Source organism: Pseudomonas sp. O230 (assembly GCF_045447035.1).
Taxonomy (GTDB): Bacteria; Pseudomonadota; Gammaproteobacteria; order Pseudomonadales; family Pseudomonadaceae; genus Aquipseudomonas.
The window spans coordinates 230687-285301 of the sequence record NZ_JBJGXN010000003.1 but is presented as its reverse complement, the minus strand read 5'-3'; the positions used below and the strand labels follow the sequence as shown (position 1 = coordinate 285301).

57 protein-coding genes and 1 pseudogene (1 of these 58 running past the window's edge) are annotated in these 54615 nt (G+C 59.3%); 32 read left to right on the top strand and 26 right to left on the bottom strand.

Going from position 1 to position 54615, the window contains the following annotated elements:
* On the bottom strand, positions 1-1536 hold the 5' portion of the coding sequence (locus ACI77H_RS07720; RefSeq protein ID WP_407011308.1) for a DEAD/DEAH box helicase. Its footprint begins 138 nt before the window's first position; 1536 of the gene's 1674 nt are visible here — the first part of the coding sequence; the start codon lies at positions 1534-1536; its stop codon lies beyond the left edge, outside the window.
* A gap of 436 nt (positions 1537-1972) precedes the next feature.
* Here ACI77H_RS07720 and ACI77H_RS07715 point away from each other — a divergent pair, with 436 nt between their 5' ends.
* Positions 1973-2764: a crotonase/enoyl-CoA hydratase family protein gene (locus tag ACI77H_RS07715; RefSeq protein WP_407011307.1), complete on the top strand. Its 792-nt coding sequence runs from the start codon at positions 1973-1975 to the stop codon at positions 2762-2764.
* 118 nt (positions 2765-2882) lie between these two features.
* On the opposite strand, the gene ACI77H_RS07710 is transcribed toward ACI77H_RS07715, so the two are convergent.
* Positions 2883-3638 (bottom strand): spermidine synthase, encoded by a 756-nt coding sequence (locus ACI77H_RS07710; protein ID WP_008040534.1) that lies wholly within the window; start codon positions 3636-3638, stop codon positions 2883-2885.
* Positions 3639-3786: 148 nt separating this feature from the next.
* On the opposite strand from ACI77H_RS07710, the gene ACI77H_RS07705 reads away from it, so the two are divergent.
* Positions 3787-5133 (top strand): class II 3-deoxy-7-phosphoheptulonate synthase, encoded by a 1347-nt coding sequence (locus ACI77H_RS07705; protein WP_407011306.1) that lies wholly within the window; start codon positions 3787-3789, stop codon positions 5131-5133.
* A 131-nt stretch (positions 5134-5264) separates the two neighbouring features.
* Here the strand turns inward: ACI77H_RS07705 and ACI77H_RS07700 are convergent, their stop codons facing one another.
* Both ACI77H_RS07700 and ACI77H_RS07695 read right to left on the bottom strand, forming a co-directional pair.
* On the bottom strand, positions 5265-6494 hold the full coding sequence (locus tag ACI77H_RS07700; protein ID WP_407011304.1) for a winged helix-turn-helix domain-containing protein: 1230 nt from the start codon (positions 6492-6494) through the stop codon (positions 5265-5267).
* 64 nt (positions 6495-6558) lie between these two features.
* Entirely contained in the window at positions 6559-6774 is a 216-nt protein-coding gene (locus tag ACI77H_RS07695) for a DUF1127 domain-containing protein (RefSeq protein ID WP_407011303.1), read from the bottom strand.
* A 96-nt stretch (positions 6775-6870) separates the two neighbouring features.
* On the opposite strand from ACI77H_RS07695, the gene ACI77H_RS07690 reads away from it, so the two are divergent.
* Positions 6871-7725 carry a LysR family transcriptional regulator gene (locus tag ACI77H_RS07690; RefSeq protein ID WP_407011302.1) on the top strand — a complete coding sequence of 285 codons (855 nt, stop codon included), beginning with the start codon at positions 6871-6873 and terminating at the stop codon, positions 7723-7725.
* Here the strand turns inward: ACI77H_RS07690 and ACI77H_RS07685 are convergent.
* On the bottom strand, positions 7715-8464 hold the full coding sequence (locus ACI77H_RS07685; RefSeq protein ID WP_407011301.1) for a sulfite exporter TauE/SafE family protein: 750 nt from the start codon (positions 8462-8464) through the stop codon (positions 7715-7717). The two genes, ACI77H_RS07690 and ACI77H_RS07685, sit on opposite strands and share 11 nt — an antisense overlap.
* A 111-nt stretch (positions 8465-8575) precedes the next feature.
* Between ACI77H_RS07685 and ACI77H_RS07680 the strand changes: the two genes are divergently transcribed.
* The 4 genes from ACI77H_RS07680 (at position 8576) to ACI77H_RS07665 (ending at position 11891) form a co-directional block, all read left to right on the top strand.
* Positions 8576-9532 (top strand): LysR family transcriptional regulator, encoded by a 957-nt coding sequence (locus ACI77H_RS07680; RefSeq protein ID WP_407011300.1) that lies wholly within the window; start codon positions 8576-8578, stop codon positions 9530-9532.
* Positions 9533-9601: 69 nt separating this feature from the next.
* Positions 9602-10063, top strand: a complete 462-nt coding sequence (locus ACI77H_RS07675; protein WP_407011556.1) for a MarR family winged helix-turn-helix transcriptional regulator — start codon at positions 9602-9604, stop codon at positions 10061-10063.
* Between the two features lie 362 nt (positions 10064-10425).
* Entirely contained in the window at positions 10426-10845 is a 420-nt protein-coding gene (locus tag ACI77H_RS07670) for an organic hydroperoxide resistance protein (RefSeq protein ID WP_150631064.1), read from the top strand.
* A gap of 32 nt (positions 10846-10877) precedes the next feature.
* Positions 10878-11891, top strand: a complete 1014-nt coding sequence (locus ACI77H_RS07665) for an alpha/beta hydrolase (protein WP_407011299.1) — start codon at positions 10878-10880, stop codon at positions 11889-11891.
* Positions 11892-12060: 169 nt separating this feature from the next.
* On the opposite strand, the gene ACI77H_RS07660 is transcribed toward ACI77H_RS07665, so the two are convergent.
* Positions 12061-12630, bottom strand: coding sequence for an elongation factor P (locus ACI77H_RS07660; RefSeq protein WP_007943632.1), 570 nt, complete (start codon positions 12628-12630; stop codon positions 12061-12063).
* A 48-nt stretch (positions 12631-12678) separates the two neighbouring features.
* The gene (gene earP / locus ACI77H_RS07655) at positions 12679-13836 is read right to left on the bottom strand and encodes an elongation factor P maturation arginine rhamnosyltransferase EarP (RefSeq protein ID WP_407011297.1); all 1158 of its coding nucleotides are present in this window, start codon (positions 13834-13836) and stop codon (positions 12679-12681) included.
* 124 nt (positions 13837-13960) lie between these two features.
* On the opposite strand from earP, the gene ACI77H_RS07650 reads away from it, so the two are divergent.
* Positions 13961-14371 carry a hypothetical protein gene (locus tag ACI77H_RS07650; RefSeq protein ID WP_407011296.1) on the top strand — a complete coding sequence of 137 codons (411 nt, stop codon included), beginning with the start codon at positions 13961-13963 and terminating at the stop codon, positions 14369-14371.
* 2 nt (positions 14372-14373) lie between these two features.
* On the top strand, positions 14374-14856 hold the full coding sequence (locus ACI77H_RS07645; RefSeq protein WP_407011294.1) for a transcription elongation factor GreAB: 483 nt from the start codon (positions 14374-14376) through the stop codon (positions 14854-14856).
* Positions 14857-14863: 7 nt separating this feature from the next.
* On the opposite strand, the gene cysB is transcribed toward ACI77H_RS07645, so the two are convergent.
* The 5 genes from cysB to ACI77H_RS07620 all read right to left on the bottom strand — a co-directional run bounded on the left by cysB (position 14864) and on the right by ACI77H_RS07620 (position 18820).
* On the bottom strand, positions 14864-15838 hold the full coding sequence (gene cysB / locus ACI77H_RS07640; protein WP_008148549.1) for an HTH-type transcriptional regulator CysB: 975 nt from the start codon (positions 15836-15838) through the stop codon (positions 14864-14866).
* 113 nt (positions 15839-15951) lie between these two features.
* The gene (locus ACI77H_RS07635; protein WP_407011292.1) at positions 15952-16455 is read right to left on the bottom strand and encodes a universal stress protein; all 504 of its coding nucleotides are present in this window, start codon (positions 16453-16455) and stop codon (positions 15952-15954) included.
* Positions 16456-16549: 94 nt separating this feature from the next.
* On the bottom strand, positions 16550-17455 hold the full coding sequence (locus tag ACI77H_RS07630) for a 5'-nucleotidase (RefSeq protein WP_407011291.1): 906 nt from the start codon (positions 17453-17455) through the stop codon (positions 16550-16552).
* 25 nt (positions 17456-17480) lie between these two features.
* Positions 17481-18437 (bottom strand): putative 2-dehydropantoate 2-reductase, encoded by a 957-nt coding sequence (locus ACI77H_RS07625; protein WP_407011290.1) that lies wholly within the window; start codon positions 18435-18437, stop codon positions 17481-17483.
* Positions 18434-18820 carry a thioredoxin family protein gene (locus tag ACI77H_RS07620; RefSeq protein ID WP_407011289.1) on the bottom strand — a complete coding sequence of 129 codons (387 nt, stop codon included), beginning with the start codon at positions 18818-18820 and terminating at the stop codon, positions 18434-18436. Before ACI77H_RS07620 ends, ACI77H_RS07625 begins: the two co-directional genes overlap by 4 nt.
* Here ACI77H_RS07620 and ACI77H_RS07615 point away from each other — a divergent pair.
* Positions 18819-19262, top strand: a complete 444-nt coding sequence (locus ACI77H_RS07615; RefSeq protein WP_407011287.1) for a PilZ domain-containing protein — start codon at positions 18819-18821, stop codon at positions 19260-19262. The two genes, ACI77H_RS07620 and ACI77H_RS07615, sit on opposite strands and share 2 nt — an antisense overlap.
* A gap of 162 nt (positions 19263-19424) precedes the next feature.
* The gene (locus ACI77H_RS07610) at positions 19425-20501 is read left to right on the top strand and encodes a 3-deoxy-7-phosphoheptulonate synthase (protein ID WP_090318048.1); all 1077 of its coding nucleotides are present in this window, start codon (positions 19425-19427) and stop codon (positions 20499-20501) included.
* A 61-nt stretch (positions 20502-20562) separates the two neighbouring features.
* Here the strand turns inward: ACI77H_RS07610 and ACI77H_RS07605 are convergent, their stop codons facing one another.
* The gene (locus tag ACI77H_RS07605) at positions 20563-20850 is read right to left on the bottom strand and encodes a GNAT family N-acetyltransferase (RefSeq protein ID WP_008031384.1); all 288 of its coding nucleotides are present in this window, start codon (positions 20848-20850) and stop codon (positions 20563-20565) included.
* A gap of 642 nt (positions 20851-21492) precedes the next feature.
* Between ACI77H_RS07605 and oprI the strand changes: the two genes are divergently transcribed.
* Entirely contained in the window at positions 21493-21744 is a 252-nt protein-coding gene (gene oprI / locus ACI77H_RS07600) for an outer membrane lipoprotei OprI (RefSeq protein ID WP_003172710.1), read from the top strand.
* Positions 21745-21867: 123 nt separating this feature from the next.
* Here the strand turns inward: oprI and ACI77H_RS07595 are convergent, their stop codons facing one another.
* The 3 genes and pseudogenes from ACI77H_RS07595 to ACI77H_RS07585 all read right to left on the bottom strand — a co-directional run.
* Positions 21868-22839, bottom strand: coding sequence for a L,D-transpeptidase family protein (locus ACI77H_RS07595; RefSeq protein WP_407011286.1), 972 nt, complete (start codon positions 22837-22839; stop codon positions 21868-21870).
* A gap of 168 nt (positions 22840-23007) precedes the next feature.
* On the bottom strand, positions 23008-23301 hold the full coding sequence (locus ACI77H_RS07590; protein WP_407011285.1) for a hypothetical protein: 294 nt from the start codon (positions 23299-23301) through the stop codon (positions 23008-23010).
* A 56-nt stretch (positions 23302-23357) separates the two neighbouring features.
* Positions 23358-23516 (bottom strand): annotated as a pseudogene (locus tag ACI77H_RS07585) (arylesterase); the annotation flags it as partial.
* A 146-nt stretch (positions 23517-23662) separates the two neighbouring features.
* On the opposite strand from ACI77H_RS07585, the gene hxsA2 reads away from it, so the two are divergent.
* Genes hxsA2 through hxsC form a run of 4 tightly spaced genes read left to right on the top strand, consistent with a single transcriptional unit; the run spans position 23663 to position 26858 of the window.
* The gene (gene hxsA2 / locus ACI77H_RS07580) at positions 23663-23947 is read left to right on the top strand and encodes a His-Xaa-Ser repeat protein HxsA2 (protein WP_407011284.1); all 285 of its coding nucleotides are present in this window, start codon (positions 23663-23665) and stop codon (positions 23945-23947) included.
* A 1-nt stretch (position 23948) separates the two neighbouring features.
* Complete coding sequence (gene hxsD, locus ACI77H_RS07575) at positions 23949-24251, top strand: His-Xaa-Ser system protein HxsD (RefSeq protein ID WP_407011282.1); 303 nt, start codon at positions 23949-23951, stop codon at positions 24249-24251.
* A complete protein-coding gene (gene hxsB, locus ACI77H_RS07570; RefSeq protein WP_407011281.1) occupies positions 24244-25701 on the top strand; it encodes a His-Xaa-Ser system radical SAM maturase HxsB in 1458 nt (485 codons plus the stop codon). The genes hxsD and hxsB overlap by 8 nt, the downstream gene beginning before the upstream one ends.
* A complete protein-coding gene (hxsC, locus tag ACI77H_RS07565) occupies positions 25695-26858 on the top strand; it encodes a His-Xaa-Ser system radical SAM maturase HxsC (protein WP_407011280.1) in 1164 nt (387 codons plus the stop codon). Before hxsB ends, hxsC begins: the two co-directional genes overlap by 7 nt.
* Positions 26859-26876: 18 nt before the next feature.
* Here hxsC and ACI77H_RS07560 read toward each other — a convergent pair whose 3' ends face one another.
* Positions 26877-27482 carry an arylesterase gene (locus ACI77H_RS07560; protein WP_407011279.1) on the bottom strand — a complete coding sequence of 202 codons (606 nt, stop codon included), beginning with the start codon at positions 27480-27482 and terminating at the stop codon, positions 26877-26879.
* Between the two features lie 10 nt (positions 27483-27492).
* On the opposite strand from ACI77H_RS07560, the gene ACI77H_RS07555 reads away from it, so the two are divergent.
* From ACI77H_RS07555 to greB, 3 genes are read left to right on the top strand one after another with little or no spacing between them, the layout of a single operon-like run.
* On the top strand, positions 27493-28176 hold the full coding sequence (locus ACI77H_RS07555; protein ID WP_407011278.1) for an ABC transporter ATP-binding protein: 684 nt from the start codon (positions 27493-27495) through the stop codon (positions 28174-28176).
* Positions 28176-30680, top strand: a complete 2505-nt coding sequence (locus tag ACI77H_RS07550; protein WP_407011277.1) for an ABC transporter permease — start codon at positions 28176-28178, stop codon at positions 30678-30680. The genes ACI77H_RS07555 and ACI77H_RS07550 overlap by 1 nt, the downstream gene beginning before the upstream one ends.
* A gap of 34 nt (positions 30681-30714) precedes the next feature.
* Complete coding sequence (gene greB, locus ACI77H_RS07545) at positions 30715-31212, top strand: transcription elongation factor GreB (protein WP_407011275.1); 498 nt, start codon at positions 30715-30717, stop codon at positions 31210-31212.
* 3 nt (positions 31213-31215) lie between these two features.
* Here greB and ACI77H_RS07540 read toward each other — a convergent pair whose 3' ends face one another.
* The 3 genes from ACI77H_RS07540 to ACI77H_RS07530 form a co-directional block, all read right to left on the bottom strand.
* Positions 31216-31524 (bottom strand): class I SAM-dependent methyltransferase, encoded by a 309-nt coding sequence (locus ACI77H_RS07540; protein WP_407011274.1) that lies wholly within the window; start codon positions 31522-31524, stop codon positions 31216-31218.
* A 248-nt stretch (positions 31525-31772) separates the two neighbouring features.
* The gene (locus ACI77H_RS07535) at positions 31773-32207 is read right to left on the bottom strand and encodes a DoxX family protein (RefSeq protein WP_150631044.1); all 435 of its coding nucleotides are present in this window, start codon (positions 32205-32207) and stop codon (positions 31773-31775) included.
* A 105-nt stretch (positions 32208-32312) separates the two neighbouring features.
* The gene (locus tag ACI77H_RS07530) at positions 32313-33734 is read right to left on the bottom strand and encodes a transglycosylase SLT domain-containing protein (RefSeq protein ID WP_407011272.1); all 1422 of its coding nucleotides are present in this window, start codon (positions 33732-33734) and stop codon (positions 32313-32315) included.
* Positions 33735-33968: 234 nt separating this feature from the next.
* On the opposite strand from ACI77H_RS07530, the gene ACI77H_RS07525 reads away from it, so the two are divergent.
* A complete protein-coding gene (locus tag ACI77H_RS07525) occupies positions 33969-34778 on the top strand; it encodes a TatD family hydrolase (RefSeq protein ID WP_407011271.1) in 810 nt (269 codons plus the stop codon).
* A gap of 40 nt (positions 34779-34818) precedes the next feature.
* Here ACI77H_RS07525 and ACI77H_RS07520 read toward each other — a convergent pair whose 3' ends face one another.
* Complete coding sequence (locus ACI77H_RS07520; protein WP_407011269.1) at positions 34819-36045, bottom strand: acyl-CoA dehydrogenase; 1227 nt, start codon at positions 36043-36045, stop codon at positions 34819-34821.
* Between the two features lie 152 nt (positions 36046-36197).
* On the opposite strand from ACI77H_RS07520, the gene ACI77H_RS07515 reads away from it, so the two are divergent.
* The 3 genes from ACI77H_RS07515 to ACI77H_RS07505 all read left to right on the top strand — a co-directional run bounded on the left by ACI77H_RS07515 (position 36198) and on the right by ACI77H_RS07505 (position 38748).
* Positions 36198-37127, top strand: coding sequence for a LysR family transcriptional regulator (locus tag ACI77H_RS07515; RefSeq protein WP_008031887.1), 930 nt, complete (start codon positions 36198-36200; stop codon positions 37125-37127).
* 196 nt (positions 37128-37323) lie between these two features.
* Entirely contained in the window at positions 37324-37722 is a 399-nt protein-coding gene (locus tag ACI77H_RS07510) for a MerR family DNA-binding transcriptional regulator (protein ID WP_150631041.1), read from the top strand.
* A 126-nt stretch (positions 37723-37848) separates the two neighbouring features.
* Entirely contained in the window at positions 37849-38748 is a 900-nt protein-coding gene (locus ACI77H_RS07505; RefSeq protein ID WP_407011268.1) for a hydroxymethylglutaryl-CoA lyase, read from the top strand.
* A 618-nt stretch (positions 38749-39366) separates the two neighbouring features.
* On the opposite strand, the gene ACI77H_RS07500 is transcribed toward ACI77H_RS07505, so the two are convergent.
* A complete protein-coding gene (locus tag ACI77H_RS07500) occupies positions 39367-41064 on the bottom strand; it encodes an AMP-binding protein (protein ID WP_407011267.1) in 1698 nt (565 codons plus the stop codon).
* A gap of 210 nt (positions 41065-41274) precedes the next feature.
* On the opposite strand from ACI77H_RS07500, the gene ACI77H_RS07495 reads away from it, so the two are divergent.
* Genes ACI77H_RS07495 through ACI77H_RS07480 form a run of 4 tightly spaced genes read left to right on the top strand, consistent with a single transcriptional unit; the run spans position 41275 to position 46836 of the window.
* Positions 41275-42438, top strand: coding sequence for an isovaleryl-CoA dehydrogenase (locus tag ACI77H_RS07495; protein WP_407011266.1), 1164 nt, complete (start codon positions 41275-41277; stop codon positions 42436-42438).
* A 12-nt stretch (positions 42439-42450) separates the two neighbouring features.
* Positions 42451-44058: a carboxyl transferase domain-containing protein gene (locus tag ACI77H_RS07490; protein ID WP_407011265.1), complete on the top strand. Its 1608-nt coding sequence runs from the start codon at positions 42451-42453 to the stop codon at positions 44056-44058.
* Between the two features lie 13 nt (positions 44059-44071).
* Positions 44072-44887 carry a gamma-carboxygeranoyl-CoA hydratase gene (locus ACI77H_RS07485; protein ID WP_407011264.1) on the top strand — a complete coding sequence of 272 codons (816 nt, stop codon included), beginning with the start codon at positions 44072-44074 and terminating at the stop codon, positions 44885-44887.
* Positions 44887-46836 carry an acetyl/propionyl/methylcrotonyl-CoA carboxylase subunit alpha gene (locus ACI77H_RS07480; protein WP_407011263.1) on the top strand — a complete coding sequence of 650 codons (1950 nt, stop codon included), beginning with the start codon at positions 44887-44889 and terminating at the stop codon, positions 46834-46836. Before ACI77H_RS07485 ends, ACI77H_RS07480 begins: the two co-directional genes overlap by 1 nt.
* Positions 46837-46875: 39 nt before the next feature.
* Here ACI77H_RS07480 and ACI77H_RS07475 read toward each other — a convergent pair whose 3' ends face one another.
* Positions 46876-47523, bottom strand: a complete 648-nt coding sequence (locus tag ACI77H_RS07475; RefSeq protein WP_407011262.1) for a LexA family protein — start codon at positions 47521-47523, stop codon at positions 46876-46878.
* Positions 47524-47653: 130 nt separating this feature from the next.
* Here ACI77H_RS07475 and ACI77H_RS07470 point away from each other — a divergent pair, with 130 nt between their 5' ends.
* Together ACI77H_RS07470 and ACI77H_RS07465 are read left to right on the top strand one after the other, a co-directional pair.
* On the top strand, positions 47654-47995 hold the full coding sequence (locus tag ACI77H_RS07470; RefSeq protein ID WP_407011261.1) for a DUF6124 family protein: 342 nt from the start codon (positions 47654-47656) through the stop codon (positions 47993-47995).
* A gap of 486 nt (positions 47996-48481) precedes the next feature.
* The gene (locus ACI77H_RS07465; RefSeq protein ID WP_407011260.1) at positions 48482-49633 is read left to right on the top strand and encodes a M14-type cytosolic carboxypeptidase; all 1152 of its coding nucleotides are present in this window, start codon (positions 48482-48484) and stop codon (positions 49631-49633) included.
* Positions 49634-49672: 39 nt separating this feature from the next.
* On the opposite strand, the gene ACI77H_RS07460 is transcribed toward ACI77H_RS07465, so the two are convergent.
* Positions 49673-50119 (bottom strand): winged helix-turn-helix transcriptional regulator, encoded by a 447-nt coding sequence (locus ACI77H_RS07460; protein ID WP_407011259.1) that lies wholly within the window; start codon positions 50117-50119, stop codon positions 49673-49675.
* 94 nt (positions 50120-50213) lie between these two features.
* Here ACI77H_RS07460 and ACI77H_RS07455 point away from each other — a divergent pair, with 94 nt between their 5' ends.
* Positions 50214-51419 (top strand): MFS transporter, encoded by a 1206-nt coding sequence (locus ACI77H_RS07455; RefSeq protein ID WP_407011257.1) that lies wholly within the window; start codon positions 50214-50216, stop codon positions 51417-51419.
* On the opposite strand, the gene ACI77H_RS07450 is transcribed toward ACI77H_RS07455, so the two are convergent.
* Positions 51416-51961, bottom strand: coding sequence for a cytochrome b (locus tag ACI77H_RS07450; protein WP_407011256.1), 546 nt, complete (start codon positions 51959-51961; stop codon positions 51416-51418). The two genes, ACI77H_RS07455 and ACI77H_RS07450, sit on opposite strands and share 4 nt — an antisense overlap.
* Entirely contained in the window at positions 51958-53043 is a 1086-nt protein-coding gene (locus tag ACI77H_RS07445) for a catalase family peroxidase (protein WP_407011255.1), read from the bottom strand. Before ACI77H_RS07445 ends, ACI77H_RS07450 begins: the two co-directional genes overlap by 4 nt.
* 158 nt (positions 53044-53201) lie before the next feature.
* On the opposite strand from ACI77H_RS07445, the gene ACI77H_RS07440 reads away from it, so the two are divergent.
* Both ACI77H_RS07440 and ACI77H_RS07435 read left to right on the top strand, forming a co-directional pair.
* Entirely contained in the window at positions 53202-53708 is a 507-nt protein-coding gene (locus tag ACI77H_RS07440) for an RNA polymerase sigma factor (protein ID WP_407011254.1), read from the top strand.
* The gene (locus ACI77H_RS07435) at positions 53705-54457 is read left to right on the top strand and encodes an anti-sigma factor family protein (protein ID WP_407011253.1); all 753 of its coding nucleotides are present in this window, start codon (positions 53705-53707) and stop codon (positions 54455-54457) included. Before ACI77H_RS07440 ends, ACI77H_RS07435 begins: the two co-directional genes overlap by 4 nt.
* Positions 54458-54615 lie beyond the last annotated feature (158 nt).

The following is a 54615-nucleotide window of genomic DNA, read 5'->3' as shown; positions in this document are numbered from 1 at the left end:
TGCTTCGCGAGCCAGACCACCCTCGTTGAGGATAGCGCCCAGCAGGTTCTTGGCAGCGATACCATCACGCGCACCCAGCGCGGTACGGCAACGAGCACGACCTTCAGCCAATGCAACCGGAGCACGACGCTCACGATCACCACGGTCCGGACGATCACCGGTACGCTCTGGACGATCGCCACGCGGTGCGTTGTTCGGCACCAGTGGACGTTCTTTCTCGATTGCAGCCAGGGTCAACGCTTGAGCGTTGGTTGCCTTGCGCAGCAGAGCAGCGGCCAGTGCACGCGGGGTGCAACCGATGTCGGCAGTCAGGCGATCCAGCAGATCACCGTGGGTCGATTCGGCATCAGCCACCAGCGGCGACAGGCTGTTGGTCAGTTTCTTGATGCGGGCATCGAGAACAGCCTGAGCGTCCGGCAGGCGAACTTCGGCAACTTTCTGACCGGTTACACGCTCGATCACTTGCAGCATGCGGCGCTCACGCGGAGTCACCAGCAGCAGTGCACGACCTTCGCGACCGGCACGGCCAGTACGGCCGATACGGTGAACGTAGGATTCCGGGTCGTACGGCATGTCAACGTTGAACACGTGAGTGATGCGCGGAACGTCCAGACCACGAGCAGCAACGTCGGTCGCCACAACGATGTCCAGACGGCCATCCTTGAGGGATTCGATCACGCGCTCACGTTGGTTCTGGGCAATGTCACCGTTCAGCGCAGCGGCTTTGTAGCCTTTGGCTTCCAGGGCACTGGCCAGGTCCAGGGTCGCTTGCTTGGTGCGCACGAACATGATCAGGGCGTCGAAGTCTTCAACTTCCAGCAGGCTCAATACAGCCGAGGTCTTCTGGTCAGCGTGAACCAACAGGTGAGCCTGTTCGATCGCGGTAACGGTCTGAGTCTTGGTCTGGATCTTCACGTGTTGCGGATCGCGCAGGTGGCGTTCGGCAATGGCACGGATCGACTGTGGCAGGGTGGCCGAGAAGAGTACGGTCTGACGGGTCGCTGGCAGAGCCTTGAAGATGACTTCCAGGTCGTCCATGAAGCCCAGCTTGAGCATTTCGTCAGCTTCGTCGAGAACCAGGTGGTTCACGGTCGACAGGACTTTTTCGTCGCGACGCAGGTGGTCGCACAGACGGCCCGGGGTGGCGACAACGATCTGTGCGCCGTTACGGATTGCTTTCAGTTGTGGGCCCATAGGCGCGCCGCCGTAAACGGCCACAACGGTAACGCCCGGCATTTGCTTGGCGTAGGTTTCGAAAGCGGTTGCTACTTGCAGCGCCAACTCACGGGTTGGCGCCAGGATCAGGGCTTGCGGCTCGCGCTTGGCAGGATCGATGCAGTGCAGGATAGGCAGGGCGAACGCAGCGGTTTTACCCGTACCGGTTTGCGCCTGGCCAATCATGTCCTGGCCGGCCATGATGATCGGGATCGATTGCTGCTGAATAGCCGAAGGCTCTTCATAGCCAGTCGCAATGACGGCTGCAAGAATATTCGGATTAAGATTAAAAGCGGCGAAGCCGCCGGTTTCCTGGGTCATGGGTCTGCCTCTAAGTGCATCCGCAAAGACCCATGCTCCAAAGCTGCGCATGCCGTGTAAGACTCAAGAGTCGCCCTGGCTGCTTTGTCGGCGGGGATTTGCGAAAACGAATGAATGAAAAAGATTCGTCAAGGGAGAGTCCGCTGTGCGGACATGCAGCCGAAGCTGACTTCGGGGAATTGCGCTACCTAAACGCGGCCCGGTTAAAGGCCGGCGCGCACTATACCGGAATTCGCCCAAAAAGGGAGCATTATTTGTCGGAAAACTGACGGATACACCGTTATGTCACAGGCTTTGCGGATAATCGCGCAAGCGTCTATTTTTCAAAGGCCCGGCCCTGCTGGCGATGGCGCTAAAACGGTTCACCGTTGTGACTCAGACCTGCGGCCTCGCAGCCCCCCCCTTCACGCCTCTTCCCGCCCGAGGAATTGTTCCCATGAATCAGCCTGCCTGCAGTCGTGTCACCCGTGAACGACACGGTCATGTCCTGTTGATCGGCCTGGATCGGGTGGCCAAGCGCAACGCCTTCGACCTCGCTCTGCTCAACGAACTCAGCCTGGCCTACGGTGAGTTCGAGACTGACAACGAAGCGCGGGTGGCGGTGGTGTTTGGTCATGGCGAGCATTTCACCGCCGGGCTTGACCTGGTCAGCGCCAGCTCAGCCCTGGCCGAGGGCTGGCAGGCGCCGCCCGGCGGTTGCGATCCGTGGGGCGTGTTTGCGGGTCCGCGAGTCAGCAAACCGGTGATCGTCGCCGCACAAGGTTACTGCCTGACCATCGGCATCGAGCTGATGCTGGCCGCCGATATCAACCTCTGCGCGAGCAACACCCGATTTGCCCAGAAGGAAGTGCAGCGCGGGATCTTCCCGTTCGGCGGCGCCACCTTGCGCCTGCATCAGGTCGCCGGCTGGGGCAATGCGATGCGCTGGTTGCTGACCGGGGATGAATTCGATGCGCATGATGCGTTGCATCTGGGCTTGGTGCAGGAAGTCATGGCCAGCGAGGACTTGCTGCCACGGGCGATAGAGTTGGCGGAACGGATTGCCCGGCAGGCGCCGCTGGGGGTGCAGGCGACGCTGATGTCGGCGCGGCAGGCGCGTTATGAAGGAGAAACAGCGGCGGCGCTGGGGTTGCCGCCATTGGTGAAGAAGTTGTTGGCGAGTGAGGATGCGCAGGAAGGCGTGCGGTCGATGGTGGAGAAGCGGCCCGGCGTGTTCAAAGGGTTTTGAAGGGTGCTTTGGTTGCGAGGGCCTCATCGCGGGCAAGCCCGCTCCCACAGTGATTGTGGATATTCACAAAACCTGTGGGAGCGGGCTTGCCCGCGATGAGGCCCTTATAGACGACAAATCAAGTCGCCGGGCGGATCGCCTTGATCAACGACTGCAACGAATACCCCAACCGCGGCGCCAGCCCTTCGGCCCGCGCCACCAATCCATCCATGTCCAACTCCTGATCAAGCTCCGACGGCACGAGCAGAATCACGTTGCCCTCCTTCACCGGCAGCTCCCAGTAATGCCGGTGATAGAGCCCGCGCAACAACGCCGCTCCCAACGGTTTGCCGTCATCGGTGGCCCATTGATTGATCACCAGCCAGCCGCCCGGATTCAGGCGTTTCTGACAGTTTTCCAGAAAACTCCAGGCCAGATGCCCGACGCCCGGTCCGACATCGGTATACAGGTCGACGAAAATCAGGTCGGCCGGCTCGGCGGTATCGAGCAGTTCCAGCGCATCGCCGACGCGGATGTACAGCCGTGGATCGTCATCCAGCCCCAGGTATTCAATGGCCAGACGCGGCACGTCGGGCCGCAGTTCGATGGCTTCGACATCTTCCAGCGGCAAGAACTTCAAACACGCCTGGGTCAGCGTGCCGGCGCCGAGGCCGAGGAACAGCGCGCTTTCCGGTTGTTCATGGCACAACGCACCGATCAGCATGGCACGGGTGTAATCATATTCGAGCCAGCTCGGGTCGGCGGTGAACACGCAACTCTGTTCGATGGCATCACCGAATTCGAGAAATCGGTAATCGGCCACTTCCAGCACGCGAATTACGCCGAACTCGTCCTGTACCTCGGCGAGCAGATGCTCGACGCGCTCCTCAGTCATTTCGTCTCCAGATCGTCACCGGGCCCGGCAACGCAGTGCACCGCAACATCGAGCGGCAAAAGCGCGATTGTCCGCGAAGCGACGGGAACAGGTCACGCACTAATTGCTGATAACATGACCGCCCGAGCGTAAAACAACCGAGACCGTGATGAGCCAACCCTGGAGCCCTGACAGCTGGCGCGCCCTGCCGATCCAGCAACAACCCCACTACCCCGACGCGGCGCATTTGCTGCACGTCGAGCAAACCCTGGCGAGCTATCCGCCGCTGGTGTTTGCCGGTGAAGCCCGGGAGTTGCGACGTCAGTTTGCCGAAGTGACCCAGGGTCGCGCGTTTCTGTTGCAGGGCGGCGACTGCGCCGAAAGCTTCGCCGAGTTCTCCGCCGCAAAAATCCGCGACACCTTTAAAGTGCTGCTGCAAATGGCGATCGTCATGACCTTTGCCGCTGGTTGCCCGGTGGTCAAGGTCGGGCGCATGGCCGGGCAGTTCGCCAAACCGCGTTCGGCCAACGACGAAACCATCGACGGCGTGACGCTGCCCGCCTACCGTGGCGACATCGTCAACGGCATCGGTTTCGACGAAAAAAGCCGTGTGCCGGACCCGGAGCGTCTGCTCCAGTCGTATCACCAGTCCACCGCGACCCTGAACCTGCTCCGCGCCTTCGCCCAAGGCGGTTTTGCCGACCTGCATCAGGTGCACAAGTGGAACCTGGACTTCATCGCCAACTCGGCCCTGGCGGAAAAGTACAGTCACCTCGCTGACCGTATCGATGAAACCCTGGCGTTCATGCGTGCCTGCGGCATGGACACTTCGCCGCAACTGCGCGAAACCAGTTTCTTCACCGCTCACGAAGCGCTGCTGTTGAACTACGAAGAAGCCTTCGTGCGCCGCGACAGCCTGACCAACGATTACTACGATTGCTCGGCGCACATGCTGTGGATCGGCGACCGCACCCGTCAGCTCGACGGCGCACACGTCGAGTTCCTGCGCGGGGTGAACAACCCGATCGGGGTCAAGGTCGGCCCGAGCATGAATCCGGAAGACTTGATCCGCCTGATCGACGTCCTCAACCCGGACAACGATCCAGGCCGTTTGAACCTGATCGCGCGGATGGGGGCGAACAAGGTTGGCGATCATTTGCCGGCGCTCATCCGCGCGGTACAGCGTGAAGGCAAGCAAGTGCTGTGGAGTTCGGACCCGATGCACGGCAACACCATCAAGGCCAGCAGCGGCTACAAGACCCGCGATTTCGCGCAGATCCTCGGCGAGGTGAAGCAGTTCTTCCAGGTTCATGAAGCCGAAGGCACGTATGCCGGTGGCATCCACATCGAGATGACCGGGCAGAATGTCACCGAGTGCATTGGTGGGGCGCGACCGATTACCGAAGACGGGTTGTCGGATCGATATCACACCCATTGTGATCCGCGGATGAATGCGGATCAGTCGCTGGAATTGGCGTTTTTGATTGCCGAGACCCTGAAGCAAGTCCGGCGGTGAATCAATCTGTCTTGTAGTGGGTGACAGGCCGCCTTCGCGGGCAAGCCCGCTCCCACAGTGACCGTGTCGTTCACAAATCACGTGTGCCTCGCTATCCCTGGGGGAGCGGGCTTGCCCGCGAAGGCGTCCGCTCAAACACCATCAAATTGCGCCAATGCCACCCGCAACCGCGCCGCACTCGCCCGCGGACAATTCAACTGCACCCGCCCCAACCCCAACCAATCCGCCATCCGCCGCAAATTGACCGCCAACGCCAGCATCCCCTCCTCGTCCAGCCCCGGTTCTTCCTCATGTACGGCATGCACCGCAAGCCGCCCCAACGCCCGTTCCGCGCGCAAATCCACCCGTGCGGCAATCCGCTCGTTGTGTAAAAACGGCAACACGTAATAGCCATAGACCCGCTTGTCCGGCGGCGTATAAATCTCCAACCGATAGCGAAAATCAAACAAACGCTCAGTACGACTGCGCTCCCAGACCAGCGAATCAAACGGCGAAAGCAAAGCACTGGCCTCGACTCTGCGTGGCACTTTCGGCGCTGGCAGGCAAAAGGCCGATTGCCGCCAACCCTCCACTTCACAGGCCAGCAGTTCCCCTGCCTCCACCAACTCCGCCAGGCGCGGACGTGCATCACCAGGACCGAGGCGAAAGTAGTCGCGCAGGTCCTTCTCCGTCGCCACACCCAAGGCATTCGCCGCATGCAACAACAGGCCACGCTGGGCCTCGGCTTCCGACAGCAGCGCCTGCTGCAAGATCGCCTGTGGAATCACTCGCTCCGGCAAATCATACAGCCGCTCGAATCCGCGTCGCCCGGCCACGGTCACTTCTCCGGCGGCGAACAACCATTCCAGCGCATGCTTTTCCGCGCTCCAGTCCCACCACGGCCCGGCCCGTTCCTGACGAGTCGACAGACTCCCGGCACCTAGCGCACCGCGCTCCTCAACCGAGGCCAGCACCCGCCGAACCGTGTCTTGTTGTTCACGCCCGAAACGCGCCAGTTGCTGATAGATGTCTTCGCCGCGAGTCGCGCGCAGCATGCGCCAGCGCATCAACGGGTACATCGACAAGGGCAGCAGCGAAGCTTCGTGCCCCCAATATTCGAACAGCGTACGCCGCCGGCCCGAACTCCAGGCAGCCTGGTCGAGCAAGTCGCAAGAGTAATTGCCGAGGCGGGAAAACAAGGGAAGGTAGTGCGAACGCACCAACGCATTGACCGAGTCGATCTGCAGAATGCCCAGCCGCTCGATCAACCGATTGAGCTGGACCGCTTTGATCGTCGCCGGCGGCTGGCGCCTGTTGAACCCTTGGGCGGCCAGCGCCAGGCGTCGAGCCTGTTTGATGGAAAAGGACAGCGTTGCGGGCATGAGCATCTCCTTGTCTGCTCGCAACCTACCTCACGGGGAGACGGTTTGTGTAGTTGTGGCGTGCTCATTTGTGCATCGGGTCATCCCAGAATGGGCGGATGGCTTCGTGCTCGACATCCGCACGACTGAGCCCGATATCCTTCAACGCTTCATCGCTCATGCTCGCCAACAACTCGCGTTCACGGTGCAATTCGTACCAGCGCGTGATCTTGTGCAGCAAATCCGAGACGACGTGGATGGAATGTTTCTCTACCTCGACATAACCTTTTTGACCTTTCATCTTGTTGCCCTCCGTTTGGGATGGCTCAAGTGTCGCGCCGGAGCTAAGATCAATCCAACGAATGTTTCTGATGCAACACATCTCGGAGATTGATGAATGTCCGCCTTCCCAAGTATCGACACCGAAGTGCTGCGCACCTTTGTTGCCATCGCCGATCAGGGCGGTTTCACCCGCGCAGGGGAATTGGTCAACCGCACGCAGTCCGCCGTCAGCATGCAAATGAAGCGGCTGGAAGAGGACGTGTTGCAACGCCAACTGTTCCAGCGTGACGGCCGTCAGGTGCGGCTGACCGCTGAAGGTCAGGTGCTGCTGGGTTACGCCCGACGCATCCTGAAATTGCACAGCGAGGTGTTCAACACCCTGCGTGAACCGCACATGGTGGGCATGGTGCGGATCGGCACGCCGGACGATTACGTGATGCGATTTCTGCCGGGGATTCTGCGGCGATTCGCCCAGTCTTATCCGCTGATCCAGATCGAGGTGCACTGCGAATCATCAAAACAATTGCTGCTGCGTCAGGATCTGGATTTGTCCATCGTCACCCGTGAGCCGGGTAACGAGATCGGCCAGTTGCTGCGCAAGGGACGTTTTGTCTGGGCCGAGGCACAATGCTTCAGCGCCCACGAGCAGACGCCGTTGCCGCTGGCGATGTTCAACAGTGATTGTTTCTGCAGGCTGTGGGCCTGCAATGCGCTGGACGCGATGGGCCGCGATTACCGCGTTGCCTATAACAGCTCGAGCCTGTCGGCGATCATGGCGGTGGTCAGCGCCGGCCTGGCCGTCACCGCACAACTGGAAAGCCTGATCACCCCGGACATGCGCATTCTCGGTGAGGCCGAAGACCTGCCCGTGCTGCCCGAGGCAAGCATCATGCTGGTGCGCAACCTGCACAACCCGTCACCGATTACCGAATGCCTGGCCGAGCACATCGTCGAAGGTTTCAAACTTTAAACGCGAGCATCACCGCGCACAGCACCAGGAAGCCACAGAACAAACCGCGCAGCAGGCGCTCCGGCATGGCGTGGGCGATCTTCACACCCCAACTGATGCTCAGCAGCCCACCCACAGCCAACGGCACGCCGATCATCCAGTCCACTTGATGATGCACGGCATAGGTGACCAGCGTGACGCCCGTGCTCGGCAATGCCAGCGCCAGCGACAACCCTTGGGCCACCACCTGGCTGGTGCCGAACAGGCTGGTCAGCACCGGCGTTGCCACCACCGCCCCGCCCACGCCAAACAAGCCGCCCATGGTGCCGGACGCCGCGCCGAGTACGCCCAGCCATGGCCATGAGTAATTCATCTGCGAACTGGCCGGCGCACTGGCGTAGAACATTCGTATCAGGTTGTAGGCCGACAGCGCGATCAGGAACGCGACAAATCCGACGCGCATGGTTTGCGCATCAATACCCACCGCCCAGATCGAACCGATCCAGGCAAAGCAAAAACCCATCGAGGCCAACGGCAGCGCGTGACGCATTTCGATTTTATTGCGCTGGTGATAACGCCATAGCGCCAGCATCACGTTCGGCACCACCATCACCAGTGCGGTGCCCTGGGCAATTTGCTGATCAAGACCGAACAACACGCCCAGCAGCGGGATGGCAATCAAACCGCCGCCAATGCCGAACAAGCCGCCGAGGGTTCCCAAGGCTGCGCCAAATACCAGGTACATCAAAAACTCAATCACGGCCGACCTCCTTTTATCTCAGGCCATTCATCCTACGCAGTCGGCACTGGCGTGGAAACGCACAGCAACGCACAATGGCTATGCCAACCTCGCATAAGCGCTGACGAATTCATGAACCCCAATCAATTGACCGAACAACTCGGCCTATTCCTCGACGTGCTCGAAACCGGCAGTTTTTCAGCCGCTTCGCGCCGTCATCCACTGACCCCTTCGGCCGTGGCGCGGCGCATCGACAGCCTGGAAAGCGCCGTTGGCAGCCAGTTGTTCATTCGCAGCACCCACGCCGTCCGCGCCACCCCGGCCGGCGCGGCGTTTGCCGAGCGTGCGCGGCGGATCGTGGCAGAATTGCAACTGGCCCGGGCCGAGGCAGTGTCCCTGAGCAGTGCGCCGGAAGGCCTGATCCGGATCGACGCGCCCGCCGCGTTCGGCCGGCGGCATCTGGCGCCGGTGATCGCTGATTTTCTGATGCTCTACCCTGGCCTCGACGTGCAACTGCACTTGATCGACAGTTTTGTCGACATGCAGGGTTTGAACCTAGGCAAGGTCGATCTGGTGCTGCGCGCCGGGCAAATGGCCGACACCCGCCTGGTGGCTACGCCGCTGGCAAGCATGGTGCGCATCGCCTGCGCCAGCCCCGCCTATCTGCAACGCCGTGGCGTGCCGACCGATCCCGCGCAGTTGAGTGACCACGATGGCCTCGACTGGGATGGCCTGGCGCCACCGTTTGCGTGGCGTTTCGAGCACAATGGAGAAATGCATTTGCATCGTCCCGGACGCATCCGCCTGAGCGCCAACAATGCCGAGGCGCTGCTGTGCGGCGCGCTGGCCGGACTCGGTATCGCGCACTTGCCGACCTGGCTGACCAGCGAATACCTGTTGCGCGGCGAACTGCTGCCGCTGTTCTGCGAACACGGCCTGCCACCGCCGGAAACCACTGGCATCTATGCGTTGCGCCTGGAGCAGCAACCCAACCCCAGGAGCCGTTTACTGCTGGAATACCTGAAAGTCCGCTTCAGCCCTGTCCCGCCATGGGATCTGGCGTTGCGAACCAATCTGGATTGGCACTAGGGCAGAATTATCTGGCGCATTAAAGATTCGCCCGCTAGATTCATGACGATCACTGATCAAGGCTTTGAGATGAACACCGACCGCAACACTCAGGATAACTGCGACGCCCTGCTGCTGGACAATCAGGCCTGCTTCGCCCTGCATTCCACTTCGCTGCTGATGACCAAGGTCTACAAGCCGCTGTTGCAAGCGCTGGGCCTGACCTATCCACAGTACCTGGCGATGATGGTGTTGTGGGAACGGGATGGTTTGACCGTAGGCGAAATCAGCACGCGATTGCTGACCGATCCCGGCTCGCTGACTCCGTTGCTCAAGCGTCTGGAAGTCGAAGGGTTACTCAGCCGTACTCGCAGCCGCGAGGACGAGCGAGTGGTGATCGTCGAGCTGACTGAACAGGGCCGCGCATTGCGGGACAAGGCGCGAGGCGTGCCCCAGTGTATCCTCGGCGCCAGCGGCATGACGCTTGAGCGGCTGCAGAAACTGCAAGCGGAGCTGCAAGTGCTGCGCAGCAATCTGCAGGGCAGTCTCTAACCTTCGGAACCGCAGACCTCTTGTAGAAGCAAGCTTGCTCGCGATGGCGTCGTCTCAGCCCCATCATCGCTGAATGACACACCGCGATCGCGAGCAAGCTTGCTCCTACACGACTTCGGTGCTCCTGCTGCTTGTGCTCGACTTCACCCTCATCTGAAAAAAAATCTTCGTCGGAAAAACCTGCTTCGACAGCTCTAGATCGACTCTTTCGCTACCACTCTCCCCACACTCCTCTCTCCTTCCAGCAATTTTTTTAGAAATTTATCTTGCGCGCTAAATATTAGCGAGATACATTCATTTCGCACTTACTTAGCGCGCAAACATTTAGCGCAAAACAACCAAACCCGAACGAGGCCTACATCATGCAAACTCTCTACACCGCAATCGCAACCTCCACTGGCGGCCGTGACGGTCGTGCGGTTTCCAGCGACAACATCCTCGACGTCAAACTCGCAACCCCGAAAGAACTCGGTGGTGCTGGCGGCGCGGCTACCAACCCTGAACAACTGTTCGCTGCCGGTTACTCGGCCTGCTTCATCGGCGCGCTGAAATTCGTCGCCAGCCAGACCAAACGCAGTATCCCGAATGACGCATCGATCACTGCCCATGTCGGCATCGGCCAGATTCCTGGCGGCTTCGGTCTGGACATCGACCTGCACATCAGCCTGCCGGGTCTTGAACAAGCCGATGCGCAAACCCTGGTCGACGCTGCCCACCAGGTGTGCCCGTACTCCAACGCCACCCGTGGCAACGTCGAAGTGCGCCTGCACGTGACCGTTTAACCGTCGACACCAAGACCGAACAGGAAATGAACATGCGCACTTTCAGCAAAGTCTTGACCGGCACCCTTCTTGCCCTGTCCATCCACAGTGCATTCGCGGGCGACGGGGTTGAGCGCAACACCCAGGCGTTCCTCGATGTTCTGAATGCCGGCACCGGCAAACCCATGGAACAGCTTTCACCGAAAGATGCCCGGGCCATTTTGGTCGGCGCGCAAGCCTCGGTGAAATTGACGCTGCCAAAAGCAGATGTCAGCGAGAAGACCATTCAAGTCAATGGCCAACCGCTCAACCTGACCATCGTCCGGCCGGCCGGGGTCAAAGGCGAGCTGCCGGTGTTCATGTTTTTCCACGGCGGCGGCTGGGTGCTGGGGGACTTTCCGACCCACGAACGGCTGGTTCGGGATCTGGTTACGGGTTCGGGTGCGGCGGCGGTGTTCGTCAATTACACCCCTTCACCGGAAGCACATTACCCGGTGGCGATCAACCAAGCTTATGCCGCGACCCAGTGGGTGGCTGAGCACGGTAAAGAAATCAACGTCGACGGCAAGCGTCTGGCCGTGGCCGGCAACAGCGTCGGCGGCAATATGGCGGCCGTGGTTGCGCTGATGGCCAAAGACAAGGGCACGCCGGCGATCAAATTCCAGGTGCTGCTGTGGCCGGTGACCGATGCCAGCTTCGAGACCGCGTCTTACAACCAGTTTGCCGAGGGGCACTTCCTCACCAGAAACATGATGAAGTGGTTCTGGGACAACTACACCACCGACGCCAAGCAACGGAACGAGATCTACGCCTCGCCGCTACGGGCGACCACCGCCCAACTCAAGGGCTTGCCACCGGCGCTGGTGCAGACGGCCGGCGCTGATGTGCTGCGCGATGAGGGTGAAGCCTATGCGCGCAAACTGGATGAGGCCGGTGTGCCGGTGACGGCGGTGCGTTACAACGGCATGATCCACGATTACGGTTTGCTCAACGTGGTGAGCCAGGTACCTGCGGTGCGCTCGGCGATGCTGCAAGCGTCTGAAGAACTCAAGCAACACCTGAAGTAACACCGCTCAACTGTAGGAGCCCGGCTTGCCGGCGATAGCGGTCTCACGGACGCCATCGCCGGCAAGCCGGCTCCTACAGGTTTTGCGGCGTTTTCCCAGTCTGCGTAATTCAGACAAGCACAAAAAAGCCCGACTCAATGGTCGGGCTTTTTCATTCCTGAAGCGGTGCTTATTTAGCACGGCCTTTGTAGGAACCGCCTTCGCGGGTATCGATCTCGATCATGTCGCCGATTTCGATGAAGTCAGCAACCGACAGCTCGGTACCGTTCTTCAGTTTGGCAGGCTTCATTACCTTGCCGGAAGTGTCGCCGCGAGCGGAACCTTCGGTGTAGTCAACCTGACGCACGATAGTGGTCGGCAGTTCTACGGAAACCAGACGCTCTTCAAAGAAGATCGCTTCGCAAACATCGGTCATGCCTTCTTCAACGAAAGGCAGAACAGCTTCGATGTCTTCAGCGTTCAGCTCGTACATGGTGTAGTCGGTGGTGTCCATGAACGTGTAGGTGTCGCCGCTGATGAAGGACAGGGTCGCTTCTTTGCGGTCGAGGATTACGTCGTCCAGTTTGTCGTCGGCGCTGTAAACGATCTCGGTCTTGTAGCCGGTCAGCAGGTTTTTCAGCTTGGTCTTCATGATCGCGCTGTTACGACCAGACTTGGTGAATTCAGCTTTCTGAACCAGCCAAGGATCGTTTTCGAGACGGATCACGGTACCGGGTTTCAGTTCTTTACCAGTTTTCATTGCGAATATCCGAATTTGGATGGGATTTACAAAAATCTAGGCCGCGTATCATATCCAATTTACATAAAACTGTACCAGCGCTGCGGCAAGATCAGCCTGCAAAGCCTGTTCCAGACACCACGCTTCGGCGTGTTTTTGCAGTTCTGGCCAGTGTTTACGGGTCGTCGGCCAATGGTCGGACATATCATGCCCGGCATTCCACGCCCGCCAAAGACCGCTGATCGCCTCGCGGGCAGGCGCGGACAGGCTTTTTGTGTAGAGCGTGAGAAAGGCTTCAAGCTTGTCCAGGTGAATATCTTCGTCCTGGCGATAAATGTGCCAGAGCAACGGACGCCCCGCCCATTGCGCGCGGACAAACGAGTCTTCGCCGCGCACGGCGTTGAAATCGCAGCACCAAAGCAAGTGATCGTACTGATCCTGTCGGACGAACGGCAGCACCTGCACGATCAAGGACTCGCGCACATACACCGCGCCGGCCGCCAAGCCCTGGACACCGAGCCAACGTTCGACATCCCCGAGAATCCGCCCTTCCGGCACCAGCAGATGCGTGGGCGCGGAATCGGCGGCCAGTACATTCAACCAACTGGCCAGACCGGCATTTTCGTAGGCAAACAGCGAAATCAGCTGCGCGCCTTGTGCTCGATCAATCCCTAAACCTTGCAGGAATGCGCGCTGAGCCTCGGGATCTTGCTGAAATTGCCGACGCCGTTCCAGCAATCCGCTTTCACGCAGCAAGCCACCGGTGCCCTTTTGGAACCCCGGAAAGAAAAAGAACTTCTGCACATTTTTGTATTTCACCGACGGCAAGCCGTGGCAGCCAACAACCCAATCCTCAGCGCTCAGGTAGTCGAGGTTCACCCACAGCGGCGGTTTCTCGCGCGCCGCCATGGCCTCCATGTACGCACTCGGCAACTGACAGGCGAACGCGGCGATCACCACATCGGCCGCATCAGTCGGCTGCCAGTCGGCCGTCCACTGACGCACTTCGACACCCTCCTGCCACTGCTGTGAAAGGTTGCTATCGATGGCCGGGCATATCCGCTCGAAGGCCCGCAAATCGTCGACCCACAAACGCACCTCCAGCGCATGCTCGGCGACCAATTGCCTGGCCAGGCGCCAGGTCACACCGATGTCGCCAAAGTTATCGACCACGGTGCAAAAAATATCCCAGCGCCAGCGGCTTTTCATTTGAGACAGTTCAGGCATTCCGGGCTCCCGCTGGCAAAGGCGCCGATTGTCCGCATAAATTACCCCGTGCAGAAGAGCCGACGGCGATTAATCTTCATGCGACAATCGCTACTCGCCCGCGACCACCCGCCAGGAGGCAGTCATGCCCTACCGTCCCAACCCGCGCCGGACCTTGCCGATTCAGCTCAATGCCTTGCAATTGACCGGCAGCATTACCCTCGGATTGTGGCTCGGCTTCCTCGCCATCGCGCTGACCTGCTGGCTCGCCTCGCGCCTGTTGTTCAGCGAGCAACTGGCGCCGGTGGCGCAAGCGGTAGAACAATTGGCCAAACCACCGGTGGTGGCACAACCGGTGCCGGACATTGCGCCGCAGAGCCCGCTGTTCGATCAATATGAAGAGAACCTGCGCAAGAACGAGCAGGCACAACGGCTCGATCAAGCGCGCAGCAGCAAACGCAATCTGTCGAACCCCAATTGCCAGTTCTGGCTGCAACAGGACCGCACGGCACCGAGCGAAAAAAGCCGCGCCAATGTCCTGCAATTCTGCGATTGATCATGAATAAGCAAACCGTCCACCAACTGATTCTCGACAAGCTGCGGATCGATCTCGACATCGCCGAGCGTGCCGCGCAAACCGCGTACGAAACCGCGACCCACGAAGAAAACATCGCCGAGAACAAGTACGACACCTTGGGCCTGGAGGCATCCTACCTGGCGGCAGGACAGGCCAAGCGCGTTGAGGAAATCAGACAGTCATTAACGCTGTGCCAGAACCTGACGCTGCGGCCTTACGACGATCAGCGCGGCATCGAAATCGGCGCCCTGCTCGGCCTGGAAGACGAAAAGGGTCGTGAGCAATGGCTGTTTCTGGCGCCCGACGCGGCGGGTTTGAAGGTCGATCTGGTGGGGCAGTGGATTACCGTCATCACCCCTCGCTCACCGCTGGGCAAAAGCCTGCTGGGCAAGTTCGAAGGGGACGAGGTGGAGATTCTGGTGGCGGGTGCTCGGCAACAGTTTTCTGTTACCGAGGTGGTTTAGCAGGAGATCAGTGGACCGGCAGTTCGACGCCGTCGAACAGCTCTTCGAGTTCCTGCTTGTTGTGGCACTGAATGGCTTTGGCCATGACTTCGCGGGTCAGGTGTGGGGCGAACTTCTCGATGAAATCGCACATGAAGCCACGCAGGAAGGTGCCGCGACGGAAGCCGATTTTAGTGATGCTGGATTCGAACAGATCGCTGGCATCGAGCATGACCAAGTCACTGTCGAGTTTGGCGTCGACCGCCATTTTCGCCACGATGCCCACGCCCAGACCCAAGCGAACGTAAGTCTTGATCACGTCGGCGTCGGCGGCGGTGAACACCACTTTTGGCGTCAGGCCGCGATGGCTGAAGGCTTCGTCGAGTTTCGAACGGCCGGTGAAACCGAAGACGTACGTCACGATCGGGTATTCGGCCAGCGCTTCGAGGGTCAGCTTCGACAACTTGGTCAGCGGGTGGCCCTGAGGCACGACCACGCAGCGGTTCCAGCGGTAGCACGGCATCATCACCAGATCACCGAACAACTCCAGCGCTTCAGTCGCGATGGCAAAATCGACCGTGCCATCAGCGGCCATTTCGGCGATCTGCATCGGTGAACCCTGGTGCATGTGCAGGGCAACGTCCGGGTATTGCTTGATGAAATTGCTGATCACCGGCGGCAACGCGTAACGCGCCTGGGTGTGCGTGGTGGCGATCGACAGGGTGCCTTTCTTCTCGTTGGAGAATTCCTGGGCGATCTGTTTGATGCTTTCGACTTTGCGCAAAATCTCGCCGGCGGTGGTGATGATGCGCTCGCCGGCCGGGGTGACACGGGTCAGGTGCTTGCCGCTGCGAGCAAAAACCTCGACGCCCAATTCGTCTTCCAACAGACGGATCTGCTTGCTGATACCCGGTTGCGAGGTGTAAAGGCTTTGGGCTGTAGCGGAAACGTTGAGGTCGTGGTGCGCCACTTCCCAGATGTAGCGCAGTTGTTGAAGCTTCATATGAATCCCTCAAAGCAGGTAGACGCCACGGGCATCAGCGACGGTATATAACTATATTAATGGCTTGAAGAATAAATCTAGAACTTTTTTATCAAAACGCCACTATTCGTGTTCTAGCGATCTCCCTGGCGCCGGCGCTCCACCAGCGGCACCAGATAGACCGGGACCCGAGCCAACTGCAACACCCGCGCGGCGGTCCGACCCAAAGGCGTTTCAGCGCCAGCACCATGGCTATGACTACCTACGATCAACAAATCCACGGAGAGTTTCTGCGCCTGCTCGAGAATCACCTGCGACGGATCCCCCTGAAGCACCCGCACCGCCTGAATCCGGTCCAGATCGTGCGCCCCCTCGTCCCCCAACTCCTCACGAAAACTGTCGAGCACCCGTTGCTCGATACTGGCAATGACGGTGTTCAGGCCTTGGCTATGAAACTCGTTCAACGCCTGTTCATCGAGGTAACTCTGAAGCACAGATTCGGCAAACAAACCCATCGGCTCAACCGCGTGCACCACATACAAGTCAGCATCGAATGTTCGAGCCAGCTCCAGGGCATGCTGCATCACTAACGGTGCGTACAGGCCGAGGTCAGTGGCATACAGCATCGAACGAATCATATGACCTCCTCGAGTGCCAACATGGCGGAGATTGATTCAGCTTAGCAGTGCCTTGGCGAGTACGACGTCCCGCGTAACGCGTTGAACGGTGGGCTTAAACCTTTTGCTCGTTGCTTATGCCATGCGGCACATGGCCGGTAGCGACCACCTCGCGGGCCAACTCGCAATGGCCGGCCTGATCGTCGAAAAACACGTCGGCAGCAAAGGCTTCGAGAAAAGCCGATTTGGTCAGGCCACCCAGAAACAGCGATTCGTCCAGACGAATATCCCACTCACGCAAGGTGCGAATCACCCGCTCATGAGCCGGCGCCGAACGTGCGGTGACCAGCGCGGTACGGATCGGGCAGGCGCCCTCCGGGAATTCGCGCTGCAACAGATTGAGCGCCGCGAGAAAGCCTTTGAACGGCCCACCGCGCAAGGGCTCGCGGGCACTTTCGCGCTCGCTGGCCTGGAACGCTTCCAGGCCGCCCGCCTGATAAACCCGCTCCGATTCGTCGGAAAACAGCACCGCGTCACCGTCGAAGGCGATCCGCAATTCATCACTGGCGGCACGGCTGGCACCGCCTGACAGAATGGTCGCCGCCGCAAACCCGGCCTCCAGCGCACTACGCACGTCTTCGGCGTGGGTCGACAAGAACAGGTCGCAACCAAACGCCTTGAGATACGGGTACGGACTGCGTCCACCGACAAATGCCGCGCGCGAAATAGCCAGTCCGTAATGGTGAATCGAATTGAACACCCGCAGCCCGGTGTCGGCACTGTTGCGCGACACCAGGATCACCTCGACCCTGGCACGGCCGAGGCTGGCGTTCAGGTTCAGGAGTTTTTCCACCAAAGGGAAGGCATCACCGGGCTCGAGGATTTCGTCTTCGTGTTCGATCTGATATTGCCGGTAAGCCTCGACGCCACTCGCCAGATAAACCTTGTGGCTTTCGCTCAGGTCGAACAGCGCACGCGAAGAAATCGCCAGCACCAGTTTGTCGTCAATCGTCTTTGCCATACCCTTCCCCCTCGGGTTGATCGACTCAGGTGTTACGTCGATCGATAAAACTCAAACTGCGATACAACGCTTCAGTTCTCGGCAATTCGCACCCGGCAGCCTTGGCCGCCGCCAGTGGCCGAGCGTAAATCGCCGCCAGTTCCAGCGGTCGCTTGTGCAAAAAATCGTGATACATGCTCGGCCAGTAGTCCGGCATTTTCTCGGTCATCATGAACAGAAAATCGGCATAACCGGCCGGCATGTCGTGACCGCAGGCCTTCGCGCCCTGGACCACTTCGGCCATCAAGGCCTTGATCAGTTCGCGGCTGTCGGCATCGGCCATCAACGGTGTGGTGCCTGCACCGAGCAGTACCGAGAGGCCGTTGTAAGGAATATTCCAGACCAGTTTTTGCCAGCGCGCCTGGTGCAGGTTCGGCATGGCCTGGGAGTCGATGCCGGCGCTGCGAAACAACCCGGCACCTTCTTCGACAATCGCCATGCGCGCCTGCTCATCCGCAGCGGGGCCACTGTGATAGCCGACGTTCACCGCGCCGAGGGCCTGATGAGTGATCGCGCCCGGGCCGGTGCGATGCACGCAGATCAGACAAAGACCGCCGAGCAGGTGCAACGTATCAGGCAGCAATGCCCGCAGGCTGTCTTCGACGTCGAGGCCGTTTTGCAGCAGCAGGACCTTGGCATTCGGCGCTGCGGCTTGAATGATCGCGGGTGCCAGGCCGGCATTGCCGGTGGTCTTGGCACCGACCAGCAGCCAATCGCAAGGTGGCATGTCTTCGGCGCACGAATAAGCTTGAACCGGATGCAACCTCAACGCGCCGTGCGGTGCACTGTCGATGTGAAGACCGCGCTCGGCCACCGCCGAAAACTCGCTGCGCAGCAGAAAGTGCACATCGAAACCGGCACGCGCCAGCATCACCCCGTAAAACCCGCCGATCGCACCGGTGCCGATAATACCGATGGTCGGTTTGGCAGCTGCAGCCGTCATGGCAACTCCTCTGCTGTTCTCGTCAACGCCTGACCTACGGCTTCATTCAGCTCAGTAGAGGTCAGGCGTGATTTTAGTGCCCCGAAGAACTCACCGTCGCGCACCACAAACAGCGCCGGCAAATGAAAGACCTGATAACGCTCGACCACCCCGCCATTGTCCCCGGCATCGATCCAGCACACGCGATCGACCTGCAGATCAAGTCTGGGCAATTGCTCTCGGGCAAACCGGCAACTGGCGCAGCCGACACTGGTAAAAATAACCAGCGACACGCCGCTCATCGCCAGCAACCGTTGGTCAGCGTCGAAATCGGTCAGTTGCAATTCGACCACTATACTGGGGGAAACAATGTCAGATGGCCGACACATGGAGTCCGTGCTCATGGGACGTTTTATTCCTCATCCTGACGATGTGCCCGTCGAATTAACGTTGCTCAAACCTGAGTGTATTTCACGGCAACAGCTGCACACTATCAGCCTCGGGGGCATGGCTTGCAATTACCACCGCGCCTGGCGCCACGGTACGGCGCTGGAAGTGCGCATACCCACCTTGAACCCGGATTTGCGTTTTCTGGGTTACGTGGCCTGGTGCCTGCGACGCAAGCGCGGCTATCTGGTGGGCATTGCCTTTGTTGACGAGCAGATGATGTTCAGCGCCCGAATGGGCGAACAGGTGTGCCAGATCGAACGTTACTGTCGCCTGCATGACGCCCAGGACGATCTGCAGGAAACTCAGGCGCTGGCCCTCGAATGGGTCCAGCAGCACGCCGACGAGTTCTCTCATGACACGGTTCGCCGGGCATTCGCGCAGGCGGTGCTGGATTAGGGGACGTTATCAATTCGTTGCGAATGGCCCTTAAACCGCTGTCTGCCCATTGTCGAGCCACGGTGTAACGCGCTAAGGTTCCGCTCCCCGACGCGCTTAATTTGCTGTGCTCCGCCGCGCGGGTTCGCTGGCGGCCGGCACCCGTGACCTGACGAGTAAACGATGGCTGATTTACCGATCAACGACCTAAACGTCGCTTCCAACGAGACGCTGATCACTCCTGACCAGCTCAAGCGTGATATCCCTCTGAGCGACGCTGCCCTGCGCACCGTCACCAAGGGTCGCGAAGTCATTCGCAACATTCTTGATGGCACCGACCACCGCCTGTTCGTCGTCATCGGGCCTTGCTCGATCCACGACATCAAGGCTGCCCACGAATACGCCGAGCGTCTGAAAGTGCTCGCTGCGGAAGTGTCCGATACGCTGTATCTGGTCATGCGCGTGTATTTCGAGAAGCCACGCACCACCGTCGGCTGGAAAGGTTTGATCAACGACCCCTACCTGGACGACTCCTTCAAGATTCAGGACGGTCTGCACATTGGTCGTCAGTTGCTGCTGGACCTGGCCGAAATGGGCCTGCCGACCGCGACCGAAGCCCTCGACCCGATCTCTCCGCAGTACTTGCAGGACCTGATCAGCTGGTCGGCCATCGGCGCACGCACCACCGAATCCCAGACGCACCGTGAAATGGCCTCCGGCCTGTCCTCGGCCGTCGGCTTCAAGAACGGCACCGACGGTGGCCTGACAGTGGCAATCAACGCCCTGCAATCGGTTTCCAGCCCGCATCGTTTCCTGGGCATCAACCAGGAAGGTGGCGTGTCGATCGTTACTACCAAGGGCAACGCCTACGGTCACGTGGTGCTGCGCGGCGGCAACGGCAAGCCGAACTACGATTCGGTCAGCGTCGCATTGTGCGAACAAGCGCTGAACAAAGCGAAGATCAAGCCGAACATCATGGTTGACTGCAGCCACGCCAACTCCAACAAGGACCCGGCCCTGCAACCGCTGGTGATGGAGAACGTCGCCAACCAGATCCTCGAAGGCAATAAGTCGATCATCGGCCTGATGGTCGAAAGTCACCTGAACTGGGGCTGCCAGGCGATCCCGAAAGACCTCGCCGACCTGCAGTACGGCGTGTCGATCACCGATGCCTGCATCGACTGGTCCGCCACCGAAAACACCTTGCGCAGCATGCACGCCAAGCTCAAGGATGTGCTGCCCAAGCGTGATCGCACCTGATCGCCGTTCAGCGCACACAAAAACGCCGGGCTTAAACCCGGCGTTTTTTTATGCGTTCGTTTTACTGGCTCAGCTTGGCCGCATGCCGCTGGTGACGCTCCATGTAGCGCTCCACGTAGGAACACGATGGAATGACCGTGTAGCCCATTTCCTCAGCGTACTCCAGCGCCTTCTCGGTCAAGGCTGCCGCAATGCCGCGACCACGCAATGCGTTGGGCACGAAGGTGCGATAGATATCCAGAGTCTGTTTCCCCAGATCCATATAGGTCAGGTAGGCACGATGACCGTCCACATTGGTCTCGAACTGATGACCTGCCTGGTCATGGTTGATGGACAACGCCTCGCTCATCACAACTCCTCTGCGGGTCTTGAATTCCGACCCCTACCTTACCGATGTTTGTCCGGCGAAGGAACATCTACGCCACCCCGTGCCTGAATGGACACCGAGAAGAGCTGCACCAATCTCGCACAACCGAGCACGTATCAAATAGTAGGCACCAATGGCGAAAATGCTCAAGGTACGCTCGTCATGACGCGGGGTTGGACGGGTGCTGCTCCGAGTTACGCAGCGACGGCTCGACCGAAGCGCTCTGCGGGTCGATAGCCTGAACATTGCCGGATGTTGAGACTTAAGACGAGCGCCCTTCTTTTAAGTCACCTCAACTAGGAGAAAGAGTTTGCGAGGTGCTGCGCAAATCCCGAACAAAAGTGTAGACGAATCCATATAGACAGACTTTAGCCAAGATGGGGAAAACAGTCCTGTCGCTGGGAACTTTTTCGTGCCAACTCGCTCAGCTCGGGCCTTGCAGCTGGATATTTTTTAATCAATCGCAAGTAAAAGTTGCTCGAAAAAGAATCAACGCCTACAATTTTTTTTGCTTCTTGCTTTACGTCAGTTTACTTACGACAAGTAATGGGTAGTATGTACGCCGGCTATTTCCTCACTCTGAGGAGACAGCTACTTAATAGAAAGTCCTTGAAGGGGAACACGATGAACAACGTTCTGAAATTCTCTGCTCTGGCTCTGGCCGCAGTTCTGGCTACCGGTTGCAGCAGCGTATCGAAAGAAACCGAAGCACGTCTGACCGCTACTGAAGACGCAGCTGCTCGCTCCCAGGCTCGTGCAGACGAAGCTTACCGTAAAGCTGATGAAGCTCTGGCTGCTGCTCAAAAAGCACAACAGACTGCTGACGAAGCTAACGAGCGTGCTCTGCGCATGCTGGAAAAAGCTAGCCGCAAGTAATAATCCTTCGGGGTTGTTATCAAGCCGACCCATTTTTTGGGTCGGCTTTTTTATTGCCCGGTGTTTATCCAGGCAATAAAAAACCCGCCGATGCAGTTTGCGTCGGCGGGTTCTGTTCAAGCCCTATTGCAGCGGATCGATCGGTGCACTCGTCATCATCGGCGCGGAGGTGTTCGGCACTCCGATTTCGACTGGCAGGCCGTCTTCAGCGGCAACCACGTCCCGGACCACATCCCAGTTCATGCGCAGGTTATTGGTGATGTCCTCACGCTTGAGCATCGCGTTGATCACCGCTGTGTGTTTGTCGACGACAGAAGGGTTGCCCTTGTCATCCAGCGGCGTGTGCGCTTCCAGATAAACCTTGCCGCCACTGACCCCGAATTTGTATGGATCGCTGAGGATGCGCACCGACGTGCCGACCGGAACCATGCCCGCCATCTCCAGCACGTTGTTGTTGAACATGCGGAAGCAACCGTGGCTGGTGCGCATACCGATGCCGAACTTCTTGTTCGAACCGTGAATCAGGTAGCCCGGTGTGCCCAAGGTGAACTTGAACGGCCCCAGCGGGTTGTCCGGGCCTGCGGGCACGACGTTCGGCAGCGGATCACCGTCAGCAGCGTGCTCGGCCTTGATCGACGCTGGAGGGGTCCAGGTCGGGTTCGGCGTTTTCGCAACAATGCTGGTGTGGGCAATCGGCGAACCCCAGCCTTCACGACCGATCCCCAGCGGGAAGGTGTAGACCACGTTGCGGCCTTTCGGGAAGTAGTAGAGGCGGTATTCAGCCAGGTTGATGACGATGCCTTCACGCGGGCCCGGCGGCAGGATGAAGCGCGTCGGCAGTACGATCTCGGTGCCGGCACCCGGCAACCATGGATCGACGCCAGGGTTGGCCGCAACCATTTCCGAGTAGCCCAGATCGTAGGTGGTGCCAAGGTCAGCGAAGGTGTCTTCGTACTTGGCCTTGATCACTTGCACCTGGCCGATGATGTCTTCACCGGGCGGTGGCAGGGGTAGCTCCAATGCTGCTACGGGGCCTGCCGCACAAAGGGCGGCAAGAGTCAGGCAGCGGGTGACGGCAGGAAAGCGCGGCAACATCCGGAAAATCCTTCGCATAATCGACTGGGGTTTAAGAACGCAATTGTACACTGGCACTCCGGCATTCGGGGAGACACACCGATAGAGCGCGAATTGGCTGCGATGGATGCGTTTTTTTCAGGCGTACATATCCGTTTCTTCGCAACGGCTGCTGACGACTTCAAACCGTCAAAGCTCGAACCGCAACTCAGGCCAGATCGGCGAAGTACCACGCTTTTGCGACTCGAGGATCGCCCGGCACAACGAACACAGACGCTGATCCTGGAACGCCCGGCGGTCGACACTCGACCAGCGCGGTTGCGCGGGCAGCAGGCTGCCGCACAAGGTGCGATCGGCCGAGCCGCCCAGCTCCAGCTGACGGGTCACCAGATGTACCCGCACTTCCTGGCAGGCGAACAGATCCAGCTGTTCGTCAGGCTCGATCAGTTGGTAGGCAAAAAGTGACCAGGCGGGACGCGGCATCGGGGGCTCCAAATCGGGGGCGCCACCTTAGCCGAAACACCGCCGCTAGAAAAGCGTCAAAGCAGCGGTTTCAGCGTCGGCCAGACATTTTCCAGCAACTTGCCCTGAGCCCCCGCAGCCGGGTGCAGGCCGTCTGCCTGCATCAGGTCGGGATGCCCGCCTACGCCGTCGAGGAAAAACGGCACCAGCGGGATTTTTTTCTCGGTGGCGACGTTGCCGTGCACTACGGAATTCGCGGGCTATGGTACGTCTGTCGGATTTAAGAGATGGATGGCTCTCCACCGCTAATTCCACATTGACATCATGGCATCCTGCCAGCGAAACTCGCCTATATCCCCACTAACGATAAGGAAATCCGATAATGAAAAAGCGTTCCTTTTTGGTACCGATCGCTACTCTGGCAGCAGCCGTAGGTACTGAGCAGGCTTCGGCCTTAACCACCCACGAAATTGTCGAACCCGACACTGACACTTCAATCTCATTCCAATCGACTACTCAAAGCGAAAATATTTCGGCTCGCGGTGGCAATGACCTGTTTTCGTTTGTCCTGAAGCGTGGAGATCAAGGTCAGTTCATGGCTTACCACAGCTCTCACAGCTCTCACGCTTCGCACAGCTCACACAGCTCACATCATTCGGGCTCCTGAAATGGAACTTGAGTCTTCGCTTGCCTTTGATGAGCGGCTTTATGATGTGGAAGCTCTACAAAAAGCAGCTTATCGCTCGATGAATTCGCTGACAGCCGATATCAAATGCGCTGATGGGAAATTTGTTTGCACCTTATCCTCGAACATTGGCATCGACGAACCTTCGTTTCTGACAGCCATTCAAGAATTCAAGAAGGATGTGCTCGACTACCAGCTACGCCACCGGTTGAACGCTGAAACCCTGCCGATCAGGAACCTGATCCTTGGATTGGCGTTCTCAAAAACCGGACTGATCAGTGAGTAAATTCCAAAAGCTGGAATTTTATGTACAGCAACGCACCTATGAGTTGCTGCCATTCAAATTTGATCGTCTGAATGACGACGAGTACGTCATCACCAACATGGCAGGCGAGTTCCACGTCATACCGGTACCGATGCTCGAACCGCTGATATCCAAGACACTCCCGATCTCATCGGAACTGATACCTACTCTGCGGTCGAAACAGTTCATCCGATTCGCCAATGAGCAGGCACCGCTTCAGCTTCTGGCCCTCAAGATTCGCACACGCCTGTCTAGACTCTCCCAGTTCACCAACCTGCATATCTTTGTCGTAACCCTCCGCTGCGACCACAGCTGCCCGTACTGCCAGGTATCAAGGCAATCAGAAAGCAAAGGCGAATTCGACATGACGAAGGAGATGGCTGAAAAGTCGTTGGATTTCGTTTTCAGGTCTCCGAATCCAGCCATTAAAATAGAGTTTCAGGGGGGCGAGCCCCTACTGAATTTCGAAATGGTGGAGTACATCGTTCTTGAGGCAAAAAAACGCAACCTCAAGGAAGGTCGTGACCTTCAATTCGTCATTGCAACCACACTATCGCTACTGACTGATCAAGTGCTGGTTTTCTGCAAGCAGCACAACATCGTCCTTTCATCTTCTCTTGACGGCCCAATGGATCTCCACAATGCGAACCGCCCTCGCCCCGGAAGAGACAGTCATCTACGCTTCGAAGAAGGCCTGAAAAAGGCACGTGCCGTCCTTGGTTACGATCAAGTGTCAGCTCTGATGACAACGACAGACAAGAGCCTGCCCCGAGCGAGAGATATCATTGATGAGTACTTGCGCCTGGGCTTTGATGGAATCTTTCTCCGTACGCTCTCCCCATACGGCTTTGCAATCAAGACCAAGAATTTCATGTCGTATGACGCTGAGCGCTGGCTGGAATTTTACAAGGAAGGTCTTGAGTACATCATTGAGCTGAACAAGTCCGGCGTACGATTTGTCGAGCAGTATTCCTCGCTTGTGCTGACAAAAATGCTGACATCGAATGATCCTGGATTTGTTGACTTGATGAACCCTGCTGGCGCGGGAATCGCCGCCATCGTGTTCAATTACAACGGGGCCGTCTATGCCTCGGATGAAAGCCGAATGCTTGCCGAGATGGGCGATCATACGTTCAGATTGGGCAACGTTCTTGAGCATTCCTATGAAGACATCATTCTTTCCGACCAGCTTCTGGATGCTCTGGAAAACTCCTTCACCTTAAGCGCGCCCATGTGCACTGACTGTGCGTTTGAACCTTATTGTGGTGCCGAGCCTGTCTACCATCACGCGATGCACAACGACTTGGTAGCGAGAAAACCGGAATCCTCGTTCTGCAAGCGCAACATGTCTATTTTCAAGCACCTCATTGAACTGATGGGACAAGACGAACATACGAAGCGGATTTTTGTGGGGTGGGCTAATCGATGCTGAAGCTCAGCGGAAAGGTAATCCGCATTCAGGCGGTAAATGTTTACAACGATCGCACCCTAATCAAGGTTTCCACCAACCGGAGCCTGCCTGAAGTCTTGCGCCGGGAATTGGCCTATCTGATTTCTGATCATCAGATCCCCTGTGGATTCGCACACTACCTGCTGACCGAGCAACATCAGAAACTGGCCGAAGAACTGCCTGCTGGTTCTGACTATTCGATCCTCCCGAATGACTACAGCTACATCGGTGATAATGACGTTGTTCGGCTTTCCGCTGATCGTCAGAGCATCCGAGTGCTGTTTCGGGCTTCATCACCGAACAACAGCATCCTGTTAACCGAGCAGTGCAATAACTACTGCCTGATGTGTTCTCAGCCACCTAAAACAGCTGATGATTCATGGATACTCGATGAAATTGAGAGCTTGATTCCGTTGATCCCAAAGGAAACCCGAGAGCTGGGGTTTACCGGTGGTGAGCCAACGACGAATAAAGAGCGTTTTCTAAAGATTATCCGCCTGACCAAAAGCTACCTGCCAAGAACCGCGATCCATATCCTCTCGAACGGACGAAGCTTCAAAGACCTAACGTTTGCGAAAAAATATGCAGCCATCGAAATGTCCGACGCGATGATCGGAATCCCGGTCTACTCAGACGACCCGACACTGCATGACTACATCGTTCAGGCACAAGGCGCATTCGATGAAACCATTCAGGGCATTCTTAATCTGAAGCGCTTGGGCCAGAGGGTTGAGATCAGAGTGGTCATACACAAGCTTTCGGTGCAGCGGCTTCCGGAATTGTGTGAGTACATCGCTCGCAATCTTCTTTTTGTTGATCAAGTGGCACTGATGGGCCTTGAAATGACGGGCTTCACGCGAGCCAATCTTGATGAGCTCTGGATTGACCCCATCGATTACAAAGACACGCTCAGTAAGTCGGTTGCCATCCTTGCCAAGTACGGTATGAACATCTCGGTCTACAACCATCAGCTGTGCTTGGTGAACCCGGATATTCTTCCCTACTACCGAAAGTCGATCAGTGATTGGAAGAACGAGTTCGCCCCCGAATGCCAGAGCTGCAAAAAACAGCGCGAGTGCGGGGGCTTTTTCGCGTCAGGAATCAAGTTTGGGTACAGCAAACAGCTTTCTCCGTTCTGATCCCTCCGAGAAAATATTTCAAAGCAGCGGTTTCAGCGTCGGCCAGACATTTTCCAGCAACTTGCCCTGAGCCCCCGCAGCCGGGTGCAGGCCGTCTGCCTGCATCAGGTCGGGATGCCCGCCCACGCCGTCGAGGAAAAACGGCACCAGCGGGATTTTTTTCTCGGTGGCGACGTTGCTGAAAACCTCAGCGAAGGCCTTGGTGTAGCGCGCACCGTAGTTGGGCGGCAGTTGCATGCCGAGCAAAAGCACTTTGGCACCACTGGCCCTGGAGCTGTCGATCATCGCTGCAAGGTTTTGTTGCAATTGTGTTGGCAGCATTCCACGCAGCCCGTCATTGCCACCCAACTCGAGGATCACCAACTCCGGTTTATGCTCTGCAAGCAGCGCAGGCAGGCGCGCGTGGCCCCCGGCACTGGTGTCGCCGCTGATGGACGCGTTGACCACCTTATCGTCGAAACCTTCGCGCTTGAGCCGTTGCTCAAGCAAAGACACCCACCCCAGGCGGGTATCCAGTCCGAAACCGGCGCTGATACTATCGCCAACGATCAGGACTGTACCCGCCGCTGCGTTCTGGGCCATGCACATCAAGGCCAGGCCAGCACTCAAAAACCACACACGCATCGGATTCTCCATGGGCGCAAGCATTCTCACCGCGAAGAACCTCAGCAAAGTGGTTCCCAGCGCGGAAGGTGAACTGACTATCCTGCACGAACTCAGCATGGAACTGAACAAGGGCGACAGCCTGGCCATCGTCGGCGCGTCCGGCTCGGGGAAATCCACCCTCCTCGGCCTGCTCGCCGGCCTCGACTTGCCGAGCAGCGGTGAAGTCACCCTCGCAGGCCAGGGCCTGAGCAATCTCGATGAAGACCAACGCGCACGCATCCGCGCCGAACACGTCGGCTTTGTCTTTCAATCATTCCAACTGCTCGACAGTCTCAACGCACTGGAAAACGTCATGCTGCCGCTGGAACTCGATGGCCGCAAAGACGCCCGTGAACGCGCCACCGAATTGCTGCAACGGGTCGGTTTAGGCCAACGCCTGACCCACTCACCGCGCCAGCTCTCCGGTGGCGAGCAGCAACGCGTGGCGATTGCCCGTGCGTTTGCCGCCGAACCCGACGTGCTGTTCGCCGACGAACCCACCGGCAACCTCGACAGCCACACCGGCGAGCGCATCAGCGATTTATTGTTCGAATTGAACAAGGAACGCGGCACAACGCTGGTGCTGGTGACCCACGATGAACGCCTGGCACATCGTTGCCGGCGCCTGATCCGTCTTGAAGCCGGCCTGCTGGTCGCCCCTCTGGAGCCTTGATGGCACGCCTGCCGCTGTTGCGCCTGTTCAGTCTCGCCCTCCGCCAACTGCTGCGCGACGCCCGCGCCGGTGAGTTGCGGGTGTTGTTCTTCGCCTTGCTGGTGGCGGTGGCGGCGAGTACAGCCATCGGTTATTTCGGCGCCCGCCTGAATGGCGCCATGATGTTGCGCGCCACCGAATTCCTGGGCGCCGACCTGCTGCTCGAAGGCAGCTCACCGGCACGCCCCGAACAGATCAAAAGTGGCACGGAACTGGGCCTTGAACACGCGCAGGTGGTGGAGTTCTCCAGCGTGATCGCCACCGACAACGGCATTCAGCTGTCCAGTATCAAAGCCGCCGACGACGTCTATCCACTGCGCGGCGAGCTGAAAAGCGCCCCCGCGCCCTTCGCTGCAGAACAATCCGGAGGCGGACCGAAACCCGGCGAAGCCTGGGTTGAAGCGCGGCTGCTGACCGCACTGGATCTGAAGATCGGCGACAGCATCGACGTCGGCATGCGCAGCCTGAAACTGGCGCGCGTACTGACCTATGAACCGGACCGCGCCGGCAATTTCTACAGCCTGACGCCGCGCGTGCTGATCAACCTCAGCGACCTCGCCGCCACCGGCGTGGTGCAACCCGGCAGCCGCGTCAGCTACCGCAAACTCTGGCGCGGCAAGACCGAAGCACTGGAAGCCTACCGTCAACTGATCAAGCCCGGCCTCGCCGCCAACCAGCGCATTCAGGATGCGCGTGACGGCAACCGGCAGATCGGCGGTGCACTGGGCAAAGCCGAGCGCTACTTGAGCATGGCCAGTCTGGTGGCGGTGCTGTTATCCGGCGTCGCAGTGGCGCTGTCGGCGACGCGCTTCGCCACTCGCCGCTTCGATGCCAGTGCACTGTTGCGCTGCCTTGGACTGTCCCGTCGGGAAACCATGGTGCTGTTCAGTTTGCAGCTGACGGTTCTCGGACTGCTGGCCAGTATCAGCGGCGCCTTGCTTGGCTGGCTGGCGCAACTTGGCCTGTTCGCGCTACTGCATGATTTGTTGCCGACCGATGTTCCTCCGGGCGGATTGTTTCCGGCTATCGCCGGGATCGGCACCGGACTGGTGGCGCTGGCCGGTTTTGCCTTGCCGCCATTGGCTGCGCTGGGTCGGGTCCCGCCACTGCGCGTGTTACGTCGCGACATGCTGCCGATACCTTCCAGCACGTGGATGGTCTACGGCGCGGCACTGGGCGCTCTCGGGCTGATCATGTGGCGGCTGAGCCTGGATTTGGTACTGACCTTCGCCCTGCTCGGCGGTGGGGTGATCGCGGCGCTGGTGCTGGGTGGCTTGCTGTTGCTGTTGCTCAAGAGCCTGCGCCGGATGCTCGCGCGCGCTTCGTTGCCGTGGCGTCTCGGCCTGGGTCAATTGCTGCGTCATCCATTGGCGGCAGCGGGCCAATCGCTGGCCTTCGGTTTGATCTTGCTGTCCATGGCGTTGATCGCTTTGCTGCGCGGCGAATTGCTGGACACCTGGCAAAACCAGTTGCCGAAAAACGCGCCTAATTATTTCGCGCTGAACATCCTGCCGGCGGACAAACAGGCGTTCACCGATCGCCTGATCGAACTGTCGGCGCAATCGGCGCCGTTGTACCCGGTGGTGCCGGGGCGGTTGATCAGCATCAACGGCGAAGCGGTGCAGGACATTGTCAGCAAGGACTCGGCCGGTGATCGGGCGATTCAACGCGACCTGAGCCTGACCTGGGCGGCGGACCTGCCGGCCGGCAACAAACTCACCGCCGGCAACTGGTGGAGCGACCAGGCGCCGGATGACGTTCCCGGTGTGTCGGTGGAAGGTAAAGTCGCCGAGAGCCTGAAACTCAAGCTCGGCGATCACATGGTCTTCACCGTCGGCGGCGTCAATCGCGAAGCGAAGGTCACCAGCCTGCGGGAGATTAACTGGGACAACTTCCAGCCGAACTTCTTCATGATTTTCCAGCCTGGCACATTGAAGGATCTGCCGGCGACCTACCTGACCAGCTTCTATCTGGCGGCCGGGCATGATCAGCAGATCGTCGACCTGTCCCGCGCCTTTCCGGCGGTGACCATTCTGCAAGTCGAGGCCTTGCTGGCGCAGCTGCGCAGCATCCTCGCCCAGGTCACCCTGGCGGTGGAGTACGTGTTGTTGTTTGTGTTGGCGGCGGGGATGGCGGTGTTGTTCTCGGGCCTGCAAGCCACACTCGATGAACGTATTCGCCAAGGCGCATTGCTGCGGGCACTGGGGGCCGAGCGACAGTTGCTGGTCAAGGCCCGGCGGATCGAGTTCGGCTTGCTGGGCGCGGTCAGCGGATTGCTGGCGGCGCTGGGCTCGGAGCTGGTAAGTCTGGTGCTGTACCGATACGCCTTCGACCTGCCTTGGCACCCACATCCGTGGCTGTTGGTGTTGCCACTGATTGGCGCCGTGCTGATCGGCGGTGCCGGCGTGTTCGGCACCCGTCGTGCGTTGAACGCCAGCCCCCTGACAGTCTTGCGCGAGGGTTGATAGACTCGACCCTTCTCAACCACAAGAAGTTGCCATGAGCCGTTATCGCCCTCCCCGCCCCGCTGGCACCGCGCTGATCACTCCAGAAGGTGAAGCGCGGATGCGGGCCGAGTTCCATGAGCTCTGGCATGTGCGCCGACCGCAAGTTACGCAATCGGTCAGCGAGGCCGCGGCGCAGGGTGATCGCTCCGAAAACGCCGAATACACCTACGGCAAAAAGATGCTGCGCGAGATCGACAGTCGCGTGCGCTTTCTCACCAAACGGCTGGAAGCGCTCAAGGTGGTCAGCGAAAAGCCCAGCGATCCGAACAAAGTCTACTTCGGTGCCTGGGTCTCCATTGAAGATGAGGAAGGCAAAGAATCACGCTACCGCATCGTCGGGCCAGATGAGTTGGACCTGAAGCTGGGCCTGATCAGCATCGACTCACCGTTGGCACGCGCCCTGATCGGCAAGGCGCTGGACGCCGAAGTTCGAGTGCAGACGCCTACCGGCGAACAATGCGTGTATATCGTGGCGATTGATTACCCATAAGCTTTAACGCCGGGTGATCAGCCCTTGCCGGGCGACGCGGGTCAGTTGCCTGATCATCTCGGGTGCGTCTTCGATGGCGGGGGATTGAATCACCGCCAAGTCAAAACTGTCACTGGCAAAGCGCGCCAGTGACTCACCGTCTTCGACAAACTGGATCAGGAAGGCTGCTGGCCCACCAGTGCGACGTGGCCAGCCATCGAGGTAACGCAGAAGCGTCGGCTGATGCTTGCCACCAAGCAGGATTTTTGGATTGCGCTGGGTCAGATGTGCCGTGATCGGCGCGGGGCGTACAACGGGGCTTAGTGCATTCATCGTGTCGTGTCTCTGCCTCAAAAGTCTGCATGGCAGGTGAGAGGCAACACCGAACCAGCGCTTTAGCGGTATTTCGAAGCCTGTTTCAAGCTTCTATCGGCAACTGAATCAGTCACCTGGCGCCCCGCAAGTAGCTGTTTAAATCGGCGCATGAGCAGCATCCTAGAGAAGCCGACACGGCAGTGTCAAGAATCCCGAGCAACAAAAAAGGCCCGCGCAATGCGGGCCTTTTCGTTGAGCCAGAGCGGTCAGCCAGCGATGGCGCGGTCGACCGACAGCTTGCCGGCGCCTTCGATCAGCACCGCGATGCTGCCACCGAGCAGGGCCAGGGCGAATTCATAACCGTTGTTGGCCATGAACAGGCCGTGGCTGATATGCACGCTGAAGATTGCGACCAGTGACAGAAATGTCAGACCGAGTGCCGCCGGGCGGACCAGCAAACCGATGATCAAGGCCAGTCCGGCGAAGAACTCGGTACCACCGGCCAACGTGGCCATCAGGTAACCCGGAGCCAGGCCGATGCTTTCCATGTACTGCGCAGTGCCCGCCAGACCGTAGCCGCCGAAGGCGCCGAAGAGTTTCTGCGAGCCGTGGGCAGCGAAGATGATGCCGACGAAGATCCGCAGGACAGTCAGGCCGTAGCCAGCGCGGGTAAACAGTACCTTGTTGATCAGTGAGCTCATGCTGTGTCATCCATTGTGTGTTTATGTGTTGGTTGGCCGCTATATTAATCAGTAAATTAAATGTTAAAAGCGCAAAAAATCCACAATAACAATCAGTTTAGTTGATCATTTTCGTGAGGCAACTTTCTGCCCCTGGGGCTCCAACGACTCCCGCTCCCGATCGAACGCCAGGTAATACTTGTTCACGCTATTAACATAGCTGACGGGCCCCATTCCCACCTGCTCCATGGCGATGCGCTCGACCTGGAAGAACCATTGATTGGGATTCAAGCCACGCCGACGCGCCTCGGCGCGCATGCCCTGAACCCGCTCCGGCCCAATGTTGTAGGCCGCCAACACAAACGCCATGCGCTCACGCTCGTTGAGTTTGGGGCTGGCAAAAAACTTGCGACGAATCATCGCCAGGTATTTAGCCCCGGCCTGCACATTGGCATCGAGGTCTTGAATGTTGTTGACCCCCACCCGCTGGGCCGCCGACGGAGTGATCTGCATCAGGCCAGTGGGGCCACCGCCGCTTCGCACGCTGGGCTGCAGCGCGGATTCCTTGAATGCCAATGCCGCCAGATTCAACCAGTCCATGCCTTGGGCATTGGCGTGTTTCTGCAACACCGGCCGAAGTTTTTCCAGACGTTGGCGATCAGCCTTGGCCAATGGATAGTGCACTTGATACAGGCGACGATAGATCCGCAGGAACGCGGCATCCTGATCCGAAGGCTTTTTATACCCAATCAGGAAGCGATCGATACTCGCCCGCAGCATCGACGCGTCGCGGCGCACGAACCAGAACTCTTCCCCCGGCTCGCTGATCAGCACTTGCCGATCAAAGCGCAACTTGGGCAGGATTTTGCCCCAGCGCTCGGCAATCGGTTGCTCGACAATGGTCAAGTGAAAGATCCCGCCCTGAACCATTTCCAGCACGTCTTCGACCGCCAGACTCGGATCGACCCACTCGATCTTCACCGGAGCCAGTTTGTGCAGGGCGAGTTTTTGATTGATCTGACTGATCGCGTCCCCGGCGGCGCTGCCGGTGGGTAATGCCAGGGTTTTACCGGAAAGTTGTTCGAGACGGGTGTAGCGCTTCTCCCCTTTGATGCCGACCAGGACCAGAGGAATGTCGCGGGCAATCGGCTCGCTGGTGCTGACGGCGTAGCCCGGTTGCAGATCAAGCAACTCGCCCGGCGCAACCATATCACCCTCCCCGCGCTGCAACGCGCCGAGCAGTTGATCCTTGGCTTTGGGAATGATCTTGAGCGTCACTTCCTGACCGTCACGGGCATGACCGTTGAGGTATTGCTCAAAGGCGCGCAGGCGATGATATTCGACGCCGATGGCCTGGCCCTGGACTTCGCCGGAGCTGTTGCGGCTCTGGTTAACCAGCACCTTCAGCACCCGGCTGCTGCGGATTTCCTGCAGATCGCGCACCTTGGCCGCCGGTACGGCTTGCAGCGGGCCGGCCAGCCGCGCAACCGCCGGCATCGGCAACAGCAACGAACCACACAGCAGTAACAAAATCGAGGGACGTGTCATCCACTCTCCGGAAAGAATACTGGGCCGATTTCAAAAAAACGGTTGAAATCGAACGACAGAAACAGAGCGCTTGAGCGCTGGCAAAGTGCGAAAGACTGGCACAGTGATGGCACGCTGACCACCCCAGCCTGTCTCGCGGCATCAAAAGACAGCTTTAACTCGTTGTAGTTCTTGGCTTTTCTTATAAATCTACAGCTCTGATATGCTTTCCGGCCTTTGGTCCGAGGTAGCACCATGCAACTCATCGATATCGGCGTCAACCTGACCAACCCCAGTTTTGCCGACAAACACCAGGCTGTACTCGACCGCGCCTACGCAGCCGGCGTCTGCCAATTGGTGATCACCGGCACCAGTGTCGAAGGCAGCGAACAGGCGCTGGAACTGTGCCAGCAATGGGATGAGACGGCGCAACGGCTGTTCGCCACCGCCGGCATTCACCCGCATTCGGCCAGCGAATGGAATGCGGACAGCGCCCAGCGTCTGCGCAGTTTGCTCAGAGAGCCGAACGTAGTGGCGGTGGGTGAATGCGGGCTGGATTTCAATCGCGATTTCTCGCCGCGTCCGCAACAGGAAAAAGTCCTCGAACAACACCTGGAGATGGCGATCGAGTTGCAACTGCCGGTATTCCTCCATGAACGGGACGCCAGTCAGCGACTTTTGGAGATTCTCCGCGATTATCGAGATCAGTTGCCTGCGGCCGTGGTGCATTGCTTCACCGGCGAAAAGAAGGCGCTGTTCAGCTACCTCGACCTGGACTTGCACATCGGCATCACCGGTTGGATTTGCGATGAGCGTCGGGGCACGCATTTGCATCCGTTGGTGAAAGAAATCAAACGCGGGCGATTGATGCTGGAGAGTGATGCGCCGTATCTGCTACCGCGCACTTTGCGGCCCAAGCCGAAAAATGGTCGCAACGAGCCGGCGTATCTGACGGAAGTGTTGCGGGAAGTGGCATTGCATCGCGGGGAAAGCGAGGACGACCTGGCCGCCCACAGCACCGCGTGTGCGCGGGCCTTTTTCGGGCTGCCTTCTATAGAAGGATGACGTCATCGCGGGCCGCCATCCGGCCCGCAACAAAACGGTCTTAGCTGCTGCGCAGCATTTCCTTTGGCACGTATTTGCCGATCTCGAACTTGCCGATCGCCGCTCGGTGCACTTCGTCCGGGCCGTCGGCCAGGCGCAGCGTGCGCTGCATGGCATACATGTAGGCCAGCGGGAAATCGTTGGAAACCCCTGCCCCGCCATGGATCTGGATCGCCCGGTCGATGACCCGCAACGCCACGTTCGGTGCCACAACCTTGATCTGCGCGATTTCGCTCTTCGCCACTTTGTTGCCGACGGTGTCCATCATGTACGCCGCTTTCAAGGTCAGCAGGCGCGCCATGTCGATCTCCATCCGCGAGTCGGCGATTTTGTCGATGTTGCCGCCCAGACGCGCCAACGGTTTGCCGAACGCGGTGCGGTTTACCGCGCGTTTGCACATCAGTTCCAGTGCACGCTCGGCCATGCCGATCGAACGCATGCAGTGATGAATCCGGCCCGGGCCAAGGCGACCTTGAGCGATTTCAAAGCCGCGTCCTTCACCCAACAGGACGTTTTCGTACGGCACCCGGACGTTTTCGAACAGCACTTCGGCGTGTCCGTGCGGCGCGTCGTCGTAACCGAACACCGGCAGCGGACGGACGATCTTCACGCCAGGAGCATCCACCGGCACCAGAATCATCGAATGCTGAGCGTGGCGCGGCGCGTCGGGATTGCTCAGGCCCATGAAGATCAGAATCTTGCAGCGCGGATCGCAGGCACCCGAGGTCCACCATTTCTTGCCGTTGATCACCCACTCGTCACCGTCACGCACGGCGCGGGCGGCCATATTGGTGGCGTCGGAGGACGCCACGTCCGGCTCGGTCATGGCGAACGCCGAGCGGATCTCGCCGCGCAGCAGCGGTTCGAGCCAGCGTTGCTTCTGTTCTTCGTTGGCGTAGCGCACCAGCACTTCCATGTTGCCGGTGTCGGGCGCCGAGCAGTTGAACGGCTCAGGCCCCAGCAGCGAGCGACCCATGATTTCTGCCAATGGCGCGTATTCGAGGTTGGTCAGGCCGGCGCCGAGTTCGGACTCAGGCAGAAACAAATTCCACAGGCCTTCGGCCTTGGCCTTGAGTTTCAGTTCTTCCATGATCGCAGTCGGCTGCCAACGGTCACCCTCGGCAACCTGGCGCTCGAACACGGCTTCGGCGGGATAAACGTAGGTGTCCATGAACGCGGTCACGCGCTCACGCAGTTCTTGCACCTTGGGCGAATAAGCGAAATCCATGAGCAGCTACCTTCTGGGGGGAGGTTGTTTAGGTCATGCAATCGATGCTAGAACAGCTACGAAAATTTACCTAGCCTATTCTCGGCGTGTATTAACATTCATCACCGATATATGATCGGCTGATTGAGAACCAACAATAAGAGTGCAGCGCAATGAATCTGAGCAAGGTCGACCTCAACCTTTTCATCGTCTTCGACGCGATCTACACCGAAGCCAACCTGACCCGCGCCGGACAGATTGTCGGCATTACTCAACCGGCCGTTTCGAACGCTCTGGCACGCCTGCGCGAGACGTTCAACGATCCGTTGTTCGTGCGTACGGCCCAAGGCATGGTGCCAACGCCGATGGCGCAAAACATCATCGGCCCGGTACGCAACGCACTCTCGCTGCTGCGGGTGTCGGTGCAGGAAAGCCGCATCTTCAACCCGTTGCAGGCGGTCAAGACGTATCGCATCAGCATGACCGACCTCACCGAAGCGGTGATCCTGCCGCCCTTGTTCCAGCGCCTGCGCCGCCTGGCGCCGACGGTAATCATCGAAAGCTTCCTGTCCAAGCGCCGCGAGACCACCAAGGAACTGGCGGCCGGGCGTCTGGACTTTGCGGTGGATGCACCGCTCAACACCGACCCGCAAGTGCGTCACGTCAAGTTGATGGAAGACCGTTACGTGTGCGCCATGCGCAAGGGCCATCCGCTGGCGACCAAGGAAAAATTCACCCTCGATGACTACCTGTCGCTGACGCACATCCATATTTCCAGCCGCCGCAGCGGTCTGGGTCATGTCGACCTGGCCCTGGGCAAGATGGGCATCCAGCGCAAGATTGCCCTGCGCTCCCAGCATTACTTGATGGCGTCGCAGGTGTTGCAGCAGACCGACATGGTCATGACCGTGCCGGAGCGTTTCGCCCGCCGCCATGATTTGTACTCGGTGAACCTGCCAGTCAACGATGTGCCGCCGGTGGAGACTCACCTTTACTGGCACGAAAGCACCGACCAGGACCCGGCCAACCGCTGGATGCGTGAGCAGATGATCGAGCTGTGCCAGCAAGTGACGGCGCATGAGAAGAAGCTTGATAAGGTGTAGGACGTTAGACCCTGGCGCCGCCTTCGTGAGCAAGCCCGCTCCCACATTCAACCGCATTCGTTCTGAAGGAACTCGGTCAAATCTGGGAGCGGGCTTGCTCGCGGAGAGGCCCGCAAGAACACCAACGATCGACGCCCCTTGACGTAAACGTCAACCTGCCTTTAGCTTAGCGCCATGACCTTTTTCGAGAGCAGCCATGAGCAGCCAGACCTATAGCATTTCCGACCTCGCCCGCGAGCTCGACATCACCACGCGGGCCATTCGCTTCTATGAAGAGCAAGGCCTGCTCAGCCCCGAGCGACGCGGTCAGGAACGCATCTATTCGCCCCGTGACAAGGTCAGCCTGAAACTGATCCTGCGGGGCAAGCGCATTGGTTTCTCGCTCGCCGAATGTCGCGAGCTGATCGAACTCTACGATCCCACCGGCGGCAATCAGAAACAGCTGCAAACCATGCTGAACAAAATCGCCGAGCGCCGCGAACAGCTGGAGCAGCAGATGCTCGACATCGAGCAGATGAAGCTGGAACTGGACACCGCGCAAGAGCGCTGCACCCAGGCACTGGAACAGACGATGAAAAGCCAGCCGGTCCTGTAGGAGCAAGCTTGCTCGCGATGGCGCCGGGTCAGTCGACATCGGTGTTGAGGTGCTACCGCAATCGCGAGCAAGCTCGCTCCCATAGGTTTATCACGACATTCAGACAATCAGCACAGGTCGATTCCCATGTCCCTTCCTTCCCACGTACGCCTGGTCGAAGTCGGCCCCCGCGACGGTCTGCAAAACGAAGCTCAACCAATCAGCGTTGCCGACAAGGTTCAATTGGTCGACGCGTTGACCGCTGCCGGCCTCGGCTATATAGAAGTCGGCAGTTTCGTTTCGCCCAAATGGGTGCCGCAAATGGCCGGATCCGCCGAGGTCTTCGCGCAAATCCAGCGCAAACCGGGCGTGACCTACGGCGCCCTCGCCCCCAACCTGCGCGGGTTTGAAGATGCGATCGCCGCCGGGGTAACGGAAGTCGCCGTGTTCGCCGCAGCGTCCGAAGCGTTTTCCCAGCGCAACATCAATTGCTCGATCAGCGAAAGCCTGGAGCGCTTTGCGCCGATCATGGAAGCCGCCAGGCAGCACGGCGTCAGCGTTCGCGGTTATGTGTCCTGTGTGCTGGGCTGCCCTTATGAAGGTCACGTCAAACCCGAGCAAGTTGCCCGGGTCGCCCGCGAGCTCTATGCCATGGGCTGCTACGAAGTCTCGCTGGGGGACACCATCGGCACCGGCACGGCGAGCGCCACGCGCAAAATGTTCGAGGTGGTCTCGGCCGACGTGCCACGGGAAAAACTGGCGGGTCACTTCCACGACACCTATGGCCAGGCCATGGCCAACATCTACGCCAGCCTGCTCGAAGGGATTTCGGTGTTTGACAGTTCCATCGCCGGCCTCGGCGGCTGCCCCTACGCCAAAGGCGCCAGCGGTAACGTCGCCACCGAAGACGTGGTTTACCTGCTCAATGGCCTCGGGATCGAAACGGGTATCGACCTGGACGCCTTGATTCTGGCCGGCCAGCAGATTTGCACGGTGCTGGGGCGCCCTACCGGTTCGCGCGTGGCCAAGGCGCGCAGCGCGCAGTGAGTGCGCTGATGTGTCCAGGTGTTACCGCAACGTCTGGAACGTGGGGGACAAGCGAGTAACACGGAAACAAATTGTAGGGTTTTACCTGACAGAAAAACCCTAAGAAAAATCAAGCCATTGATTTTAAAGGGTTTTTAAAAGTTGGCACGGCTTCTGCTATCTCTATGGCATAACAAGAATAAAAAGCAGCAAACCAATAAAAATAAGACGTAACGACTCTGACATAACAAGAACAACACGGCAGAGACGCAGCTAACAGATTTTTTTGGAGAAGGTGTGCTTTTCAGGGTGCTTTTCGGAGTAACCCGCAACCGGGCAGAGAACAATAAAACTACCTTCAGGTAGCTCCCGAACTGGTTGGATCGCTTAGCGAAAAAGTAGATCAGCGCTCAAAAAAATACGTTTGCTCTTGATCCCGGATGGGGATCGACAAAAACAGCGGTAAAGGGTCACGGTTACCAAAAACAAAAACAGACCGTCCCTCAATAATAAAAAAAGAGCACGCGCAACGACAAAATTAAAGGGGAGCTTCGGCTCCCCTTTGTGCTTTCTGCAATTCAGGTTTTCAACGCCGCCCTTGTGGGTGCCAGCCTGCTGGCTCCCACAAGGGCGAATTTGTCAGACCTGCTTTCCGCTCAACTCCTCGATGCTGATCTCGCGCATCCGGAATTTCTGGATCTTGCCGGTCACGGTCATCGGAAACTCTTCCACAAACTTGAAGTGACGCGGTGTCTTGAAGTGCGCGATGCGCTCCTTGCACCAGGTTTGCAGCTCTTGCTCGGTAGCACTGTGACCGGGGTGGAATTTGATCCAGGCGACGATTTCTTCGCCATAACGCGAACACGGGATACCGATCACTTGCACGTCCGCCACCGCCGGGTGGGTAAAGAAGAACTCTTCAAGCTCCCGCGGGTAAATATTCTCACCACCGCGGATGATCATGTCCTTATTGCGTCCGGCAATGCACACGTAGCCTTCATCGTTCATGCTCGCCAGATCACCGGTGTGCATCCAACCGGCCTGATCGATGGCTTCGGCGGTGCCTTGCGGGTTGTTCCAGTAGCCGAGCATCACGCTGTAGCCACGGGTGCAGAGCTCGCCGATGGTACCGCGCGGCACCAGGTTGCCCGCTTCGTCGATGATTTTGCTTTCAAGCTGCGGCTGGGTGCGGCCGACCGTGGTGACGCGCACTTCCAGCTCGTCTGAAGGACCGGTCTGCAACGACACCGGACTTGTTTCCGTCATGCCGTAGGCAATCTGCACTTCATTCATGTGCATTTCGCTGATCACCCGACGCATCACTTCGATCGGACAGGTCGCACCAGCCATGATCCCGGTGCGCAGGCTCGACAGATCGAATTCCGCACGCTGCGGTTGATCGAGCATGGCAATGAACATGGTCGGCACACCATACAGCGCGGTGGCCTTTTCTTCGGCGACGGTGGTCAGGGTCAATAACGGATCGAAAGCGTCATTGGGGTAAATCATGGTGCTGCCGTGGGTGATGCAGCCGAGGTTGCCCATGACCATGCCGAAACAGTGATACAGCGGCACCGGGATCACCAGCCGATCATCAGCGCTCAGGCCGAGACTTTCGCCAACCATGTAACCGTTGTTGAGAATGTTGTAGTGGCTGAGGGTCGCGCCCTTCGGAAAACCGGTAGTGCCGGAGGTGTATTGAATGTTCACGGCCTGATCGAAATGCAGGCTGTCCTGACGCTCACGCAACTGCCCGGCGGACACGCTACCGGCCAGATCAGTCAACTGTGACCACGGCAGGAAACCCGAGGGCGGCTGCGCATCCAGACTGATCACGCCACGCAAGTCCGGCAGTCGCTCGCTGTGCAACTGGCCGATGGATTGCTCCGCCAGCTCTGGCACCAGACCTTGCAGCATCGCATGGTAATTGGAAGTCTTGAACGCACCCGCGCAGACCAGCCATTGGCAGCCCGACTGCTTCAACACGTATTCGAGTTCGGAGCTGCGATACGCCGGGTTGATGTTGACCAGGATCACGCCGATCTTCGCGCTGGCGAACTGGCTGATGCACCACTGTGCGCAATTCGGCGCCCAGATGCCGAGCCGATCACCGGTCTGCAAGCCCAGCGCGAGCAGTGCCCGGGCATGCAGGTCGACGGCGTCGGACAGTTGCTGCCAGGTGTAGCGCAACTGTTGATGGCGCACGACCAGCGCCTCGCCCGTCGGATAACGGGCGACGGTGTTATCAAATGCCTGACCGATGGTCATCGCCAACAAGGCTTTGTCCTGAGAACCACGGGAATAGCTGCGCTGCGGGCTTGCACTGGGTTGATCCATGACGACCCCTATTGTCTTTATTAGTGGGTGTTACGGCGGGCCCGCTCCCACAGGGTTGGCTCGCCTTACTATGAACTGGCTCTACTCTCGCTCAAGTTGACGTTAACGTAAAGGGTGATTGACAGCCATTCGTCACAGGCTTACGTTAACGTAAAGGTGAGAACCACATCACGGCCCTCCCCACCCTACAAAAAAGCCAAAAGGTGACCCATGAGCTACCCATCCCTGAACTTTGCCCTCGGTGAAACCATCGACATGCTGCGCGATCAGGTTCAGTCCTTCGTCGCCAAAGAGATCGCCCCGCGCGCCGCTCAGATCGACATCGACAACCTGTTCCCCGCCGACCTGTGGCGCAAGTTCGGCGACATGGGCCTGCTCGGCGTTACCGTGCCGGAAGAATACGGTGGTGCTGGCCTGGGTTACCTGGCGCACGTGGTGATCATGGAAGAAATCAGCCGTGGCTCGGCGTCGGTCGCCTTGTCCTACGGCGCGCACTCCAACCTCTGCGTGAACCAGATCAACCGCAACGGCAATCACGAACAGAAAAGCAAATACCTGCCAAAACTGATCAGCGGCGAGCACATCGGCGCTCTGGCCATGAGCGAACCGAACGCCGGTTCCGACGTGGTTTCGATGAAACTGCGCGCCGATAAACGCGGCGATCACTACGTGCTCAACGGCAGCAAAACCTGGATCACCAACGGCCCCGACGCCAACACCTACGTGATCTACGCCAAGACCGACCTGGAAAAAGGCCCTCACGGCATCACCGCGTTTATCGTTGAACGTGATTCCAAAGGCTTCAGCCGCAGCAACAAGTTCGACAAGCTCGGCATGCGCGGTTCCAACACCTGCGAGCTGTTCTTCGATGACGTCGAAGTGCCGGAAGAAAACATCCTCGGTGTGCTCAACGGTGGCGTGAAAGTCCTGATGAGCGGCCTCGACTACGAGCGCGTTGTCCTGTCCGGCGGCCCGACCGGGATCATGCAATCCTGTATGGACCTGATCGTTCCCTACATCCACGATCGCAAGCAGTTCGGCCAGAGCATCGGCGAATTCCAGCTGATCCAGGGCAAAGTCGCCGACATGTACACCCAACTCAACGCCAGCCGCGCCTACCTCTACGCCGTGGCCCTGGCTTGCGAACGCGGCGAAACCACGCGTAAAGACGCGGCGGGCGTAATCCTCTACAGCGCCGAGCGCGCCACACAAATGGCCCTCGACGCGATCCAGATTCTCGGCGGCAACGGGTACATCAATGAATTCCCGGCCGGTCGTCTGCTGCGTGACGCCAAGCTGTACGAAATCGGCGCTGGCACCAGTGAGATCCGTCGCATGCTGATCGGTCGCGAACTGTTCAACGAAACCCGCTAAACGGAGTTGTCCATGGCTATCCTGCATACCCAGCTCAACCCCCGTTCGGCGGAGTTCGCCGCCAACAGCGCGGCGATGCTCACTCAGGTCGACGCCCTGCACACCCTGCTCGCGCAAGTGCAGCAAGGTGGCGGCCCGAAGGCGCAAGAACGCCACACCTCGCGGGGCAAATTGCTACCGCGCGAGCGGATCAATCGCCTGCTCGATCCGGGCTCGCCGTTCCTTGAAATCAGCCAACTGGCGGCCTACGCGGTGTACGGTGAAGACGTGCCCGCTGCGGGCGTAATTGCCGGGATCGGCCGAGTCGAAGGCGTCGAGTGCATGATCGTGGCCAACGATGCCACGGTGAAAGGCGGCTCGTATTACCCGCTGACCGTGAAAAAACACCTGCGCGCCCAGACCATCGCTCAGCAGAACCGTTTGCCGTGCATCTACCTGGTGGACTCCGGCGGCGCCAACCTGCCGCGTCAGGATGAAGTGTTCCCCGACCGCGAGCATTTCGGGCGGATCTTCTTCAACCAGGCCAACATGAGCGCCATGGGCATTCCGCAAATTGCGGTGGTCATGGGTTCCTGCACCGCCGGCGGCGCCTACGTGCCAGCCATGGCCGACGAAGCGATTATGGTGCGCAATCAGGCAACGATTTTCCTCGCCGGCCCGCCGCTGGTGAAAGCCGCGACCGGTGAAGTGGTCAGCGCCGAAGACTTGGGCGGTGCCGATGTGCACTGCAAGATTTCCGGAGTCGCCGACCATTATGCCGAGAGCGATGAGCACGCCCTGGCCATTGCCCGACGCAGCATCGCCAACCTCAACTGGCGCAAGCTCGGCGAACTGCAACAACGCACGCCCATCGCCCCGCTCTACAGCAGCGACGAGTTGTATGGCGTGGTCTCGGCCGACGCCAAGCAGCCGTTCGACGTGCGCGAAGTGATCGCACGGCTGGTGGACGGTTCGCTGTTCGACGAATTCAAGGCCCTGTTCGGGACTACGCTGGTGTGCGGCTTTGCTCACTTGCACGGTTACCCGATCGCGATCCTCGCCAACAACGGCATCCTCTTCGCCGAGGCTGCGCAGAAAGGCGCGCACTTCATCGAACTCGCGTGTCAGCGCGGTATTCCGCTGCTGTTCCTGCAAAACATCACCGGTTTCATGGTCGGCCAGAAATACGAAGCCGGCGGCATCGCCAAGCACGGTGCAAAACTGGTGACCGCCGTGGCGTGCGCCAAGGTGCCGAAATTCACCGTGATCATCGGCGGCAGCTTCGGCGCCGGTAACTACGGCATGTGCGGACGGGCCTACGATCCACGTTTCCTGTGGATGTGGCCGAACGCACGAATCGGTGTGATGGGCGCCGAGCAAGCCGCGGGGGTTTTGGTGCAGGTCAAACGCGAGCAAGCCGAGCGCAGTGGCCAGGGTTTCAGCGCCGAGCAGGAAGCCGAAATCAAGCAGCCGATCCTCGATCAATACGAAGAACAGGGCCACCCGTACTACTCCAGTGCACGGCTGTGGGACGACGGCGTCATTGACCCCGCGCAGACCCGCGATGTATTGGCCCTGGCCTTGTCCGCGTCGCTGAACGCGCCAATCGAACCGAGCCGCTTCGGCGTGTTCCGGATGTGATCGGGAGAACCTCATGAGCGACTTCAACACCCTCGAGCTGCAGACCGACCCACGGGGTTTTGCGACCCTGTGGCTCAGCCGGGAAGAAAAGAACAACGCGTTCAATGCCGAGATGATCCGTGAACTGATCCTCGCGCTGGACAAGGTCTCGACCGACGCCAGCCTGCGCTTTTTACTGGTGCGCGGACGCGGCAAGCATTTCAGCGCTGGCGCCGACCTGGCGTGGATGCAGCAATCAGCCGAACTCGATTACCAGACCAATCTGGATGACGCCCGGGAACTGGCGGAGTTGATGTACAACCTGGCCAAGCTGAAAATCCCGACGCTGGCCGTGGTGCAAGGCGCTGCGTTCGGCGGCGCGCTGGGCCTCATCAGTTGCTGTGACATGGCGATTGGCGCCGATGATGCGCAGTTCTGTCTGTCGGAAGTGCGCATCGGCCTGGCACCGGCGGTGATCAGCCCGTTCGTGGTGCAAGCCATCGGCGAACGCGCGGCACGTCGTTATGCCCTGACCGCCGAGCGCTTCGGTGGGCAACGCGCTCGCGAAATCGGCTTGTTGTCGGAGAGCTATCCAATCAATGAGCTGGAACAGAAAGTCGAGCAATGGATCGACAACCTGCTGCTCAACAGCCCGGCAGCCATGCGCGTCAGCAAGGACTTGCTGCGTGAAGTGGGTAATGGTGCGCTGACCCCGGCGCTGCGCCGCTACACCGAAAACGCCATCGCCCGCATTCGCGTCAGCCCCGAAGGCCAGGAAGGCCTGCGCGCCTTTCTGCAAAAACGTCCGCCGAGCTGGCAGGCCGAAACCACCCCCAAGGAGCCGCGTTGATGAGCGCACCTGTCATTACCTCTCTGCTGGTGGCCAACCGTGGCGAAATCGCTTGCCGGGTCATGCGCACCGCCAAGGCCCTGGGCCTGACCACCGTCGCTGTGCACAGTGCCACCGACCGCGAAGCCCGGCACAGCCGTGAAGCGGACATCCGTGTCGACCTCGGTGGCAGCAAAGCCGCCGACAGTTACCTGCAAATCGACAAACTGATCGCTGCTGCCAAGGCCAGTGGCGCACAAGCGATTCATCCCGGTTATGGATTTTTGTCGGAAAACGCCGGGTTCGCCCGTGCGATCGAAGCAGCGGGGCTGATCTTCCTCGGGCCGCCCGCCTCGGCCATTGATGCCATGGGCAGCAAATCCGCCGCCAAAGGCTTGATGGAAACCGCTGGCGTGCCACTGGTGCCCGGTTATCACGGCGAAGCTCAGGACCTCGACACCTTCCGCGACGCGTGCGAACGCATCGGTTATCCGGTGTTGCTCAAGGCAACGGCGGGCGGTGGCGGCAAAGGCATGAAAGTGGTCGAGGACGTCAGCCAACTGGCCGAAGCCCTGGCCTCGGCTCAGCGTGAGGCGCAATCCTCGTTCGGCGATTCGCGGATGCTGGTCGAAAAGTATTTGCTGAAGCCGCGCCACGTGGAAATCCAGATCTTCGCCGACCAGCATGGCAACTGCCTGTACCTCAACGAGCGGGATTGCTCGATTCAGCGTCGGCACCAGAAAGTCGTCGAAGAAGCCCCCGCACCGGGCTTGAGCCCGGAACTGCGTTGCGCCATGGGCGAAGCCGCCGTGCGTTCGGCGCAGGCCATCGGTTATGTCGGTGCCGGCACCGTGGAGTTCTTGCTGGATGCGCGCGGTGAGTTCTTCTTCATGGAGATGAACACGCGGCTGCAGGTCGAACACCCGGTTACCGAAGCCATCACCGGTCTCGATCTGGTCGCCTGGCAGATTCGCGTGGCGCGTGGCGAAGCGCTGCCGATGACTCAGGATCAAGTGCCCCTGATCGGCCATGCGATCGAAGTGCGGCTGTATGCCGAAGACCCGGGCAATGATTTCCTGCCAGCCACCGGGCGACTGGAGTTGTACCGTGAATCGGCTGACGGTCCGGGTCGTCGGGTCGACAGCGGTGTTGAAGAAGGCGATGAGATTTCGCCATTCTACGACCCGATGCTTGGCAAGTTGATTGCCTGGGGCGAGGATCGCGAACAGGCGCGCCTGCGTTTGTTGAGCATGCTCGATGAGTTCGCAATTGGCGGGCTCAAGACCAACATCAACTTTCTGCGCCGCATCATTGGCCATCCTGCGTTTGCGGCAGCCGAACTGGATACCGGGTTTATTCCGCGTTATCAGGAGCAACTGCTGCCAGAGCCTTCGGAACTCAGTGATGAATTCTGGCAAGCCGCGGCGCAAGCGTTTTCCCAAAGCCAACCGGGCACGCCCCGCGCTGATGACCCGAGTTCGCCTTGGGGCATCGGCAATGGATTCCGTGCCGGATTGCCAAAAGAAATCACCCTGCATTTGAGCTGCGAAGGCCAGGACCGCGCGCTGACGTTGGGCGCTACCCAATCGGCGCAGCTCACGGGCGAGCAACTGCTGACCGAACACAACGGCGTGCGCCGCCAGCATCGGGCAATCCGTCGCGGCGACGTGGTGTATCTGCAATGGGAAGGTGAATTGCGCCGCATCGAGGCCTACGACCCGATCAGCGCCGTCGAAGCCAGTCACAGCCATCAGGGCGGACTCACGGCGCCCATGAACGGCAGCATCGTGCGGGTACTGGTGGAAGCCGGGCAAACGGTCGAAGCCGGGGCGCAACTGGTGGTGCTGGAGGCGATGAAGATGGAGCACAGCATTCGTGCGCCACACGCCGGGGTGATCAAGGCGCTGTATTGCCAGGAAGGCGAGATGGTCAGCGAAGGCAGTGCGTTGGTCGAACTGGAAGAAGCGTGAAATCAGGATCGGTCCTACGCGTTGCGAGGACCGATCTGATCAGAACCTCGCCGTTGCCTGAACCACTACGCCGATGATTCGGCAGGCTTCGGTGTAAAGGGCTTTCGGATACGTCGGATTGAGCGGGACCAGGTAACGCTGCCCGCCCTCTTCGATCAGTTTGCGGAACGTCGCTTCAGTGCTGTCCGGCCATTGCGCGATCACCAGTTTTCCGGACTCCGGCACAATGGCCGGGTCCACGAGAATCATCATGCCCTCGGCAATACTGACGCCGCTCGGTGCAGTCATCGCATCGCCCACCACGGTCAACCAGAACGCCGCGCCCTGAGCGTGGTAGTCGGTCAGTTCGAATCGCGCCTTGTCATAGACCGTCGGCTCGCCGTCGCGCACCTCGCAGGATTCGCGCCAGTCGCTGACCGGGTAACGGAAGTACGGGTTGTACTTTCGCACCAGATCCTGGCTCTCCTCCTTCGCGGTGTCCGGTTCCCGGATCACCAGCGCCACCTCGAGAAACTCCATGCCCAGTGCATGCAACACGCGGTTCATGTCATCGATGCCGGGTTGGCGACGTTTGTTCAGCCAATGACCGACGCCGCCCTGGGACATCCCCAAGCGGTCGGCGAGTATTTCTTGAGTGACTTTGAGTTCACTCATTTTGGCCTTGACCAATTCAATCCATTTATCCATGTGCGGCACGATACGTGGGCGCCTCCGGCCAACAAAACACAACTTGTAGTATTTAAATTTTCGTCACAAATACAGTTCGTACTACGATTGGATCACGGATTTGAATCTAACACGGAGCTTTGCAATCGCCATGACCATCCCCAGCAATGACTTGCCAGACATGCAGATCGACACCTCCCTCACCTCGCCAAAAGGGTCGGCCGCCGCGCAGCGCGCCCTGGACTATTACTTGAAACCAGCTGTGTCCGAAGAGGTGGAACAAGAGCGATTTTTTGATGTGAACCGCAATGTCAGCAGCGAGGAAGCCTTGGTGCGCGCTTCAGACCTGTTGCGCTGCGCTGCCGCCACGGCCTACGAATCGGCGAACAACCTGCAGGGCGTCCACCGGGACCTGGCGTTTTCAACGGTGCATATGATCGATATGGCCAAGGCGTTGCTGGATCGATCCCTGGACGGGGATCATCACGGATAAGGCAGGCAAGGTCTATTGGGCAGGGCGCGGGAAAGAATTTTCCAATCGCGCAGATAAAATCGTTTGACTTGCAAACGAGAATGATTATTATTGCACTCGGCTGATCGCAAGATCAGTCGATTGTCCAAGTGACCTTAGGTCGGTCTCCTGGACTATCTCCTCATCAGGCTAATCACGGTTTTTGACCCGGCTTTTTGCCGGGTCTTTTTTTTGCCAGTTATTCTGGCTTTACCTTCAGGCTAATGAAGTCTTTGGTGCTACAAATTCGATGGCGCGGATAATATCAAAAGAATATCTGTTGGCAAGAGAAGCCCGGCAACATTGGGCCAAACTCACGAAAAATAGCACTTGAGAATCAATCGCACAGTCTCTAAGCTGCGACTGCGTCAAGGAGGACGCCCCCCCTTTTACCCCGCAATTTCTCCCGGTTTTTCCCTTCCCAGCGTGTAGAGTATCAGCCATAAAAATCATATTCAGGAATCGACTATGACCGTGGCCAAATCTTCTTTCGACATCAGCGCCAACTTCGACAGCGGCAACATTGAAGTGCTGGACATCAGCAATCCGTTGCAAGCCCTGCTGGCCATCAAGCCAGACACCCGCAGCCAGCATTTTCAGTGGTTTCACTTCAAGGCCAGCGGTTTGCACGTCGGGCAGGAACACTGGTTTCGTCTGAACAATGCCAGCAGGTCCTCGTACAACAAAGCCTGGGATGGCTATCAGGCAGTGGCGTCTTACGACCACGTCAACTGGTTCCGGGTGCCGACTATCTTCGAAGGTGACTGCCTGCGTTTCAGCCTTGAAGCCACCGCGACTCACGCCTGGTTTGCCTATTTCGAACCCTACAGCCGTGGCCGCCATGACTGGTTGATCGAGCAGGCGCTGACCAAGGCCGGCACCGAACTGTTGGCCACCGGCAAGAGTGTCGAAGGTCGTGACATTCAGCTGCTGCGCAAGGGCACCGGCGCCGAAGGCCAGCGCAAGGTCTGGATCATTGCCCAGCAACACCCCGGCGAGCACATGGCCGAGTGGTTCATGGAAGGCGTGATTGAACGCCTGGAAAGACACGACGATCCAGTGCTGAATAAACTGCTGGCCAGCGCCGACCTGTACCTGGTGCCGAACATGAACCCGGACGGTGCCTTTCACGGTCACCTGCGCACCAACGCCATGGGTCAGGACCTCAATCGCGCCTGGCAAAGCGCCAGCCCGGAGATCAGCCCGGAAGTCTTTTTCGTCCAGCAACAAATGGAAAAGTACGGCGTCGACCTGTTTATCGACGTCCATGGCGATGAAGAAATCCCCTACGTGTTCACCGCCGGCTGCGAGGGCAACCCAGGCTACACCCCGCGAATCGAAAAACTCGAGGAGCATTTCCGCAGTCATCTGAAGCACCTGACCAAAGACTTCCAGACCAAACACGGCTACACCCGCGACGAGCCGGGTAAAGCCAACATGACCCTGGCGTGCAACAGCGTCGGTCAGAAATTCGACTGCCTGTCATTGACCCTGGAGATGCCGTTCAAGGACAACAACGATGCGCCGAATGCGCTGACTGGCTGGTCCGGCAAACGTTCGAAGCAATTGGGCAAGGATGTACTGACGACCGCGGCGGACATGGTCGATACCTTGCGCTGATCCTCCACAACTGCTGCATGCCGGGCATGCAGCCACGCTTTATTCGGCCGCCACTCGCACACAATCCTCCGGCCCCAACAATCGCCCGTCCTCGGCGCGCAATTCCAATGGCCGCACCGGTCGACCGTGGTCTCGGTCGACCACCCGCGAGTGTGTCTCCCCGTCCTCATAGAAAAACGCCTCGCCCCACTGCCGCAATCCGATGATCAGCGGGAACAGGCCTTTGCCCTTCTCCGTCAGTACGTATTCCTGATATGCGCTGCCATCCGACGCCGGCACCAGATCGAAAATCCCGTGGCTCACCAGCGTGCGCAATCGTGCCGAGAGAATGTTCTTCGCCATCCCCAGATTGCGCTGGAACTCACCAAACCGGCGAAGACCGTCGAACGCATCGCGCACGATCAACAACGACCACCAATCGCCGATGGCATCCAGTGAACGGGCCACCGGGCATTCGGCGCTTTCCATGCTTGTACGCTTGGCCATGAGTGCGCTCTCGAAAACAAATGTGGTTGCAATATAAAACCGGCTTGCTTACCGTACAACTGGTTTTATTTAGAAACCACCTTAGGAGCCCGGCATGAAGCCCACTCAAACAAATCTCAGCAGCGGCGTCGTGTTGCTGTTCGCCATCGCCTGCGGACTGGCCGTCGGCAATGTGTATTACGCACAACCCTTGCTTGATGCGATGGCCGAGGCGTTTGCCATGGACCCCGCGACCATCGGCATCGTCGTCACTCTCACCCAGGTCGGTTACGGCGTCGGATTGTTGTTGCTGGTGCCGCTCGGTGATCTGCTGAACCGCCGACGCCTGATCGTCACGCAAACCCTGCTGTCGGCGCTGGCGTTGTTGATGATCGCGTTAGCCTCGAACAGTACCTGGTTGTTGATCGGGATGACGTTGACCGGGTTGTTGGCGGTGGTCACACAAGTGTTGGTGGCCTACGCCGCGACATTGGCCATCCCGGCGCAGCGTGGGCGTGTGGTCGGCGTGGTCACCAGCGGCATCGTCGTCGGCATCCTGCTGGCGCGGACGGTGGCAGGCGGCATGGCTGATCTGGCGGGTTGGCGCTCGATCTATCTGGTGTCGGCAGGGTTGACCCTGATGATGGCGTTGCTGCTGTTGCGTGTGCTGCCGAAACACGAGGACACGCAACCGGCCAGTTCCTACATTGCGTTGCTCGGCTCGGTGTTCACGTTGTTCAAGGAGGAAGCGGTGTTACGTCATCGGGCGGTGCTTGCGCTGCTGACCTTCGCCAGTGCCATGGTGCTGTGGACGCCTATGGTGTTGCCGCTGAGCGCCCCGCCGCTGTCGTTGTCCCACACGCAAATCGGCTTGTTCGGACTGGCCGGCGCCGCCGGAGCACTGGCCGCCGCACGTGCCGGGCATCTGGCCGATCGCGGCTGGGGCCAGTGGGCCAGCGGTTTGTCATTGTTGTTGATGCTGGCCTCCTGGGTGCCGATCGCACTGACTCAATCCTCGTTGTGGGCCTTGTTGCTGGGCGTGATTACCCTCGATCTTGGCTTGCAAGCCGTGCACGTAACCAGCCAAAGCATGATCTACAGCGTGCGCCCCGAAGCGCAAAGCCGCCTCACCGCCGGTTACATGCTGTTCTATTCGATTGGCAGCGCGCTGGGTTCGATCGGTTCGACGGCGATGTACGCCTGGGCCGGGTGGCTCGGGGTGTGCCTGTTGGGTGCGGGGATCAATGCCGTGGCGTTGGGATACTGGTGGCTGACGCTGAAAAGTGGCGCATCCGCACGATGCGCCACGCAAGCCGGTTAACCGTGATCCTTGCCCCGCAACATGCTGTCGAGCACGTCGTCGCGGCGCACCCACGCGTGAAACAACGCCGCCGCCAGATGCAGCAGCACGGTCAGAAACAACAGATACGCCAGATACCCGTGCGCCTTGCGCAGGAACGCAAACACCTGTGCGTTGGCCGGGACGATCGACGGCAACTGCAACGAACTGCTGAGCATCACCGGGTCGCCCGCCGCCGAAATCATCGCCCAGCCGAGCAACGGCAGGATAAACATCAAGGCGTACAGCAACACATGCGAAGCCTTGGCCGCCAGCACCTGCCAACCGGGCAAGTCCGCCGGCAGCGGTGGTTGTCGGGTAGAAAAGCGCACAACAAGGCGCACGATCACCAGCAACAGAATGGCGATGCCCAACGGCTTGTGCAGATGGATCAGCCACTCATGACGCTCCGAGACGGAAGCGACCATGCCCGCGCCGATAAACAGCATGGCAATGATCATCAGCGCCATCAGCCAATGCAGCAGTCGCGCCAGCGGCGCGAAGTGGTTCGGTTGCGTGCTCATTGTTGAGCCTCCTGTTTGGCGGCGGGCAACTGGCTGACTTCACTGGTGCGGCGCAAGTAGGAACTGGCGTAACCGGCTGAACGAGCGGCGAGCAACGGGTCGTCGGACCCTTCGATACCGGCGGGCAATACCAGCGGGTCGTAGTTAATGTCCCGGCATTCGCCATTCAGTTGCGGCTGGGTGCTTTCAAGCACCAGCGTGCCGGCGTTCACCACTTTGCGACCGTCGGGCCAGGCCTTGCTGGCGTCGTTGACCGGATCACCGGGGTTGGCCAGCATGATGTCGAGCCGCCAACGCAAGGGGCTCGCAGCGATTCGTTGGACGAGGTCTTTCTCAAGGAAATCGCTGCCCTCAGGTGCCGAGGCACCTGCCGCGTCCTGCATCAACGGCACCATGCTCCAGCGCACCGCTTGCTTTTGCCCGGTCGCATTGACCAGGTAAAACGCGTTGACGCTGTTGTAGGTCTCCGTGACGTAACTGGCGGACGGCTTGGCGGTTTTGATCCAGGCCAGGAACGGCGCCGCCTCCGGGTGCGCACCGAAGAACGCCGGCACCGCTGCCGGGTTCGGTTTGCCGGTGGCCGGGTCCGGCGACTGCGCTTGTTGCAACTGGTAGAACGCTTCGGGCGTCCCCACCGGGAACACCGGCATGCTGTTCATTCCGGTGCGCCACTGTTGGCCGTTAGCCTGGGTGAAGCGCAACGCCAGGCTGCGGATCGGCACGGCGCTGTCCGGCGCGTAAGGATTGCCGGCCGGCAACGCGAAACGTCCGACAACCGGAGTCCGCGCCTCATTGAACACCAGCGCGCTGGAATAGCTGCGCGCTTCACCGCTGCTCTCGAAGTGCCCGATCACGCACACACCTTTGGAGTGATTACGCCGGAACCCCGGGTGTACGCCGTTGTTGGTTTCCAGCACATTGATCAGTTTTTTCGGCGTCAGGCGCTGTGGGTCAAAAGTGCCGTTGACGTAGGCAAAGGCCCCGGCCACGACAGCGACCACCACGGCAATACCGGCCAAGCGCAACGTCAGGCTCGCGGCACTCAAGGGGGGCCGGGTGGGCGGTGATGAGCGATCTACCATGAAAGACTCCAGGGCCATCGGCCACAAGTGAGAAGGATCAAGCAGACGAACGCCACGCGGGTTTATTCCATCACGCGGTATTTATTTTTTCAGGCGTGGAATAACCTCGAGTGCCGGGCGTCTTCCTAGTCCACAGCGTAGTGACTAGTCAGAAACTGATGAACGATATCGACGAACAACTGAGTGAAATCATTCCCAGATTGCGCCGGTTTGCCCTGTCGTTGACGCGCAACCGCAGCAGCGCCGACGATCTGGTGCAGTCGTGCCTGGAGCGGGCGCTGTCGAGTTGGGGCGACAAACGTCCCGAGGGCGACTTGCGGGCGTGGCTGTTTTCGATTCTTTATCGGCAGTTTCTCGACGACCACCGGCGCTCCCGGCGTTATGCGCGGATGCTCGAATTCTTTACCGGACGTGACGACTCCCAGCCCTCGGTAGAACGCACCGTGATCGCCCAGTCGACCCTGCAAGCCTTCGATCAGCTCAGCACCGAACAGCGGGCGCTGCTGCTCTGGGTATCGGTCGAAGGCCTCAGTTACAAGGAGGTCGCCGAGATTCTCGACGTCCCCGTCGGCACCGTCATGTCGCGCCTGTCCCGCGCCCGCCCAGCTTTGCGCCAACTCAGCGACGGCGAAATCACCCGCCCTTCCCTGCGGAGACTCAAATGATCAGCATGCCCCCGAGCGAGCGTGACCTGCACGCGTATGTGGACCACCAACTCAATGATGACGACCGACGCCTGGTGGAGACTTTTCTGGCGGGCAACGTGGAAATGTCTGCACAGGTCCGCGCCTGGCAGCAGGACGCCCAGCAACTGCGTGCGGCGCTCAGCGGCGCGTTGCAGCAACCGGCCAACCCGGATCTCGATCCGGCGCTGATTCGCCAGCGCCTCAAACGCCAATCGCGCCGCCATCTGGCCAGCGCTGCCGTGCTGCTGATTGCCGTCGGCATCGGTGGGGTCAGCGGTTGGCAGGCGCGGGAGATGACCCTCCTCAGCGCTGCCGCACCGATGGCCGATGCGATGCAGGCCTATCGGTTGTTTGCTCAGCAAGGCATGTTGCCGGCGGATTACAAGGTCAGCGATGACGGCGATATGCAGGGTTGGCTCGACCGTTATTTCACCCAGGCCCATCGCTTGCCGGACCTTTCCGGCGCGGGGTTCAAACCGGTCAGCGGGCGCCTGCTCAGTACCGAGCAGGGGCCGGCGGCGATGGTGGTTTATGAGGACCGCAGCGGGCACAAAGTCAGCTTCTACGTACGGCCGCCAGGGCCGAAAAACTTCCTGCTGCCGAGGGGCAGTCGCAGTGACGGCGGGTTGCAGGCCGAGTACTGGTCGGGGGGCGGTTACAACTACGCGATGGTCAGCCCGAGCGATACGCCGACGGCGCAGCTGCTCAAACAAACCGTGCAATTCTGAACCCACCACAAATCCCTTGTAGGAGCTGGCTTGCCAGCGATGGCGGTCTTCCAGTCGATAAATCAGTTGCCTGACCCGCTATCGCTGGCAGCCAGCGCCTACAAGGGGGCGGCGTCGATCACAAAATTTTCAGCCAACTTCAATCAACTGTAGGAGCA

What these genes read in the sequence shown, in the direction of transcription:
- ACI77H_RS07710 (WP_008040534.1), bottom strand. Translation starts at nt 3,638, where the DNA reads ATGACTGAGGAGCGCGTCGAGCATCTGCTCGCCGAGGTACAGGACGAG.
- ACI77H_RS07515 (WP_008031887.1), top strand. Translation starts at nt 36,198, where the DNA reads ATGAATCTGAGCAAGGTCGACCTCAACCTTTTCATCGTCTTCGACGCG.
- cysB (WP_008148549.1), bottom strand. Translation starts at nt 15,838, where the DNA reads ATGAAGCTTCAACAACTGCGCTACATCTGGGAAGTGGCGCACCACGAC.
- ACI77H_RS07645 (WP_407011294.1), top strand. Translation starts at nt 14,374, where the DNA reads ATGAATAAGCAAACCGTCCACCAACTGATTCTCGACAAGCTGCGGATC.
- ACI77H_RS07440 (WP_407011254.1), top strand. Translation starts at nt 53,202, where the DNA reads ATGAACGATATCGACGAACAACTGAGTGAAATCATTCCCAGATTGCGC.
- ACI77H_RS07450 (WP_407011256.1), bottom strand. Translation starts at nt 51,961, where the DNA reads ATGAGCACGCAACCGAACCACTTCGCGCCGCTGGCGCGACTGCTGCAT.
- ACI77H_RS07540 (WP_407011274.1), bottom strand. Translation starts at nt 31,524, where the DNA reads ATGAATGCACTAAGCCCCGTTGTACGCCCCGCGCCGATCACGGCACAT.
- ACI77H_RS07690 (WP_407011302.1), top strand. Translation starts at nt 6,871, where the DNA reads ATGTCCGCCTTCCCAAGTATCGACACCGAAGTGCTGCGCACCTTTGTT.
- oprI (WP_003172710.1), top strand. Translation starts at nt 21,493, where the DNA reads ATGAACAACGTTCTGAAATTCTCTGCTCTGGCTCTGGCCGCAGTTCTG.
- ACI77H_RS07505 (WP_407011268.1), top strand. Translation starts at nt 37,849, where the DNA reads ATGTCCCTTCCTTCCCACGTACGCCTGGTCGAAGTCGGCCCCCGCGAC.
- ACI77H_RS07700 (WP_407011304.1), bottom strand. Translation starts at nt 6,494, where the DNA reads ATGCCCGCAACGCTGTCCTTTTCCATCAAACAGGCTCGACGCCTGGCG.
- hxsC (WP_407011280.1), top strand. Translation starts at nt 25,695, where the DNA reads ATGCTGAAGCTCAGCGGAAAGGTAATCCGCATTCAGGCGGTAAATGTT.
- ACI77H_RS07705 (WP_407011306.1), top strand. Translation starts at nt 3,787, where the DNA reads ATGAGCCAACCCTGGAGCCCTGACAGCTGGCGCGCCCTGCCGATCCAG.
- ACI77H_RS07535 (WP_150631044.1), bottom strand. Translation starts at nt 32,207, where the DNA reads ATGAGCTCACTGATCAACAAGGTACTGTTTACCCGCGCTGGCTACGGC.
- ACI77H_RS07625 (WP_407011290.1), bottom strand. Translation starts at nt 18,437, where the DNA reads ATGACGGCTGCAGCTGCCAAACCGACCATCGGTATTATCGGCACCGGT.
- ACI77H_RS07650 (WP_407011296.1), top strand. Translation starts at nt 13,961, where the DNA reads ATGCCCTACCGTCCCAACCCGCGCCGGACCTTGCCGATTCAGCTCAAT.
- ACI77H_RS07675 (WP_407011556.1), top strand. Translation starts at nt 9,602, where the DNA reads ATGAACACCGACCGCAACACTCAGGATAACTGCGACGCCCTGCTGCTG.
- hxsD (WP_407011282.1), top strand. Translation starts at nt 23,949, where the DNA reads ATGGAACTTGAGTCTTCGCTTGCCTTTGATGAGCGGCTTTATGATGTG.
- ACI77H_RS07660 (WP_007943632.1), bottom strand. Translation starts at nt 12,630, where the DNA reads ATGAAAACTGGTAAAGAACTGAAACCCGGTACCGTGATCCGTCTCGAA.
- ACI77H_RS07525 (WP_407011271.1), top strand. Translation starts at nt 33,969, where the DNA reads ATGCAACTCATCGATATCGGCGTCAACCTGACCAACCCCAGTTTTGCC.
- ACI77H_RS07715 (WP_407011307.1), top strand. Translation starts at nt 1,973, where the DNA reads ATGAATCAGCCTGCCTGCAGTCGTGTCACCCGTGAACGACACGGTCAT.
- ACI77H_RS07480 (WP_407011263.1), top strand. Translation starts at nt 44,887, where the DNA reads ATGAGCGCACCTGTCATTACCTCTCTGCTGGTGGCCAACCGTGGCGAA.
- ACI77H_RS07435 (WP_407011253.1), top strand. Translation starts at nt 53,705, where the DNA reads ATGATCAGCATGCCCCCGAGCGAGCGTGACCTGCACGCGTATGTGGAC.
- ACI77H_RS07455 (WP_407011257.1), top strand. Translation starts at nt 50,214, where the DNA reads ATGAAGCCCACTCAAACAAATCTCAGCAGCGGCGTCGTGTTGCTGTTC.
- ACI77H_RS07490 (WP_407011265.1), top strand. Translation starts at nt 42,451, where the DNA reads ATGGCTATCCTGCATACCCAGCTCAACCCCCGTTCGGCGGAGTTCGCC.
- ACI77H_RS07615 (WP_407011287.1), top strand. Translation starts at nt 18,819, where the DNA reads ATGGGACGTTTTATTCCTCATCCTGACGATGTGCCCGTCGAATTAACG.
- ACI77H_RS07635 (WP_407011292.1), bottom strand. Translation starts at nt 16,455, where the DNA reads ATGATTCGTTCGATGCTGTATGCCACTGACCTCGGCCTGTACGCACCG.
- ACI77H_RS07670 (WP_150631064.1), top strand. Translation starts at nt 10,426, where the DNA reads ATGCAAACTCTCTACACCGCAATCGCAACCTCCACTGGCGGCCGTGAC.
- ACI77H_RS07610 (WP_090318048.1), top strand. Translation starts at nt 19,425, where the DNA reads ATGGCTGATTTACCGATCAACGACCTAAACGTCGCTTCCAACGAGACG.
- ACI77H_RS07605 (WP_008031384.1), bottom strand. Translation starts at nt 20,850, where the DNA reads ATGAGCGAGGCGTTGTCCATCAACCATGACCAGGCAGGTCATCAGTTC.
- ACI77H_RS07560 (WP_407011279.1), bottom strand. Translation starts at nt 27,482, where the DNA reads ATGCGTGTGTGGTTTTTGAGTGCTGGCCTGGCCTTGATGTGCATGGCC.
- ACI77H_RS07445 (WP_407011255.1), bottom strand. Translation starts at nt 53,043, where the DNA reads ATGGTAGATCGCTCATCACCGCCCACCCGGCCCCCCTTGAGTGCCGCG.
- ACI77H_RS07680 (WP_407011300.1), top strand. Translation starts at nt 8,576, where the DNA reads ATGAACCCCAATCAATTGACCGAACAACTCGGCCTATTCCTCGACGTG.
- earP (WP_407011297.1), bottom strand. Translation starts at nt 13,836, where the DNA reads ATGCCTGAACTGTCTCAAATGAAAAGCCGCTGGCGCTGGGATATTTTT.
- greB (WP_407011275.1), top strand. Translation starts at nt 30,715, where the DNA reads ATGAGCCGTTATCGCCCTCCCCGCCCCGCTGGCACCGCGCTGATCACT.
- ACI77H_RS07595 (WP_407011286.1), bottom strand. Translation starts at nt 22,839, where the DNA reads ATGTTGCCGCGCTTTCCTGCCGTCACCCGCTGCCTGACTCTTGCCGCC.
- ACI77H_RS07465 (WP_407011260.1), top strand. Translation starts at nt 48,482, where the DNA reads ATGACCGTGGCCAAATCTTCTTTCGACATCAGCGCCAACTTCGACAGC.
- ACI77H_RS07590 (WP_407011285.1), bottom strand. Translation starts at nt 23,301, where the DNA reads ATGCCGCGTCCCGCCTGGTCACTTTTTGCCTACCAACTGATCGAGCCT.
- ACI77H_RS07550 (WP_407011277.1), top strand. Translation starts at nt 28,176, where the DNA reads ATGGCACGCCTGCCGCTGTTGCGCCTGTTCAGTCTCGCCCTCCGCCAA.
- ACI77H_RS07460 (WP_407011259.1), bottom strand. Translation starts at nt 50,119, where the DNA reads ATGGCCAAGCGTACAAGCATGGAAAGCGCCGAATGCCCGGTGGCCCGT.
- ACI77H_RS07475 (WP_407011262.1), bottom strand. Translation starts at nt 47,523, where the DNA reads ATGGATAAATGGATTGAATTGGTCAAGGCCAAAATGAGTGAACTCAAA.
- ACI77H_RS07485 (WP_407011264.1), top strand. Translation starts at nt 44,072, where the DNA reads ATGAGCGACTTCAACACCCTCGAGCTGCAGACCGACCCACGGGGTTTT.
- ACI77H_RS07495 (WP_407011266.1), top strand. Translation starts at nt 41,275, where the DNA reads ATGAGCTACCCATCCCTGAACTTTGCCCTCGGTGAAACCATCGACATG.
- hxsA2 (WP_407011284.1), top strand. Translation starts at nt 23,663, where the DNA reads ATGAAAAAGCGTTCCTTTTTGGTACCGATCGCTACTCTGGCAGCAGCC.
- ACI77H_RS07630 (WP_407011291.1), bottom strand. Translation starts at nt 17,455, where the DNA reads ATGGCAAAGACGATTGACGACAAACTGGTGCTGGCGATTTCTTCGCGT.
- ACI77H_RS07665 (WP_407011299.1), top strand. Translation starts at nt 10,878, where the DNA reads ATGCGCACTTTCAGCAAAGTCTTGACCGGCACCCTTCTTGCCCTGTCC.
- ACI77H_RS07555 (WP_407011278.1), top strand. Translation starts at nt 27,493, where the DNA reads ATGGGCGCAAGCATTCTCACCGCGAAGAACCTCAGCAAAGTGGTTCCC.
- ACI77H_RS07520 (WP_407011269.1), bottom strand. Translation starts at nt 36,045, where the DNA reads ATGGATTTCGCTTATTCGCCCAAGGTGCAAGAACTGCGTGAGCGCGTG.
- ACI77H_RS07530 (WP_407011272.1), bottom strand. Translation starts at nt 33,734, where the DNA reads ATGACACGTCCCTCGATTTTGTTACTGCTGTGTGGTTCGTTGCTGTTG.
- ACI77H_RS07470 (WP_407011261.1), top strand. Translation starts at nt 47,654, where the DNA reads ATGACCATCCCCAGCAATGACTTGCCAGACATGCAGATCGACACCTCC.
- ACI77H_RS07500 (WP_407011267.1), bottom strand. Translation starts at nt 41,064, where the DNA reads ATGGATCAACCCAGTGCAAGCCCGCAGCGCAGCTATTCCCGTGGTTCT.
- ACI77H_RS07510 (WP_150631041.1), top strand. Translation starts at nt 37,324, where the DNA reads ATGAGCAGCCAGACCTATAGCATTTCCGACCTCGCCCGCGAGCTCGAC.
- ACI77H_RS07620 (WP_407011289.1), bottom strand. Translation starts at nt 18,820, where the DNA reads ATGAGCACGGACTCCATGTGTCGGCCATCTGACATTGTTTCCCCCAGT.
- ACI77H_RS07695 (WP_407011303.1), bottom strand. Translation starts at nt 6,774, where the DNA reads ATGAAAGGTCAAAAAGGTTATGTCGAGGTAGAGAAACATTCCATCCAC.